This is a genomic window from Microtetraspora sp. AC03309, assembly GCF_020826795.1.
Classification (GTDB): domain Bacteria; phylum Actinomycetota; class Actinomycetes; order Streptosporangiales; family Streptosporangiaceae; genus Microtetraspora; species Microtetraspora glauca.
The window spans coordinates 1-57049 of record NZ_JADDIL010000042.1 but is presented as its reverse complement, the minus strand read 5'-3'; the positions used below and the strand labels follow the sequence as shown (position 1 = coordinate 57049).

The following is a 57049-nucleotide window of genomic DNA, read 5'->3' as shown; positions in this document are numbered from 1 at the left end:
CGGCTGCGCGCCCCCGGAGCCCCGTCGAGCATCGCCGTCTCGACGCCGGGCGACCATGTGATCGTGCAGCCGCTCGGCCGCCGCGGCTTCTTCGCGGTGGGGTCGGTGCGGCCGTTCACGCCCATCGGCCACACCATCGTCAACGCCGCCGGTTCGCTGCTGACCCTCGGCCTGGAACAGGGCAGGGAACAGCGGGCCGCCGACCTGCGGGTGCGCGCCGCCGTGCTCCGCCTGCTGCTCACGGGGGAGACCGCGGCGGCGGGCGAGATCCTCGCCGCGATCGGCGGCGAGCTGCCCGCGGAGCCGCTCGTCGTCCTCGCCTGCGACACCGACGAGCCCGCCGCCCAGGGTCTCCCGTACGGGGGCCTGACCGTGGTGCTGGCGCGGGCGGACGAGGCGGAGGACGCCATCGCGTGGGCCGCCGGCCGGGGGAGGGTCGGCGCCAGCGGATCGGTCGGCTACGCCGAGCTGGCCGTGGGGCTCGACCAGGCGGAGCGCGCGCTCGCGTCAGCGGCCCCCGTGGCGAGGTTCCCTGAGCTGGCCGGACAGGGGCTGCTCTCCCTGCTCGACCCGGCGGCCGCCGCGGCGTTCTCCGCGGCGCTGCTGGCACCGCTGCGCGAGTACGGCTCGCGCGCCGATCTCATCGAGTCGCTCAGGGCGTACCTCGCCTGCAACGGGCACTGGGACGCGGCGGCCCAGCGGCTCGGCGTGCACCGGCACACGCTGCGGTACCGGATGAAGCGGGTGAGCGAGCTGCTCGGCCGGGACCTCGACGACCCCGCGGCCCGCGCCGAGCTGTGGATCGCGCTCAGCGCCGGCTGACGGATCCGTCGCGTCTCACGACCGTGGCGTGTCGGCCCGGGTGTTCCTCGGCGCCAGGAAGCAGCAGATCGTGGCCGTGGTCACGGTGTCGTAGGTCTTGTCGTCGGGCAGGTGCCCGGCACGTTCCAGGCTGAGCGCGCCCTGCGCCGCGGCCCACAGCGCGTCGGCGATCTTCCTGGGCTGGGTGGGCACGAGATAACCGGCCGAGATGCAGTCCGCGATCACCCGGTCGAGGATGTTCAACGCGGCGCGGGCCAGCGTCCTCGCCCGCTCGCTCGGCACGAAACCGGGGATCGCCTGCTCGAACATCAGGCTGTAGTAGCCGGGGTCGGCGAGCGCGGCCTCCCGGTACGCGGGCCCGAGCGCGGTGAGGAACTCGAACGGGTCGCTGCGCGGGGGAACGGCGGCCAGGCGGCGGCGGACGCGCTCGAAGCCTTCGAGATAGAGAGCCTCGGCCAGACCTTCCTTGCTGCCGAACATCGTGTAGATCACGGTCGTCGAGCAGCCGGCCTCCGTCGCGATCCTGCGGACGGTGAGGCTCTCCGGGCCCGCGGTGGCGAGCAGTTCGCTCGCGACGTCGAGGAGCCGGGTGCGGAGCTCGTCGTTGCTACTGCGCTGCCCGAGCGCGTAGGCGCCCTGAAGTCCCAAAGGCGCCGGCGTACCCATGAGCGACGAGCCCTTCCATCGAAGGGGTCCGTGACTGACCCGGTTGAGACTTAACCACGCCATTGCAGTTTCAAACCGCTCCGAAACTTAATTCATCACGAAATCGCGCCATATCTGTGACATAGCGTGGCAATGGCATGGCGGGAACGGCCGATTTGTCCACATTGGCCAGTCGCCGTCCGGTGATTGTGCGCCCCGGAGTAAGGCCGCCCCTGACCAGGTGGCATAGCGTCAGAGACATGGACCGCAGCGCAAACGCCCCATCACCGATCCCCTTCTGGCTGGCCGGTCGTCCCGCGACGGGAGACGCCGAGCTGGCGGTGACCAACTCTCACGACGGTCGCGTCGTCGGCGTCTACTCCGTGCCGACGGCCGAGCAGGTCGAGCAGGCCGTCGCCGCCGCGGACGCCGTCCGCAAGCAGGCCGCCGCGCTGCCGATCCACGTCCGGGCCGAGGCGCTCGGTCACGTCGCCCGCCGCCTCGCCGAGCGCGCGGAGGAGATCGCACAGCTGATCAGCGGCGAGAACGGCAAGCCCGTCTTCTGGGCGCGCGGCGAGGTCAACCGGGCGATCTCCACGTTCCGGTTCGCCGCCGAGGAGACCCGCCGGTTCAGCGGCGCGGTCCAGCGGCTCGACACCGAGCCCGCCGCCCAGGGACGCCTCGCCTACATCTCCCGTGTGCCGCACGGCCCGGTGCTCGCGATCACGCCCTTCAACTTCCCGCTGAACCTGGTCGCCCACAAGGTCGCCCCGGCCATCGCCGTCGGCGCCCCGGTCATCGTCAAGCCCGCCCCGGCGACGCCGCTGTCGGCGCTGGTGCTCGGCGAGATCCTGGCCGAGACGAACCTGCCCGAGGGCATGTTCTCCGTGCTTCCCGTGCCGAACGACCGCGCCGGCGCGCTCGTCGAGGACCCCCGCCTGCCGGTGGTCTCGTTCACCGGTTCCGGCCCCGTCGGGTACGCCCTCATGGACCAGGTCCCGCGCAAGCACGTCACGCTGGAGCTCGGCGGCAACGGCGCGGCCGTCGTGCTGGCCGACGCCGACCTGGACTGGGCGGCCGCGCGGGTGGCCCTGTTCTCCAACTACCAGGCCGGACAGAGCTGCATCTCCGTGCAGCGCGTGATCGTCGAGGAGTCGGTGCGCGAGCGCTTCACCGAGAAGCTCCTCGCCGCCGTCGACGCCCTCGTCACCGGTGACCCGTCCGACGAGAAGACCCAGGTCGGCCCGCTCGTGTCGGTCGCGGCGGCCGAGCGCGTCGAGCAGTGGGTGAAGGAGGCCGTCGAGGCCGGCGCCCGCGTGCTGGCCGGCGGCACCAGGGACGGCGCGGCGGTCGCCCCGACCGTGCTCGCCGACGTCCCCGCGGACGCCAAGCTGGCCTGCGAGGAGGTCTTCGGCCCCGTAATGATCATCCAGCCGGTGGCGTCCGTCGACGAGGCGTTCGCCGCGGTCAACGACTCCAAGTACGGCCTGCAGGCGGGCGTCTTCACCCGTGACCTCGACATCGCGTTCCGGGCCAACCGGGAGCTGGAGGTCGGCGGCGTGATCATCGGCGACGTCCCGTCGTTCCGCGCCGACCAGATGCCGTACGGCGGTGTGAAGCAGTCCGGAGTCGGCCGCGAGGGACTGCTCTCGGCGATGAACGACTTCACCTACGAGAAGGTCATGGTCCTCACCGGCCTGACCCTCTGATCTGACCTGCCGCCCGCGCGCCCGGAAGACTAGAGGATCTTCTCGAAGCAGACGCTCTCCGGCAGGTCCGCGTACGCCCCGAAACGGGGGATGCTCGCGTACCCGCTGGAGGTGTAGAGGCCGATGGCCTCCACGAAGATCCGGCCGGTCTCCAGGCGCAGGGTGGCCAGGCCGTCCTCCTGCGCGATCCGCTCGATCTCGGTGAGCAGCGCCCGGGACACGCCGCGCCCGCGGTGCGTGGGGCGCACGTACATCCGTTTGACCTCTCCGACGCCGGGCTCGAGCGGCTGCAGCCCCGCGCACCCGATCGCCGCCTCGTCCCACCACGCCAGCACGAACGCGATGCGTGGGTCGAGGTGCTTGGGTGCTTCGTGCACGATGTCCCGTTCCGTTTCCCGACCGACCAGTTCCGCCTGCTGCGCGGCGCACAGTTCGACGACGAGCGGGTCGGTCGAGTCAGCGCGTGTCAGTCGCATCACCATGCTGAGAAAGGTAGCGATGCGCTGGTTTCGTGCGTGTTACGACTGCTGGGCGGTGTCGTAGACCTGCTTGACCGCGTCCCCGAAGTAGGGGCCGTACATGTTGCCGTCGTCGTTGCTGTATTTGAAGCTGCTCACCGAGGTCAGGAGGCCCTGGCCGGTGGCGGCGTCGAAGCCGCTGAACCAGGGCCCGCCGCTCGCCCCGGCGGTGAGATCGCACCCCAGGCCCTGGTCCTGGGTCTTCTTGTACGGATCGTCGTGCGGCCGGCCCGCGCAGTACAGCAGGTGGTCGCCGTTGTAAGGCGGGTCGGCGGGGAAGCCGAACGCGTATGTCTGCTGGCCGCGCGTGCCGTTGAAGCCGATCGCGTGCGCCCCCACGGCGTCGGCGAGGTGCCGCCCGCCGCTGTCGGTCACGGCGACCATGCCCACGTCGAAAGTGTCGTCCGCGTCGCGCGCCCACGGCCCGGCGACGAACATGCGCCGCGCCGGGTAGGTGCCGTACGGCTGGCGTCCCGACTCGTAACCGGGGACGAACGTCCAGTTGTCCGCCCAGGCGCCGGTGCCGTCCTTGACGCAGTGGCCGGCGGTCGCCACGACGTCCTTGTTGGTGCTGCGCACGGCGGTCCCCGAGCAGACGAAGTCGACGCCGTTCAAGGTGAGGAAGACCCGGCCGACGGTCGCCCCGACGGCGCCGCCGCCGGTCCATCGGGAGCCGCTCGTCACCGTGTCCACCGTTCTGGCCGCCGCCCCGGGAGGCGCGGCGGGCCGCCGGGCGATCGTGTGCTGGTCGACGGAGAGCGGACGCGGGGCTCTGATCGGCACGGCGCGCGGCGCGATGAGCCGCTCCGCGAGCCCGCCCACCCGCTTGACGGTGCTGACCAGGTCGAACGGAAGCGCGCGGGCCATCCGCTCCGGCGTCCAGTACGCGGCGGCCGCCGCGGCGGCCGTGTGCTCGATGACGTCGGCGGGAGGGCTCCCCGGCGCGGGCGCTCCAAGGAGTTCGGCGACCAGGGCGGAAGCGGTAAACACAAGGAGGCTCGGGGTCATGGAATGCGATTTTGCACGACGCAAAGTATTCTCGCCGCTACTTTTGGTGAATCACGTCGTGTCGCACCGACTCGGTTCCCCTGCCGCCCCGGGCGGCCGTCGTAGCGAGACAATGGGACGATGACTCCAGAATCCAGCCCGCGCTCCGTCGTCCTCCTCGGCTCCACCGGCTCCATCGGCACCCAGGCGCTCGACGTCATCGCCCGGAATCCCGAGCGGCTCCGGATCGCCGCGCTCGCCGCGGGAGGCGGCCGGGTCGACCTGCTCGCCCGCCAGGCCGCCGAGTTCCGGGCCGAGGCCGTGGCCGTCGCGGACGAGTCGGCCGTACCGGCGCTGAAGGAGGCACTGGCCGCGCACGGCGCGGCGCCCGTGGTCCTCGCGGGCGCCGAGGGAGTCGCCGAGGTCGCCGCGTGGCCGTCCGGCGGCGGCACCGACGCGGGGAACGGGCCGATCGTGCTGAACGGCATCACCGGCGCGCTCGGCCTCACCTCGACGCTCGCCGCGCTGGAGGCGGGCAGGGACCTCGCCCTGGCCAACAAGGAGTCGCTCATCATCGGCGGGCCGCTCGTCAAACGGCTGGCCAAGCCGGGCCAGATCCTGCCGGTGGATTCGGAGCATTCCGCGCTCGCGCAGTGCCTGTGGGCGGCGAGCCCCTCCGGGGCCGACGCGCGGGCCGTGCAGCGGCTCGTCGTCACCGCGAGCGGCGGGCCGTTCCGTGGCAGGCGGCGCGTGGACCTGTGGGACGTCACCCCCGAGATGGCGCTCGCCCACCCGACCTGGAACATGGGGCCGGTGATCACGATCAACTCGGCGACCCTGGTCAACAAGGGCCTGGAGGTGATCGAGGCGCACCTGCTCTTCGACATCGGGTTCGACCGGATCGAGGTCGTGGTGCACCCGCAGTCCGTGATCCACTCGATGGTGGAGTTCGTGGACGGCTCGACGATCGCGCAGGCGAGCCCGCCCGACATGCGGCTGCCGATCTCCCTCGCCCTCGGCTATCCCGAGCGGATCCCGGGCACCGCGTCCCCGGTCGACTGGACCCAGGCGCACACCTGGACCTTCGAGCCGCTCGACGACGAGGCGTTCCCGTCCGTCTCGCTGGCCCGGAACGTCGGCACCCAGGGCGGTACGGCCCCCGCCGTCTACAACGCGGCCAACGAGGTGTGCGTGGAGGCGTTCATGAAGGGCGCCCTGCCGTTCCCCGGCATCGTGGACACCGTCGCCCAAGTGGTGTCCGAGCACGTGACCAGCCAGGCGTCCACGGTCGAGGAAGTGCTGGCGGCGGACGAGTGGGCCCGGTCCCGGGCCGCGGAGCTGACGGCCTGACGCCGCCGAGCCGAGGGCCCCGAGGGACCCGGGACGGGTGTGGCGCCCGTCCCGGATCCGTACGACGTGACCGGTCAGGTGGATCAGGTCGCGGAGCAGGTGACGCTCGCGGGAGCGCCGTTGGTGCCGGACGAGTTCGCCAGGAAGCCGAACGTCGTCGAGGCGTTCGGCGCCAGGCTGCCGTTGTAGCTCACGTTCTTCACCGTCACCGAGCTGCCCGTCTGTGTGCCGGTGCCGTTCCAGACCTGGGTGATGGTCTGGCCGTTCGGGAACGTCCAGCCGACCGTCCAGCCGCCGATGGACGCGGTTCCGGCGTTGCGCACCGTCACCTCACCCTGGAAGCCGCCCTGCCACTGGCCGACGACCGTGTACGTGGCCACGCATCCGCCGCTGCCGCCCGGCGAGGCCGAGGGGCTCGGCGACGCGGACGGGCTGGTGGAAGGGCTCGCCGACGGGCTCGCTGACGGGCTGGGGGAGGGCGACGAGCCGCCCGGTCCCACCCCGGTCACCTGGCCGGAGCCGCCGTCGAACACGACGTCGGAGCAGCTGTAGAAGGTCTCGTTGCTGTCAGAACGCTGCCACACGGTGTAGATGATGTGGCGGCCGCTCTTGCCCGACGGCAGCGTGGCGTTCCAGTAGTAGTAGGCGTCCTCGTTGCCGGGGGAGCCGACGCTCGTCGGGTCGGTGACGCTGTCGAAGGGCGTGGACTCGAGGTCGCTCCAGGCGAGCGCCCGGGTCGGGCTCCACGAGTCCTTGGTGATGTACGAGCGGAACGTGCCGGGGTGGGCCGCCCACTTGTTGTACTTGAACTGGATGGACGCTCCGGAGGTCAGGTGCGTCACCGGCCAGTCGTCGCGGGCCAGGTCGAAGCCGCTGAAGTCGTAGACGACCGCCGCGCCGCTGCACAGCTTGCCGTCCGGGATGAAGCCCGACATGCGGCCGGCGCCGTCCGAGCGCAGCACGGCGAACCAGTTGTAGAGCGAGTTCGTTCCGCTCTGGGCGACCGCCGCCGCGCAGGCCGGGTTGTTGGGGACGATCGCGCCGTTCGCCGTGAGACCGTCCTTCCAGCACAGGTAGGTGCGGCTGCCCGGCGTCATCGGAGCGCCGTGCGCCGACGCCGGGGTGGCGACGAGCACGGCGGCGACGAGGGCGGACAGGGCGGCGACGATGGTGACGATCGTCGTTCGTGACGTTGTTCTTCGTGGTCTTCCCACGGGCTACCCTTTCGCGTGGTCATGGCTGCGCACTCGTGGTGCAGCACGGCACCGCCGACGATGCGAAGCCCGTCGGCCCGGGGGACAGCCGCTGACGTACCGACCATTTGCGCGTAAGCGCTCACGCGTTCCCGACGCTAACCCGGTCTGCCGCGCCCGACCAGGGAGGCGGCGGCCGCCGGGCCGCCCGGTCCGCGTCCGCGCACGTCAGGTCATCGTCCGCCGCCGCCGGGTGATGAAACCTTCATTGATGGGGATCGTCGTACTGCGGGACATATAGGCCACCCGGCCAGAGATCTTGGCGGGACTCCCTAGACTGGGAGAGCCCGTACGGGGCCATCGCCCAGCCAACCCAAGGTGCTGAAATGTCTGTTGATCTCGGGATTCCCACCGTCAGGACCCAGCCGATCGCCACGCGGCGGGTGTCGCGGCAGATCATGGTCGGCTCGGTTCCGGTCGGCGGGGACGCGCCGGTCTCGGTGCAGTCGATGACCACGACGCTCACCGCGGACGTCAACGCGACGCTGCAGCAGATCGCGGAACTGACCGCGGCCGGCTGCCAGATCGTGCGCGTCGCTGTGCCGTCGCAGGACGACGCGGACGCGCTGCCGATGATCGCCAGGAAGTCGCAGATCCCGGTGATCGCGGACATCCACTTCCAGCCCAAGTACGTCTTCGCCGCCATCGAGGCGGGCTGTGCGGCGGTCCGGGTCAACCCCGGCAACATCAAGAAGTTCGACGACAAGGTCGGCGAGATCGCCAGGGCGGCGTCCGACCACGGCGTACCGATCCGCATCGGCGTCAACGCCGGCTCCCTCGACCCCCGCCTCCTGCGGAAGTACGGCAAGGCCACGCCCGAGGCGCTGGTCGAGTCGGCGCTGTGGGAATGCTCGCTGTTCGAGGAGCACGGTTTCCGTGACATCAAGATCTCGGTGAAGCACAACGACCCGGTCGTGATGATCCAGGCGTACCGGCTGCTCGCCCAGAAGTGCGACTACCCCCTCCACCTCGGCGTCACCGAGGCCGGCCCGGCGTTCCAGGGCACCATCAAGTCGGCGGTGGCGTTCGGCGCGCTGCTCGCCGAGGGCATCGGCGACACGATCCGCGTCTCCCTCTCGGCTCCTCCGGTCGAGGAGATCAAGGTCGGCACCCAGATCCTCGAGTCGCTGAACCTGCGCGAGCGCGGCCTGGAGATCGTCTCCTGCCCGTCCTGCGGCCGGGCCCAGGTGGACGTCTACACCCTGGCCGAGCAGGTCCACGCCGGTCTCGACGGCCTGAAGGTCCCGCTCCGGGTGGCCGTCATGGGCTGCGTCGTCAACGGCCCCGGCGAGGCGAGGGAGGCCGACCTGGGCGTCGCCTCCGGCAACGGCAAGGGCCAGATCTTCGTGAAGGGCCAGGTCATCAAGACCGTCCCCGAGTCGCAGATCGTCGAGACCCTCATCGAGGAGGCCCTGCGCCTGGCCGAGGAGATGGGGGTGGACGTCGATCTCGACGACGACGCCTCGGGCCCCCAGGTCGTCGTCAGCTGACGATTACACACCGCAAGGTCTCGGCTACACAATGACAGGCATCCTCGGATGCGCAGCGTGATCGTGCGCTGACGCAGGCGAAGCTTGCCTCTGCCGTTGAGCAGAGGGAGCGTGCGGGTGAAGCGGATCATCGGGGTGGTCGCGGGCATGACGGTGCTCGGCGCCGCAGTGGGTGGGGCCGGAGTGGCGAACGCCCGGCCGGGGACGGTGCCGGAAGCGGTCAGCTGGGGTCCCTGCGAGGAGGCCCGGCCACAGACCGGCGCGCTCGGCTCCGCGCTCGGCGAGATCGGCGACGCGGGCAGGCATGTCACCCGCCCCGTGGCCGCGCGGCGGCAGGCACCGGTCGGCCAGGTCGAGTGCGGCACCCTGCGGGTGCCCCTGGACTACACGGTGCCGGAGGGCCAGCAGATCTCGCTGGCGCTCAACCGGATCAAGGGGACGGCCCCCCGCGACGGCAACCATCTCGGCGTGATGCTCGTCAACCCGGGCGGCCCCGGCGCCTCGGGACGCGCGCTGGCCAGGTTCGTCGCGGCCTCGCTGCCGGCGGACGTCGCCGCCCGCTACGACGTGATCGGTTTCGATCCGCGCGGGGTCGGTTCCAGCGAGCCCGCCGTCAGCTGTGTGGACGCCGAGAGCTACTTCGCGGCGCCCCGGGCGGACAACGTGCCGCGTGACGGCGCCGAGGAGCGGGCGCTGGTCGGCCGGGCCCGGGAGTACGCCGAAGGATGCGGTAACCGGTGGGCCTGGTTCCTGCCCTACCTCACGACCGAGAACTCGGCACGCGACATGGACGAGATCCGCGGCGCCCTCGGCGAGGAGAAGATCAGCTACCTGGGTTACTCGTACGGGACGTACCTGGGGGCCGTCTACGCGACGCTCTTCCCCCAGCGGGTCCGGCGGCTGGTGCTCGACAGCGTGGTCGATCCCGCGGGCGTGTGGTACGACGTGAACATCGCGCAGGACTACGCGTTCGACCAGCGCCACCAGGCATTCCTCGACTGGATCGCGCGGCACGACGACGTGTACGGCCTGGGACGCACCAGGTCCGGGCTCGGTTTCGCGTGGTACTCCATGCGCTCCCGGCTCAGGAGCCGTCCCGCGGGCGGCGTCGTCGGGCCGAGCGAGCTGGACGACGTCTACACCGTCGGCGGCTACTCCAGCGCCGCCTGGCCGAGGCTCGCCCAGGCGTTCGCGGACTACGTCAAGAAGGGCGACACCGCAGGGCTCGTCGCGGCGTACCACAACCTGGCGGAGACCGGCGCCGCGGAGGAGAACAGCTACGCCGTCTACCTGGGTGTCCAGTGCCGCGACGCCGCGTGGCCCCGTGACTGGACCCGCTGGCACGCCGACACCACCAAGGTCGCCGCTCGCGCGCCGTTCCTCGCCTGGCCGAACGCCGTCTACAACGCGCCCTGCGCGTTCTGGGCCGAGCGCGGCGGTACTCCCCCCTCGGTGGGGACCGCGAAGCTGCCGCCGGTCCTGCTGATCCAGGCCCGGCACGACGCGGCCACGCCGTACCAGGGGGCGCTTCGCGTCCGGGACCTGTTCCCGACCTCGCGGCTGGTCACCGTGGCGGGCGGCGACCACGGCGTCGCGCTGGCAGGGAACGCCTGCGCCGACCGGTTCCTCGCCGCCTACCTGCGCGACGCGACCACGCCGCCGAGGAGGATCGGCCAGGGCGCCGACGCCGCCTGCCAGGGCGTGATCGAGCCCCGTCCCATCACCCCGATGGCGTCGGGAGGCGCGAGCGGGCATCTTCTCCTGACCCGCCTCCTCATGGGACGCGTCCGCTAACTTCCAAAATCGAGGTAGTCGCGTAGGCTTGGCCCCGTGATGCTGCGTACTACGGCGTCGCGCGTCCTCGACGACAACGATCGCGAAGAGGTGCTGGCGCTCCTCGACTCCGATCCCGTCGCCAACGTCTTCGTCTCCTCCCGGGTCAGGGCCGTCGGTCTGAGCCCGACCAGGCTCGGGGGGCAGATGTGGGGGTTCGGCCCGCGCGGCGGGCTGATCTCTCTGTGCTACGCCGGGGCCAACCTGGTCCCGGTCAACGCCGGCCGGGAGGCCGTGCACGCGTTCGCCGACCGGGCCCGCAAGCAGGGCAGGCGCTGCTCCTCGATCGTGGGGCCCTCGGGCGCCGTCGAGCAGCTCTGGGAACGGCTCGAGCCGCACTGGGGTCCGGCCAGGGCGATCCGCTGGGCCCAGCCGGTGATGGCCACCACCTCGGCGCCCGCCGTCGACCCCGACCCGCTGGTGCGCAGGGTCAAGCCCGAGGAGTTCGGCATCCTGCTGCCCGCCTGCGTGGCGATGTTCACCGAGGAGGTGGGCGTCTCCCCGGACAACGGGGACGGCGGCGCGCTCTACCGGTCCCGGGTCGCCGAGCTGATCCGCATCGGCAGGTCCCTCGCCCGCATCGACGACGGCAGGGTCGTCTTCAAGGCCGAGATCGGCGCGGTCACCCCGCAGGTGTGCCAGATCCAGGGAGTGTGGGTCGATCCGGAGCTGCGCGGGCGCGGCCACGCCTCCGCCGGGATGGCCGCGGTGGTCGAGCAGTCGCTGAAATACTTCGCGCCGGTCGTCAGCCTCTACGTCAACGACTACAACCTGCCGGCGCGGGCGGCCTATCGCAGGGTCGGCTTCCGCGAGGTCGACACCTTCATGTCCGTGCTCTTCTGACCAGCCGGTCCATCAGGTGGTCGAGCTCGGCCTCCGGGTCGCGGGTCAGTCCCGCGTGGACCGGGCCGGTCTGGACGATCGTGCTCCGGGGGGCGGTCAGCCACCGGAACCGGCTGCCGGGCGCCTCGTTGTCGAGGGGGCCGGCGTCTCCGGTGCAGGCCATCTCGTAGGCCGCGAGCGCGTGCCGTACACCGGGGAGATCGACGGAGACGCTGAGCGCGCGCAGCCGGGCCTCGTCCAGCTCGACGCGGGCGCAGAGATAGCCGCGCGGCTGGCAGTAGAGGATGACGCCCGCGTTGATCAGCTCGCCCCGCTCGACGCTGGGGATCACGCGGATGACGGCGTACTCGTAGACGTCGCGGCTCATCGGTTCTCCTCCCGTGTCGCGCGCCAGAAGCCGCCGATGGAGCCCTGCCGCTCGCGACCGGCGGCGGCGGCCGTCGCCGTGCCGGGGAGCCAGTCGCGCGGCCCACGCGCGCGGGCGAGGAGGTGCTCGACGTATCCGTCGCGTACGGCCTGCGGATCGTCGAAGCCCGGCTCGTCCGCCAGCCACTCGTCGGGGACCAGCGCGGTCACCTTGTCGAGCAGGTCGCGGGTGACACGCGGGGCCAGCTCGGCGTCGGCCGCTTCGAGCTCGGTGGCGTACGGCGCGAGCACGTGGTCGCTCCCGTCGAACGCCCGCCGGGGGTTGGCGGACGGCCAGTTGTGGTGGAACCAGAGCGCGGCGCCGTGGTCGATCAGCCACACGTCGCCGTGCCAGACGAGGAGGTTCGGGTTGCGCCAGCTCCGGTCGACGTTGTGGATGAGGGCGTCGAACCAGAGCAGGCGGGAGGCGAACACCGGGTCGGGCTCCCGGCCGAGCGTGTCGAAGCCGAGGGCGCCCGGAAGGAAGTCGATCGCCAGGTTGTGGCCCGCGCTCGCGGTCAGCAGGTCCTGGATCTCCTCGTCGGGCTCCCGCGCGCCGATCTGGGGGTCAAGGTCGATGACCTTCAGCTCGGGGGTGGCGAAGCCGAGGTTCCTGGCCAGCTCGGCACAGATGATCTCGGCGACGAGGACCCGGCGTCCCTGCCCGGCCCCCCGAAATTTCACGACATAGGTGCCGAGATCATCGGCTTCCACGACGCCGGGAAGCGAGCCGCCCTCTCGGAGAGGCGTCACGTAACGCGTCGCCGTGATCTGTTCCAGCACGCGGTAAGGCTATCGGCTGCCCACCGTCACCCGGATATCCAGTGCCGATGGAAGGCGCTCCACCGCCGCCTCACCTCGATCGGGGATGGGGGCTTCGGGACGGTCACCGTGCGCACGGCGCTCTGTATGCCGTGCCGGCGGAGGCCCTGCGTTGTCCTCTGGTGATCAGTGACGCGAGGATCGCGAAGGCGGGAGCGGCACGCCGTGCGATCGAGCTGTTCGGGTAGGAGACCCGTTGTCCGGATTGCGTGCAGTAGTGGCGGTCATGATACGTATTGCGGGTGTCGCGGCCTTCCCCCTTGCGCCCGGAGGATCCACGGCGGCTTGGTGACTACATCCTCGACGGGCGGCTCGGAGCGGGCGGCCAAGGCGTGGTCTTCCTCTCCACCGGCCCCGACGGCTCGCCCGTCGCGGTGAAGCTGCTCCACGCCCGCCTGGCCGGCGGCGGCTCCGACCGGCGCAGGTTCGTCGGGGAGATCCAGGCCGTACGGCGCGTCGCCCCGTTCTGCACCGCCCAGGTCCTGGACGCCGACCTCGACGGTGACCGGCCCTACATCGTCAGCGAGTACGTCGACGGCGTCTCGCTCCAGCAGAGCGTCACGGCCGACGGGCCGAGGTCGGACGGAGCCCTCGACCGTGTCGCGGTCGGGACCGCCACCGCGCTCGCCGCCATCCACCGTGCCGGTGTGGCCCACCGCGACTTCAAGCCGGGGAACGTCCTCATCGGCGCGGACGGGCCGCGCGTCATCGACTTCGGCATCTCGCGCCTGCTCGACGCCACGACGACGACCGGCGGGCCGGTCGGCACACCCGCCTATCTCGCCCCCGAGCAGCTCAGAGGCGAGCCTGTCGGACCCGCCGGCGACATGTTCAGCTGGGCCCTCACCATGGCGTACGCCGCGAGCGGGCGGCACGCCTTCGCCGCCGAAACGTACGCCGCGACCCTGGCCAGGATCCTGTACGGCACGCCGGACCTCGATCCCCTCGGCGGCTCGCTCCGGGAAATCGTGATCGCCTGTCTGGCGGGAGAGCCGCGCGACCGTCCCGGAGCGGAGGAGGTGCTGAGCAGGCTCCTCGGCGGCGGGACGGCGGCGACCGTGACCCCGCCCGCCCGGATGTCGGCCACCGCTTCGGCTCCCTCCCAGGTCACCGGCCCGGCTCCCTCCCAGGTCACCGACCCGGCTCTCTCCCGGGGCATCGGCTCGGCCGCCGCCTCGGCTCCCTCCCGAGGCACCGACTCGGCCGCTGTTCCGGCCCCGATGTCGGGCCCGATGCCGGCGACGTGGGAGACCGGTACGCCGGATGCGATCGGCGGGCCGTTCGTGGCGACGGCGCCTCTTGCCACCTCGGGCGAGACGGGGGAGCGCGCGGCCCAGGAGCTTCGCAGGACAGGGCGTCGCCGCTGGTTGCCCGTCACGGCGACGTTGACCGCCACGCTCGCCCTTCTCCTCGGGGTGGCGATCTTCCTGACCGGCCTCGGCGGTTCCGGCACCGACACCGGATCGGGCACCGGATCGGGCACCGGATCGAGCACCGGTTCGGGCGCCGGCTCCGGCGCGCGGTCCTCCGACGGGGTGGAAAGGTACGCCGGCATGTGGATCGGGGTGGCCCGATTCCCCCAGGCGGCCCGGACGTTCCCGATGGAGATCTATCTGTCCGGCTCCTCGCGCATGCGCTGGGGTGCCGACCTGCACTGCGAGGGGCGCCTCACCCGGACAGGGGAGAAGAAGGGCGACCTCATCCTTCGCCTGGACCATGTGACCGGCACGAGTTGCCATCCGGGGATCGTCGTGTTCTCCGCCACGGACGACCGGGCCGCCAGGGTGGATGTGATCCGGTCGGGCGATGGAGGGGTCGCGTACAGCGGCAGCCTCGCCCGCGACTCCTGACCGGTCGCGACTCGCCACGTCACTCCGCGACTCCTCATGGGCCGCGACTCGCCACGTCACCCCGCGACTCGCCGCCGTCTGTGGATCAGGATTCGTAAATCGCGAGGGCGGCGCGGACGACGGTCTCCTCGACCAGCTCACCGGGCACGTCGGTGGTCTTGACCACGGCTGCCTGCACGCAGCCGAGGACGGCCCAGGCGCGGACCCGGGTCGCGGCGTCGGGGTCGGCCCCGGCAAGTCGCGCGTACAACTCGTCGCGGAAGGTCCTGATCGCTTCGCCGGGTGAACCGGGCGGCGCGTCGTCGGCTCCGCCGATGTCCTCCATGAACAGCCGGATGACGGCGCGGTGCCGTACGGCGAAGGAGACGAAGGCGCGGATGTAGGCGGGGCGGTCACCGCCGAAGTCCGTGCCCAGCAGGCGCAGCACGTCCTCGGCGGCGGGTGTGATGAGCTCGGCGGCCAGGCGGTCCTTCGGGTGGAAGTGGTAGGCCACGGCGGTCTTGGTCAGGCCCACCGCCGCGGCGATGTCGGCCAGCGACGTCGCCGCGTATCCCCGCTCCGCGAACAGCTCGCGAGCGGCGGCCAGGATGCGGGACCGGGTGTCGTTCCCAGGGTCGAATGTGGCCATCGTCTCATTTCCGAGAGAGGTACGGCATTAAGCCTGATTTGCGACTTACGCTCGCTCTGTACGCTCTGTACGACCGTACAGGACGGCGTTACAGCGACATGACGGGCGGGTTCCCATGAGTACGTTGCTAGGACGTCTCGGTGGCTGGTGCGCCCGGCACGGGCGGTTCGTGCTCGCGCTCTGGGTGCTCGCGGCGGGACTGCTCACCGCCGTCACCATGATCTACGGGAGCCCGGTCAGCAACAACGTCGCCATCCCCGGCACGGACGCGCAGCGGGCGCACGAGCTCATGCGCGAGGGGTTCGGCCCCGGCTACGACGCCGGAGGCACCGTTCAGCTCGTGCTGTACACCGAGGAGGGCACCCTCCTGTCGGAGGGCCGCGAGAAGGCCGTCGGTGACGCGCTGGCCCGGATACGCGAGGTCCCGCACGTCGTCGAGGCGCAGACGCCGTACCGCCTCGGCGGCATGGCCTCCAACCAGCGCATCGGCATGATCACCGTGCGGCTGCAGGGCCAGGACGGCGTGAAGCTCGGCGAGACCGCGCAGGCGCTCGTGGCTGCGGCGGCCCCCGCGACGGAGGCGGGCATCGAGGTGGTGCCCGCGGGCTCCGGTTCTCCCGCGGACAAGGAGATCAAGACCGGGACCAGCGAGATCATCGGGGTGGCCGTCGCGCTGCTGGTCCTGCTGTTCGCCTTCGGCACGCTGGTCGCCGCGCTGATCCCCGTCTTCACCGCGTTGATCAGCCTCGGTGTCGGCCTCGGCGTCATCGGCCTGCTCGGCCACGTCGTGGACGTGCCCAAGTCGGCCTCGATCATGGCCACGATGATCGGCCTCGGTGTCGGCATCGACTACGCGCTCTTCTTGCTCTCGCGGCACCGGCGAATGCTGGCCGACGGCGTGCCGGTCCACGACTCGGTCCGGCGTACGGTCGCGAGCTCGGGCGGCGCGGTCCTCTTCGCGGGCGGCACGGTGGTCATCGCGTTGAGCGCGCTCACGCTCGCCGGCTTCCCGCTGCTGCGCACGCTCGGCTGGATCACCGGCATCTCCGTCGTGTGCGCCGTGCTGACCTCGATCACCCTCGTGCCCGCGCTGCTCGGCCTGCTCGGGCACCGTGTCAACGCGCTCCGGCTGCCGCTGGTGGGACGCGTCGCGGGACGGCACGGGCCCGCCACCGGCTGGGCCGCGCTCGGCAACTGGGTCGCCGGCCGCCCATGGCGCGTGCTCGCCGTCACCGTGGTCGCGCTCGCCGCGCTTGCGGCCCCGGCCGCGGCGCTGAAGCTCGGCCCCCTCGACCAGGGGTACTCGGACCGGGGCACCTCGGAGCGCCGGGCGTACGAACTGGTGTCGGTCGGGTTCGGGCCCGGCGCGAACGGCCCGCTCATCGTCGTCGCCGAGCTCGACCAGAAGATCGCGGACACCACACCGGCCGATCCCGTCGTCCAGGACCTGACCCGGCGGTTGCAGCGCACCGACGGCGTCGCGCACGTGTCGCCGCACAAGGTCAACGAGAACGGCCGTTCCGTGCTCGTGCAGGTGATCTCCGAGTACGCGCCGAGCGATCCGCGCGCCCTCGACGTCGTGTCCAGGGTGCGGGCGATCCGGGTCCCGGGCGCGCACGTCCACGTGGGCGGCGAGGTCGCCGGGCTGGCGGACGCCGGGGACCGCATCATGGGCAGGACCCCGCTGGTGGTCGCGGTCGTCGTGCTGCTCAGCGCGCTGCTCCTGCTGCTCGCGTTCCGCGCCCCTCTGGTGGCGATCAAGGCCGCGCTGATGAACCTGGTCTCCCTCGGCACCGCGTTCGGGGCACTCGCCGTGGTGTTCTCCATGGGCGTGGGCAGCCGGCTCGTCGGCATGGACCCGCCCTACTCCCCGGACGGGTCGTTCGTGCAGACGCTGTTCTTCTCCGTGCCGATCGACACCTATGTCCCGCTGATGTTGTTCGCGGTGCTCTTCGGGTTGTCCATGGACTACGAGGTGTTCCTGCTCACCTCGGTACGGCAGGCGTACACGCGGACGGGGGACAACCGGGCGGCCGTCGCAGAGGGGCTGGGATCGACCGGCCGGGTGATCACCTCCGCCGCGCTGATCATGGTGGCGGTGTTCACCGCGTTCGTCGCCTACCCGGACCCGCTGGTGAAGGTGTTCGGCGTCGGCCTGGCGGTGGCCATCGCCATCGACGCCACGATCATCCGCGGGTTCCTGGTGCCCGCCACGATGGTCCTGCTCGGGCGGCTCAACTGGTGGATCCCGCGCTGGCTGGACCGGATCCTGCCGAACATCTCCATCGAGGGCCACGACGACGAGCCGGCGGGCGCCGTACCGGAGAAGGAGCTCTCCGCGACCGGTCGCCGCTGACGCCCACTCCGGCCCGCGCGTCCGGATCAGCAGGTCGCGCGGTAGGGGACGTCGGGGACCAGCCTGGCCCAGTCCCGTTCGGACAGGCCGCCGCCCGCGCGGGCGCAGAGGGATCGGAAGACCCGGTCCGGATCGAGGTCCTGGTTCACGATGGTGCCGTCCGCGCCGATCGAGGACAGCGTCCGCCCGTCCGGGCCGAACGCGACCGCCACCACGTCGCCGGTGTGACCGGTGAACGGCAGGCCGATCATGCGGTGGGTCGCGACGTCCCACAGCCTGATGGTGTCGTCGGCGCTCGCCGTGGCCAGGCTCCGCCCGTCCGCGGAGTAGGCCGCGGCGATCACCGGCTCGGTGTGCCCTGCCAGAGGAGGATCGATCGGCCGCCCGGTCTCGGCGTCCCAGATCCACACCCGTGCGTCGATCGCCGGGCCCACCTGGCTTGTACAGGAGCACGCGTTCTCCCCCCGGACGACCAGGCTCGCGCCGTCAGGGGCGAACGTCAGGGCTTCGCTGCTGTGCTCCTGGGCGAACGGCTTGCTGGGGGTTTTCTCGTTCGTGTCCCACAGCATGGTCTGTTCGGGGTTGCCGAGCGCGAGCAGCCGCCCGTCGGAACTCCAGGCGAGCGTGGTGACGAGGGCCGCGTCCGTGCCGCCGGTCCGGCGGAGCCGTACGGTGTCGTAGAGCCGCACCTTGTTGCGCGCGTCGGAGAGGGCGAGCGTCTTCCCGTCGGGGCTGAAGGCCAGGGCGAAGACCTCCTCGGGGTGGTCGGAGGTGTTCTCCGGCAGGAGGATCCGGCCCCGTTCCCGCCCGTCCGGGACGTCGATCAGCGACACGACGGTGTTGGAACGGACGGTGGCGAACGTTTTTCCGTCGGGTGCGAACGCCATGGCGGGCAACACGACCGCCGTGGCGTCGACGGTGTCCCACCTGGTCTCCCATGGGCCCTTGGCGTCCGCCCCGATCTGCTCGCCGGTGCGGCGATCCCAGAAGCGCACCGCCTTCTCGGAGACCGTCGCGATCGTCGTGCCGTCCGGACTGAACAGCGCGCCCAGCACGGGGCCGCCCGCGGCACCCGCGCGCTCGCGCAGGCGGACGGGGTGGGTGTACGCCCTCGCGTCCAGCGTCCGGACGGTGCCGTCGAATCCGCCGATCACCAACCGGTCGTCGTCGGCGGAGAACGCGATGGAGGCGGTCTGGAATCCCGGATGGCTGAATCGGCCCAGCTCCCTCATGGTGGTGGGATCCCAGATCTGTACGGCCCACGCGTTGGCCGTCGCCAGCACCGTGCCGTCACGGTTGAACACGGCGAGCTCCGCGAGATCCCTCTCCCCGGCCCCCGTGGGCGTGTGGCCGCGGCCAGGAGCGCTGGGCTTCTTCGGGTCCAGGGTCACGATGTCGAGATCGACGGTGAGCGTGATCAGCTTCCCACCCGGGCTGATGGCCATCCTCCGGGAGCTCAGGTCGGGATCCGCCCCGCCCTTCTCGCCGGGGCCGAGGCGGACGATCCGATCCGGATCGCCGATCCGATAAAGATCGACATAACTGTCCTCGGCCTGGACGGCGGCGTACTCGCCCGCGGCATCGGTGTCCACCCGGTACGCGGAGGGCAGTCCGGGTACGGGGGTCAGGTCGGGCAACCGGAGCAGGCGTTCTCGATCTTCTCCCGTGGAGACGATGTAACGCTTCGATGCCGTGAAGCGAAGGGAGTCTCCCGGCACGGTCTTTCGAGCCTTCCCCGTGGCCGTGTCCCGCAATGTCGATGAACCGTCGCCGAACAGGACGATCAGGCGTCCGTCCGGGCTCAGCTCGCACGGGGCACCGTTCCCGGCCACCCCTTTGAGCGTGGCCTTCCGCGTGCCGGACGCCACGTCCCACAACTCGACGTCTTCACCGGTCACCACCGCTTCGGTGGCCCCGTCCGCGCTGTGGCAGGCGCGGTCGACCGAGGGCGGGCTGAAGACGGTGAGTTCCCGCTGGACCAGCGAGCCGAGCACGGCCGAGCGGGTCGCCTCGGTGGGGGCGATGCGCCAGGCCGCGAGGCTCAGCCGCATGGCTCCGGCGGGATCCGACTCCCGCAACTCCTTCACCGTGGCGCTGAGGCCGTCGGCCACGGCGATGTCCCGGCGGGTGTCGGCCTTGGCCCGTTCCGTCTGGGCGGTTCTTCGCTCGGCCACGGCGGTCCTGCGTTGCGCGTCGGCGTCACGGCGCATGAACTCCGCCAGGCCGCCGAGCGCGACCGCGACCGCGAGCAGGACCGCCAGCCCGCCGACGGCCGCACGGCGCAGCCGGATCCGCCGCCTGGCCAGCGCCGCGCCCGCGTCGAGGAAGGCGCGTTCCCGCTGGTTGAGGCCGATGTGCCGGCGGGCGGTCGCCGCCCACTGCATGGCGGTGTCGAGTGCGGTGCCGCTGAGCAGGTCGCCGCCTTTGCGGCCGCCCGACTCCCAGGTCCGGGCCGCCGTACGGATCCGATGGTGGGTCGCGAGCCCGGCGCGGTCGTCCGCGAGCCAGTCGCGCAGCCGGGACCACGCCTGGGGCACGGCGGCGTTCACCAGGCCGACGCCGCCCTCCCGGCGGCTCACCAGCCCCGCCGAGACAAAACGCGCGAGTACGGCCTCGACGTCACCGCCGGTGTCGTCGTTGAGCTCGTTCTCCTCCACGACGTACAGCTCGTTCTCGGGGCCGGTCATCCGCAGCAGGATTCGCGGCACGACCGCCCGATCGGCCTCGGGCAGGGACGAGTACACCTCCTCCGCCACGTCCCCCAGCTCGGGAGCCCGCGCGGCGAGTGTTTCCGGAGGCCGTACGGTCGCCGCCGTGTCGCTGCCGCGCGCGAGCAGCGAGCCGCGTGGAGCGGCGCCTCCGAGCAGGCCGAGCAGGAGGTCGCGTGACGTCGGCCGGGTGTCGGGATCCTTGCTGAGCGCGTCGGCCACGAGCGAGCGCAGCGGCTCGGGCAACGGGCTGAGATCGGTCTCGGCGGTCAGGATCTGGTGCACGACCGCGGCGACGTGGTCCCGCTGGAACGGCGCCGCGCCGGTCGCGGCGAACACCATCACCGCGCCCCAGGCGAAGACGTCGACCGCGGGCCCCGCCGTGCCTCCGGAGAACAGTTCGGGCGCCATGTAGGCGGGCGTCCCGATCAGCGCGCTGTCGGCGGTCAGCGACCCCTCCAGGATGCGCGCGATGCCGAAGTCGATGACCCGAGGGCCGTCCGGGCCGAGCAGGACGTTGTCCGGTTTCAGGTCCCGGTGCACGACGCCCGCCTCGTGGACGGCCGCGACCGCCGTCGCCACTCCTGTGGCGAGCCGGTGCAGGGCGTCGTCGGTGTACGGCCCGGCCCGCTCCACCGCCGAGCGCAGGCTGGGCCCGTCCACGAACTCGCTGACGATGTACGGCCGGTCGCCGTCGAGGTCGACGTGCAGGATCTTGGCGGTGCAGAACGACGACACCCGCCGGGTGGCCGCGACCTCCTTCGCCGGAGGCCGGTGCAGCCCGTCCTGGTGGAGAGCCTTGAGCGCCACCCGGAGGCCCGCCGCGTCGTACGCCTCGTAGACGACGCCCTGACCGCCGCTGCCCAGGCGTCCGGCCAGCGCGTACTCACCGATGCGTACGGGGTCTCCGGGTGCGAGCGGTGTCGAACTCATGGGACATCTCCCAAGCGATGCGGTGATCTACCGGGTTATCGCCGACAGTCCATGAGATGTCACCAAGAACGGAAAAGTTGTCACATGTCAGACCAGGACGATGCCCTGGCGTCCTTGAGTCGCACCGTCACGCGGCGGCGGGCCCGCATGACGGTGAGGGCGAGCGTGGTGAGCAGGACGGAGGCGATGATCGCCTGCGGGCCCACCTCGTACGGCGCGGCCGGCGTGAGCTCCCGTACCGACGCCTTCGTCGCGGAGATCGTCTCAGCGCGGGCCTTCAGCCGTTCCTTGACCTTCTCGGGGTAGCCGTAGCCGACCACGGCACCCTTGTCGCGCACCTTGACGCTGACCCTGCCGCCGTCGATGTTGCCCTCGATCGTCTGGATCTTGTTGCCGATGACCTTGGTCACGATGCCCACGTGGTCGATGCCGGCGATCGTCCCGGAGCCGCTCCAGTCGTAGAACACCAGGGCGCCGGGAACGGGCTTGCCACCCCAGGCACCGTGCTCCTTGAACCATCTGGCGTGGCCGACGGTCCAGGCGAACTGGCCGAACCACTCGTCGTAGCCCAGTTGGCGGGCGCCCCACGAGAGGAACATGTCACACCAGGGCTGATCGGAGTAGTCGGAGTCCTTCTCTACGTTGTTGTACCAGTTTCCGAACTTTGTGTAACCGTTGCTCTTCGCGCTGTAACCGACCTGCGATCGCAGCAGCTCGAGCAACTTCGTCATCTCGGGGCTCATACGGAGAGGTCGCCTCTGTTCGTCGGGGGACTTACGTGACGTGGGAGGCTAGCCTTCGTAAAAGGGATGTTCAACGCCAGATATGCATAAAGCCAAGCTTCTTTACCTAAACATGGCCAAACTACCCCAAAGTGCGAGACAGATGGAACAGGTTCTAGAATCACGGGCATGACGATGGATCTCGCCCCCGGACACGACGAGGAGACCAGGCTCGCGGCGCTGGCCGTGCTCGCCCAGCAGGTCAGAGAACTGATGGACGCGGTCGTTCTGACCGAGGCCGACGAGGACGAGGTGACCTCCGTCACCGCCCAGCTCGTCGCGCTGACAGAGCGGCTCAACGACGCGCGCCGTGAGCGGCCGCTCATGCCCGACTTCGCGCCGGACGGCGCCTTCCGTCACCTGGGCAACGCGGTGACCGGCGCGTGCAACCCGCACGCCCTGCCGCTGGTGATCGAGCACACGCCCGAAGGTTCCCAGGCCGATCTGGAGTTCCGCCCGACACACGAGGGGCCGCCCAACAGTGTGCACGGAGGCGTGAGCGCGATGATCCTCGACCACCTGCTGGGCCACGCCGTCGCCACCTCGGGCCGGGCCGGCATGACCGGGACCCTGACCATCCGCTACCGTCAGCCGGTGCCGTACGGCCGGCCGGTCGTCGGCACGGCCGCCACCACCCGGGCAGAAGGGCGCAAGACCTGGGCGGACGGCACGATCAGCCTCCCCGACGGCACTCCTCTGGTCGAGGCGACCGGCCTGTTCATCACGCCGTCACTGTGGGTGGAGGCGGCGTCCGACTGAGATCCGACTGAGATCCGACTGAGAGACGCGTCAGTATCCCGCGCCGGTCAGGAGGCCGCCGTCGACCGTGAACTCGCTGCCGGTGCAGTAGCTCGACCGGTCCGACGCGAGGAACGTCACGATGTGCGACACCTCGACCGGCTCGGCGAACCGCTTGATCACCATCGCCTTGACGAACTGCTCGCTGTCCACCTCGGCCATGAGTTCGGGGTTGGCCACCATGGACGTGTTGATCGCCCCGGGGTGCACGGAGTTCACGCGGATCCTGAACGGGGCCAGCTCGCGCGCCGCCGCCTTGGTGAGACCCCGGACGCCGAACTTCGAGGCGGAGTAGGCCGACAGGCCGGCCGCGCCGATGAACCCCTCGATGGAGGAGATGTTCACGATCGAGCCGCTTCCGGCGGCCTTCATCGGCTCGATCACCGACTTGATTCCGAGGAACGTGCCCTTGAGGTTCACGTCGAGCACCCGCTGGTACTCCTCGACCGTCATGTCGGCGATCCGGCGGAACATCAGGATGCCCGCGTTGTTCACCAGCGCGTCGAGGCGGCCGTACGTCTCGACGGCGGTGCGCACCGCCCGGTCCCAGTCGGCCGGCTGCGTGACGTCGTGGTGCAGGTAGACCGCGCCGGTCTCGTCGGCGAGTGCCTTGCCCTCCTCGTCGGTCACATCGCCGAACACCACCCGGGCGCCCTCTTCGAGAAAGAGCCGGACGTGCGACGCGCCCATGCCGCGCGCTCCACCGGTGATCAGTGCGACCTTGCCGTCGAGCATGCCCATGGCTTCCTCCCGGGTAGCGCCCGCGGCGGCGTGGCCGCGGCTCTCCTCGAACGGTGGACGGGGCCGCCGTCCCCTCGTTCAACCTAGCGAACGCTTGGTTACGGAACAAGATCAATGCACGTGTCGCGTCACCCGACGTGGTCGCCCTGGCCGGCGTCTCCGGGTGCCTCCGTGACCGGGGTGTCCTCGGGTTCGGCGCAAAGGGGACCGTTCAGGGTCACCGACCTCGTGGCGCCGCCGCCGGGTGACACGGTGACGGTCACGCTCCTGGCGTCCTCGACGCCGCAGCCGGGCGGTTTGAACGGCACCGTGAACGACGCGGTGTACGCCTTCTTCCCTTCGAGGGTCTTCTCCTGCCGGTTCTCCTCGGACGCCACCGTCTCCCCCTGGCGGCGCTGCCGTTGCGTGAACGACGCGACGAGCGTCACCGGCTTCGTGGAACCGGACGTGACGTCCAGCCTCAGTGTCGTACCGTCCCAGGACACGATCGAGGCGGAGGGTGGCGCGCAGGCGGGGCCGGGGACGCGGGTCTCCTTCACCTGCGCGCCGACCGCGGCGGCGGGTTCCGTGCGCACCTTCACGCCGAGCACAGCGGTCGTGCCGCACTCCACCGTGATCGGGTCGGTCGTGAGGTCGAAGGAGTACGACGTCCGGCCCGAGAGGGTCCGGGTGCCGCGCGCCACGGTCGTGCCGTCCCGGGTGAACTCGGCGAACACCTTCACCGCGCCGGTGCCGCCGGCGCCGCCGGTTCCGACCTCGACGGTCGCCACGGCGCCGTCCCACTCCTTGATCGTGACGCTCCGTACGGCCGGTGGAGGGCACGGCGCGCCCGTCACCTTCGTGGTCGCGGCCGCCGTGCCGCCGGCGGCCTTCGGCACGGTCGCCGCCTCGACCCGGCGGTAGACGGTCGTCCCGCACGCGGGAGCGGCGAAGGCGTGCTGGACGCCGGGGGAGTAGGAGGTCGCGCCCTCCAGCGGGATGGTCTGCGCCGTCACCGGACGCAGTTCGTCCGGTGACGGGCCCTCGGAGAACCTGACGCCGAGCGTCACCGCCCCGCCGGTCGTCGTCCGTACCCGGATGGTCGCCGACTGGCCGTCCCACCCGGAGACGCCGAGGGCCGCGACCGACAACGGCGCCGGTCGCGGGGTCATGCTCACGGCCGGAGTCGGCGTCTCCCCTGGAGATTCGCCGGGCGGCTCGCCGGGTGTTTCGCCGGGGATCTCCCCGGGAGTGGCATCAGGTGCCGGTGTACCGGGATCCGTGGCCGCCGGCGACGGGGAGGGCGTGTCCACCGCGTCCGAGGGGAACGGCGGCTCCGGCGTGAACCGCGTGGACGGGGTGGGCGGCAGGGCGCTGTCGTCCGCGACCGGAGCCTGCCGGTTGGCCGCGACCACCGCGGCGACCATGACGGCGGACAGCACGGCCGCGCCGATCGCGAACCGGGGGGCGAAGTGGGCCAGCCGGTCCGACAACACGGTCCGCGCCAGCGACGTGCCCGCCTCCACCGGCTGGGTGGGCTGGGCCAGCGGGAACGTCAGCGCGAGCAGCGTGGCCAGTTCCGCGAGATGCCGCCGCCCGCGCTGCTCCCAGTCCGGCCCGTACGCCGAGGTCGCGGCGGCCTCCAGGTCGCCGATGAACGCCCGGGCCGTGGCCGGCCGGTCCGTCGGGTTCTTGGCCAGGCCCCGCCCCACCAGCCCGCGTACCGAGCTGGGCACGTCCGCGACCGGGATGGGCGCGTTCTGGTGCTGGTGCCGCAGCCCCGCGGTGTGGTCCGCGCGGTACGGCCTGCGCCCGGTCAGGCACTCGAAGAACACGCAGGTCGCCGCGTAGACGTCGGTCGTGGGACCGGCCGGGCCGCCCTCCCACTGCTCGGGGGCCATGTACGGCGGCGTCCCGGCGGGCAGGCCCGGATCGCCGCTCGGCGCCGCGATGCCGAAATCCGACAGCTTGCTGGTGCCGTCCGCCTGGACCAGGACGTTCTCGGGCTTGTAGTCCCGGTGCACGATGCCGGAGGAGTGGGCCGCCGACAGGCCGGTCAGCGAGCCCTTCAGCACGACGAGCGCCGCCTCCGGACTGGTCGTCCCGTGCTCGGTGAGGATCCGCCGGAGCGACACGCCGTCGACCAGCTCCATGACGATGGCCGCCCCGGCCACGGTCTCGACGTATTCGTAGAGCCGGACGATGTTGGGGTCGTTGATCTCGACCATGACGCGGGCCTCGCGCCGGAAACCCTCCAGGAAACGCGGATCCCGCCGAAGCTCAGGGCGAAGATACTTGATCGCGACGAAGGCGCCGGTCGCCTCGTAGGTCGCCAGCACCACGCGCCCGGCGCCACCCGCGCCGAGCTCGCGCACCTCCCGGTATCCCGGAACCGTCCAGGCATTCATCCTTCCGAACTTCTCACCGGAAGGGCCGATTGTCACCGGTGGAGAAATGTCACCTCGGCGATGTAATCCATGAGGCCCCTGTGATCGTCGTCCGTGTGGTTCACGGAACGATGCCGGGAACCCCCACAAGGTAGGCGCTGTCCCGTGCGTCCGTGATGGCCATGTGGCCGGGGGCGTGCCCGATGGCGAACGGCGGCTTCGACCGCATCACCGCCGCCTGGGGCGTCACCCCGCAGGCCCAGAAGACCGGGACCTCTCCGGGGCGTACGTCCACGGGATCGCCGAAGTTGGGCCGGTCGAGGTCGGCGATGCCCAGCGCGGCGGGGTCGCCCGCGTGCACCGGGCCGCCGTGCACAGCCGGATAGTGCGAGGTGATCCGTGCCGCGGTCTCGACCAGCTCGGCGGGAACCGGCCGCATCGACACCACCATCGGCCCGGACAGCGCGCCCGCCGGCCGGCACTCCCGGTTGGTGCGGTACATGGGCACGTTCGTCCCGGCCTCGATGTGGCGTACCGGCACGCCCGCCTCCAGCAGCGCCGCCTCGAAGGTGAAGCTGCAGCCGACGAGGAAGCAGACGAGGTCGTCGCGCCAGTGCTCCCGGACGTCGGTCGGCTCGGCGACCGGCTCGCCGTTCTCGTACACCCGGTAGGCGGGCAGGTCGGTGCGCAGGTCACCGGCGAAGATCGACGCGCTGGTCTCGCCCGGCTCCGTCACGTCCAGCACCGGGCACGCCTTCGGATTGCGCTGCGCGAACAACAGGAAGTCGTACGCGCGGTCCCTGGGCAGGGCGATCAGGTTCGCCTGGGTCCAGCCGCGTGACCAACCGGAGGTGGGCGTCACGAGCCCCTCCCGGAAGAGCCCGCGCGCTTCGGAAGGGGTCAGCAGGGCCGGATCGCGCATGATCGTCACCTTTCCCATGGTGGTCTCCTGCCGTCGTCTCATGGCGTCGCCTCATGCCGTGCGGAACCGGACGCGCTGGCCGGGGCGGGCCTGCGCGGCGCGGTCGACGTCGCGGGTGCGCACCACAGCGATCACCGGATAGCCCCCCGTGAGCGGATGGTCGGCGAGGAAGAGCGTGGGCTGCCCCGACGGGGGCACCTGGAGCGCGCCCGGGACCATGCCCTCGCTGGGCAGCTCCCCGTCGCGCGCCCGTTCCAGGACCGGACCGCGCAGCCGGATGCCGACCCGGTTGCTGTCGGCCGTCACCTCGTACGGCTCCGTGCGGAGCACGCGCAGCGCCTCCGGCGTGAACCAGTCGTCGCGCGGGCCGGGAAGGATCTCCAGGACCAGCTCACCCCCGGCGGTCTCGGGCACCGGCGCGAGATCGACGGCGGGGAACGCCGCCGGCGGCGTTCCGATCGGCAGCAGCGTCCCGGGGACCGGAAGGTCGGGCCCCAGGCCGGCGAGGATGTCCGTGGAGCGGGACCCCAGCACCGGCGTCACGTCCACGCCGCCCCTCGCCGCGAGATAGGTCCGCAGGCCGCGGGCCGGTGTCCCGAGCCGGAGCGTGGCCCCGCGGGGCAGGTGCTCGACCGAGTGGTGCCCGATCTGACGGCGGATACCGACGGGGCCGGTCACGGTCGCGGGGCACGCGGCGCCCGCGAGCGCGATCACCAGGTCTCCGCGCGCCCGCACGCACAGCCCGCCCAACGTGATCTCGAGGGCGGCCGCCCCCTCGGGATTGCCCACGAGCCGGTTGGCCAGCCGCAGCGCGCCCCGGTCGGCCGCGCCCGAACGCCCGACGCCCAGATCGCCGCGTCCCGGCCGCCCCAGATCCTGCACCGTGGTCATCGGCCCGGTCGCCAGCACCTCCAGCATGCCGTACCGGCTCATGTCACCTCCGTGAACCTGACCCGGGTGCCCGGACGCAGCAGAGCGGGCGGATCGGCGGCCAGGTCCCACACCACCGCGTCCGTACGACCGATGAGCTGCCAGCCGCCGGGGGACTCGCGCGGATAGACGGCGCTGAACCCGGCCGCGAGCGCCACCGAGCCGGCGGGCACGCGCACGCGCGACTCGGCCCTCCGGGGTACGGCCAGCCGGGAGTCGCCGCCGGTCAGATACCCGAAGCCGGGTGCGAAGCCGCAGAACGCCACGGTCCACGGCGTCCCGGTGTGCGCGGCCACGACATCGCGTTCCGGCAGTCCGGTCAACGCGGCGACGTCGGCCAGGTCCGCGCCGTCGTAGACGACCGGGATCCGCACCTCGCGCGCGCCGGTGCGCCCGCCGGAGGCCGGCCGTACCGCCCGGACGGCGGCCTCGACTGACTCCGGCGTCGCGGGCGGCTCGAACCGGACGAGCAGCGTGCGCGCCGCGGGGACGATGTCGGTGACGCCGTCCGGCGGGTGCTCGGCCAGCGCGTCGTAGAACGCGACCACCTCGTCGAGGCCGTCCAGTTCGGCCAGCAGAGCGCTGTCGCCGCAGCGGCGCACACGCATCGGGTCACCTCCTCAGGGCCGCGCCGCGGTGAACGGCGCCAGCTCGACGCCCGCGGCCTCCAGCGCCGCGCGCACCCCGCGGGCCGTCGCCACCGCGTTCGGGCTGTCGCCGTGCACGCAGATCGATTCGCCGCGTACGACCAGAGGGGCGCCGTCGACGTCCTCGATCGGCTCACCGCGAGCCATGCGCACGCAGCGTTCGGCCACCGTGTCCGGGTCGTGTACGAGCGCGCCCGGCCGGTCACGCGGCACCAGCGTCCCCTCCGGTGTGTACGCGCGGTCGGCGAAGCATTCGGTGACGGCCGTGAGTCCGGCCTGCTCGGCCCGGCGCAACCAGGCGGAGCCGGGCAGGCCGAGAACCGGCAGCCCGGGGTCGTAGGCCAGGACGGCCGCCACGACGGCCCCGGCCTGCTCCTCGTGCCGCACGATCGCGTTGTAGAGCGCACCGTGCGGCTTGACGTATCCGACCCGGCCGCCGGCCGCGCGGGCGAAGGCGTCCAGGGCGCCGATCTGGTACAGCACGTCGTCGGCGAGCTCCCTGGGCGGCATCTCGATGAACCGCCGCCCGAATCCGGCCAGGTCGCGGTAGCCGACCTGGGCGCCGATCGCCACGCCCCGCTCGACCGCCGTCTCGCACGTCCGCCGCATGATCGTGGGATCGCCCGCGTGGAAGCCGCAGGCCACGTTGGCGCTGGTGACGATGGACAACAACGCGTCGTCGTCGCCGAGAGGCCAGCGGCCGAAACCCTCGCCGAGGTCGGAGTTGAGGTCGATGCGGGGGATCAGCCCGGACACGGCCGGCTCCAGAGGGCGGCGGTCACCCGTTGGTCGGTCATGGAAGTCTCCTCGCGTCCGCGCGTTCGCCACGTGTGTGCCGGTCCCGGTGAACTGCCCTGGAATGAAACCTAAGGATTGTTGAACAATCCGGCAATCCCCGGGGTTGCAAATTCTGGGGCACGGGCGTTGTGGGGGAGACCACTCCCCGCCCTAAGCTCGGGGGAACTCCGGAGTTCCGGGGGCTTTCCCGTTCTCCAGGAGAAAGGGCGGCGGTGACGACGGCGACCGCGGACTGGGCGGACCGGCTGAGCGCGGCCAGGCCGGCGCTCGAACGCGCCAGCACGGCCGACCTCGTCGCGGCCGTCCTGCGTGAGAACGTCATCGAGGGCTCGCTCCCCCCGGGGACGCGGCTGTCGGAGGAGATCATCGGGCGGGCGCTCGGCGTCTCCCGCAACACCCTCCGCGAGGCGTTCCGGCTGCTGTCCCACGAGAACCTGCTCGTGCACGAGTTCCATCGCGGCATGTTCGTCCGCAGGTTGACCGCGGCCGACGTGGCCGACATCTACCGGATGCGCCGGCCGCTCGAAACCGCCGGCCTGCGCGCCGCGGGCACCGCCCCGGCCGAGGCCGTACGCGAGGTGGGCCGCCGGGTCGAGGAGGGCCGGGCGGCGGCCGAGGCGGGCGACTGGGTCGCCGTCGGCACCGCGAACATGCGCTTCCACCAGGCCGTCGCCGCACTGCTCGGCAGTCACCGCGCGGACGAGGCCATGGCCCGCGTCCTGGCCGAGCTGCGGCTCGCCTTCCACATGATGGGCGAGCCCCGGCCGTTCCACGAGCCGTACCTCGACGACAACGCGCGCATCGCCGCCCTGCTCGGCGAAGGCGAGTACGAGCGGGCGGCGGGCGTGCTGCTGGCTTACCTCGACGCCGCCGAGGCCCAGCTCCTCGCGGCGTACGGCGAGCGCCCTGCCTGACCGGCTGACCGCGCGGTTCCCTCGCGCCGGGGGGCCACGCCCGGATGGGGCCGGCCCGCAGGCTCATACGATCACCCGGCGGTGCCGAGCAGCCGCTCGCCGGAACGCCTGGCCAGGTCGAGGGCGCGCGGCAGGTCCACGCCGACCAGGCGGCCGGCCCGCTTGACCACCTCGCCGCCGACGATCACCGTGTCGACGTCGCTCACATCGGCGGCCGTCACGACCGCCCCGACCGGGTCGTGCGGCGGCGCGAGGTTGGGCAGGCCCGTGTCCAGCATGACGACGTCCGCGCGCTTGCCCGGGCGAAGCGATCCGATCCGGTCGGCCATGCCGAGTGCGGTGGCCCCCTCGATGGTGGCCATGCGCAGGATGTCGGCCGCGGTCGGCAGCGCGCCGATCCCCTCCCCGAAGTGCCGGAGCCTGGCGGAGGCGAGCGCGGCGCGCATGACGGCGAACATGTCTCCGGGCACCGCGGCCACCGTGTCCACGCCGAGCCCCGTCGGGATGCCGAACCCGCGCAACCGTCCCGTCTCAGGGGAGCCGTGGCCCATCTGCGACTCCACGGCGGGTGCGACGGACGCGGTGCCGCCGCTGTCGGCCACCATCTTCATCGCGCGGTCGGGGAAGCCGTTGGCGTGCACGAACATGACGTCGGGGCCGAGCAGCCCGGCGGCGTGCAGTCGCTCCACCGGCTCCTCGCCGGTCGCGTGCAGGCTGATGCGGAGCCCGAGCTCGCGGGCCAGCCGCCAGTCGGCCTCGGCCGCCTCGACGGAGCCGTACACCGGCCCCCACGCCGCGAAGGCGGGGGTGACGAGGCCGGAGTCCCCCGAGGGGAAGTGCCGGGCGACGACCCGCCGGACCTCCGCCTCGTTCCTCGACGCGTCGTCCGCGCCCAGATGCGCGTACGCGAAGACGACGCGGGCGCCGGAGTCGCGGAGGGCCTCGACCGCGGCGTCGGTGTGCCCGGGGGTGAGCTGGATGTGGGACCAGTCGTACACGGTCGTGATCCCGGCGTTGAGCGCCTCGACGGCGCCCCAGAGGTTGGCGGCGTAGACGTCCTCGGGCCGGAACGCGGGGGCGAGCCGGCCGAGGACGAGCGCCAGGTAGTCACCGAGAGTGGCGTCGGCGGAGACGGACCTCAGCACGCTCTGCCAGACGTGGCGGTGCGTGTCGACGAAACCGGGAAGCACGATCCGGCCCGTCGCGTCGATCACCTCCGCGCCGGCGGCGGGCAGGTCCGGGCCGATCGCGCCGATCACTCCGTCGGTGATGAGGATGTCGGTTCCCCGCCGGACGTGCACGTCCGGCTCCGTGTCGATCACGATGCCGTTCCTGATGAGCAGGTCCACGCGATACTCCTTATCGAGAAAGCTTTTTGAAAAGCTTGTTAGAAAGCTATCAGGGAGCGCGGATATCCTCAAGCGCATGAATGAGGGGCGGGTGACCGGCCGGGATCGCGTCGACGAGATGATCGAGGCGTGGCGGGCCGAGCTGCCGGAGGCGGCCACGACGCAGTTGGAGATCGTCAAGCGGGTCGGGCGGCTCAAGGCGCGGATCGAGACGGTCACGCAGTCCGTGCTCGCCGGTTACGGACTGACCTATGCGGAGTTCGACGTCCTGGCGACGCTGCGCCGTTCTGGACGTCCGTACCGGGTCAAGCCCGGCACCCTCGCCGCGCGGCTGATGCTCACGACGGGCGGGACCAGCAACATCCTCCAGCGGCTGCTGGCCGCGGGCCTGGTCGAGCGCGAACCCGATCCCTCCGACGGCCGCAGCTCATGGGTCCGGCTCACTCCGCAGGGTGTGGAGAAGGCCGAGGAACTGTCCCTCGCCACCACGGAGGCGCACCGCCACCTGTTCGCGGACGTTCCCGAGGCGACCGCGCGCGCTCTCGCGGACGTGCTGCGCGACGTCCTGCTCGCGCTCGGCGACCGGCCGGAGGACGTGCCGGGCCGTAGGACTCGGCCGGCCTGATCGGTCGTGGCCCCGCTCAGCCCCGGACCGGGCGGAGCGGGCCGATGATTCGACCAGGCGCGTTCCGGCCGGCCCGCCGCGCGGTGGTGTGCCCGCGCTCTACGCGAGGGAGTCGTAGACGGCTTCCGCGAGATGGTAGGCACGGAGACTGCCGGTCACCCCCTGGGCCATGCGGTTCATCGTGTACGCCATGGCGATGCCGTGCGCGGCGTCCCCGAGGCCGAGGGAGCCGCCCATTCCGGTGTGGCCGAACGCCGACTCCGCCCCGCGCGCGGGCGTGAGGAAGGTCAGCGCCGGACGCATGTAGCCGAGGCCGAAGGCGCTGTCCACGTACAGGACCCGGTCAGGTCCGCTGACGCGTGGGCGCACCGCGTCCTCAAGGACGGAGGGTGCGAGGATCTCACCGGCGACCAGAGCGCGGTAGAAACCGGCCAGCGCCCGCGCGGTCGTGACCATGCCGAGAGCGGGCCAGCCGGCGCGCAGGATCACCGGATGGTTGCCGCCGCCGGGCAGCTTGTGGATGGGCGGGTTGCCGAGCGCCCGGTTCATCAGGCTGTTCCTGTCCAGCGATGCTGCGGCCATCGCGGCCAGCGGGTCGTCCGGTGCGGCGACCTCCGTGACACCGGCGCCGCCCCCGGGCGCCGCGTGTTCCCCCGCCGCCCCCGTGGGTCCACCCGCGGATGTCGTGCGCTCTCCCGTCGGCGCCTTGCGCTCTCCCGCGGAGAGCCGGGCGGCGCGATCCGCCACGTCGGGCGGGGCGCCGAGCCAGAGGTCGAGCCCGCGTGGTCCGGCGATCTCCGCCGCGACCAGCTCGCCCGTGGACACGCCGGTCACCCTGCGGACGATCTCGTCGACGAGGAAGCCGTACGTCACGGCGTGGTAGCCGTGCGCCGTGCCGGGCTCCCAGAGCGGCGCCTGCGCGGCGAGCCGGTCCGCGATCGCGGGCAGGTCCTCGAACTCCTCCACCGGGACCGGCTCCTCGATCACCGGTAGCCCGGCCTGGTGGGTGAGCACGTGCTCGACGGTGATGTGGGCCTTGCCGTTGCCCGCGAACTCCGGCCAGTACGCGCTCACCGGGGAGTGGACGTCGACCAGGCCGCGCTCAACGAGCAGCAGCAGCGCGGTGGCGGCGACGGCCTTGGTGCACGAGTAGGCGAGGACCGGCGTACCGGACTCCCAGGGGCGCCCCGTGTGCCGGTCGGCCACGCCACCCCAGAGATCGACGACGGGCTCGCCGTCCAGGAAGACCGCGAACGCGGCGCCCAGTTCCAGACCGTCCGCGAAATGCCGGTCGAAGACCTCACGTACCCGGGAGAAGCGGGGGTCGCAGTGGCCGGACGTGGTCGCGGGGTGATCGCCAACTGTCATGGCCGTCCCTGTCGAAGAGCGTTGTCTGGCAGCCGACACTAACAAGCGGGACCTCGTCGGACCATAGGCCCGGGTGGGCCGAGGGACCGCCCGTTCCGCTGCCGAAACCGGTGACGTGACCTATTCGGGCGCGGGGGGCTGAGATCCTCCCTCCGGGCAGGGGGCGGCGTCGAGGATCCTGGCGGACTCCGACTCCTGGGCCAGGCGGCGCAACACGTCGAACGCCTTGCCGTACAGGACCTCGCAGATCACCAACGTCTCCACGGCGACGTCCCGGGGGCCGTCGAAGGGAATCTTGGTGATGTCCTGCTCCCGCACGAGTTCGAGCGCGGCCGTCGCGTAGGGGAGCAGGTCCTCCCGCGAGGTCGGCATGCCGAGGCGCTTGAGCGTGACGACGGTCTGCGTGAGCTCGTCCCGGGCCGGCGCCAGAGGATGGACGCCCCAGCCCAGGTCCGCGACCATCTCGTCGACCAGTTCCCTGGCCCCGCGCCAGTCCTCCTCCTCGGGGTGCGGCTCGACCGGTGTGGAGAGCGCGTAATGGGCGGCGCCGAGCATGTCGTGGACGCTCAGCCGTTCGTCCTCCACGGCGTCGATCACCTTGCGGATCGTCGCGACGGGCAGCCGTCCGACCTCCAGCAGCGCTCGGATCAGCCGCAGCCGGCGCAGGTGGGACTGGTCGTATTCCGCCCGGGTGGCCGCCGTCTGGTCGCCCTGGGGGAGCAGCCCCTCGCGCAGGTAGTACTTGATCGTCGGGATCGGGACCCCGGATTCGGCGCTGAGCTGGGAGATTCGCATGACTGGATAGTAGCGCTTGCCAATTGTGCTCGATAGTTTTACTATCCAATTGTTAGGTAGTGCGGCTATCCAAGGAGGACGTCATGCGCATGAGCGCGCGGATGGAGGGCGACTTCGTCGTCTTCCTGATCGGTATGCGGATCAACAGGTTCCGGTCGCTGCGCAAGTGGCTGCCGGTGGCCCGGGCCATGGGGCCCATGGTCAAGGAGTTACGGGCGGACCCCGCTCTGGGCCTGCTGCACTTCGAGAGCTTCTTCAACGGGCGGACCACGATCATGGTGCAGTACTGGCGCAGCACCGATCACCTGATGGCGTACGCGAAGGATCGTGAGGCGAGCCACTGGCCGGCCTGGAAGCGTTTCTTCCGGGAGGCGTACGCGAGCGAGGCCGTGGGGGTCTGGCACGAGACCTACACGGTCAGCGGATACGAGACGGTCTATGTGAACATGCCGGAGTTCGGCCTCGGCAGGGCGGGGGAGCTCGTCCCGACGACGAAGGTCGGTGACCGGTCGGCGGAGCGGCTCGCGGCCGCTCGCCGGGACCGGTGAACCGCGGATCCCGGCGTGCTCTCACCGGCGGAGGGGAGGGCCGGTGCGCCCGCCTTCTGGCGGGGGCCCCTTCAACGGAACGGTGCGCCCGCCTTCAGGCGGGGGCCCCTTCAACGGAACGGTGCGCCCGCCTTCGGGTGAGGGGCGATGTCAACGGGGCGTCAGGCCGGTGAGCAGCGTCCGCACCAGCTCGTGGACGAGGATGTCGTCGGGTCCGAGCTCGACGAGGTTCGAGAGGAACGCCCGGTGGAAGCAGGCCCCGAACAGGAGGGCCGCCGCCGCGTCGGGGTCCGCGTCCTGGCTCACCCGGCCGATCCGCTGCTCCTCGCGGATATAGGACGCCAGCAGGGTCACGGGCACGTGCGGGCCGCCGCCGGACGCCGCGAGCATCTGGCGGAAGCCGTTCAGCAGGGACGGATCGCCGAGCATGCCGCCGGCCAGGGAGATCGTCCTGCGGAAGAACTCGATCGCCGACCCGGCCAGCTCCTCCAGGTTGCCCGCGATCGTTCCCTGGCCCACCCGGGCGCCGAGGCGCAGTGTCGCGGGCCGGAGCGCGGGCATGCGTTCCAGGAGGACCGCCAGGAAGATCTCCTCCTTGGTCCTGAAGTGCTTGTAGAGCAACGCCTCGGAGCAGCCGGCCGCGCGCGCGATCTCCTTGGTGGTGGCTCTGACCAGGCCGAGCTCCTGGATGACGTGTTCTGCGGCGCCGACGATGCGGTCGCGGGTGGGAACCACGTGGGGGCCCGGGCCTCTCTCTTTGACAGTGTGGAACGCGCTGCCACCATAATGGTAAGTGAGTGCACACTCACCATCGAACCCGCCATGAGGTGATGGACATGAAGATCACGGTCTTCGGGGGGACCCGCGGCACGGGCGCCCACCTGGTACGGCTCGCGCTCGCGGAGGGTCACGACGTCGAGGTGGTGGCACGGCGGCCCGAGGCGGTCACCGAGCGCCACCCGCGGCTGACCGTACGCCAGGGAGACGTCCTGGAGCCGGAGACCCTCACCGTCGGCGCGGCGGACGCGGTGGTGTTCCTGGCCGGACCCAGCGGGGGCGGCCCCACCCGGGTCTACTCGCTCGGGGGCGGGAACGTCGCTCAGGCCATGGCGCGGCAGGGTGTCCGGCGTCTGGTGGCGGTGACCAACGCGCTCGGCAACCAGCCCGCGGACACGGTGCGGCAGCGGCTGCTCAAGCTGGTGCTGCACAACACGTTTCTCCGGCACGGCCACCGCGACGCCCGGCTGTTCGAGCGGGAATTGCGCGGCCGCGACCTCGACTGGACGGTCGTCCAGCCGCCACGGCTGACCGACGCCCCGGCGACCGGGACGTACCGGACGGCGGTGGAGGACTCGGTCCGGGGAGGCGTGTCCATCTCACGTGAGGACCTGGCCGGGTACGTCCTGCGGGTCATCGCCGCGCCCGAGACCTATCGGAAGGTCATGGGCGTCGCCTACTGAGCGTCAAGGGTGATCCACAAGTCAAGGATCTGTTGCGTTCAGATGTCGCTGAGTTACGCTCCGTAGAAGTTCGGCGTACCCCCGGTCATCCGAAGCACGGAGAAGCACCCATGGGCAGGCACAGGCGTGGCAGGAGCCGACGCAGCGGGACCGGCATCGAGACCGTGGCCGATCTCATCGAGGCCCTGGAACGGTTCGACCCCGAGCTGGAGATCCGGTTCGCGGTCCAGCCCCGGCTGCCGATGAGCTATGCCCTCGGCCCGGTCGCCGAGTACGACGACATCCTGTGGATCGGTGAGGGCGGATCGGATGGGTACGTCCCCGACGACGCCGCCTCCCGGCTCGGCTGGCACCGCTGAACGTCGCCGGGTGAGCCCGCGGCTCAGCTATCGGGCCGCCACACATAGCGGATGTCCGGCTCGTTCTCCTCGTTGTCATGCCCGTCGGTGTACGCGACCGCGACGAAGCCGTGGCGCTCGTAGAACCGCCGTGCCGGGCCGTTGACCTGGAACGTCCACAACTCCAGCCCGTCCGGGCCGCGTTCCTTCGCCAGCGCGACGAACCGGTCGCCGAGGCCCCGGCCGCGCCAGCCCGGGTCGAGATAGAGCTGGCTGAGCAGGCTGTCGGCGAGCACCATCACCCCGATCAGGGAGCCGTCGAGCTCCGCGACCCAGGTCTCGCGCGCGGGCACGACCACATCGCGGAAATGGGCCCGGACCTCGTCGTCGGTGTGCGCCCGGCGCACCGTCGGCAGGGCCGCGGTGTACGAGCGCAGCCACACGTCGGCCGCCGCGAACGCGTCGGAGGCGGTCGCCCGGCGGAGGACGACGTCGTCGAGGGTCACGCACGGAACCTTCTCAGGCGAACGAGGTCCGGCGCATCCGGATTTCCGATGAGACCACGCTCCGGAACATTCACCCGGGAACGCCAGCCGTCAACCGATCTCGCCGAGTACGCGGACGAGCCGGTCGCGGCTGCCCTTGTCGAGTTCCTCGCTGGTCCATTTCTCCTCCAGCGGCACGATCGCGCCGCCGTGGAGCGTCAGCTCGGCCCGCAGCGGGATCTCCTTGCTCACCCTCGCCGAGGTGATCTCCTCGTAGGGCACGAAGCGGTACCACTCGGCGAGCTTCGCCGCCGGTGTCGATCCGACGAGCTCCCGCATCCTCTGCCTGCCCTGGTCCGACGTGCCGGGACCCGCGACGAGGACGAGTCCCGTGCTCAGCACGACCAGGTCGTACTCCGTGCCCTCCACCTTGACGTTGGCCAGGCCGCCGAGGACCTGCGATCCGAACGTGGTCGGCGCCCGCTCGGCCGGCGCGGCCCGCTGGGCGTCGATGCCGAGCCGGTCCAGCTCCGCCCAGACCTTGTCGAGGCCGCCGGGGGAGACGGCGGTCCTGGCGATCTCCTCCAGGGCGACCGGGGTCCCGTCCATGCCGACGAACTCGGCGGATCCGCTCCACGAGTGGCGCCATCCCGCGACGCCGGACCGGAGCGCGGCCAGCCGCAACACGGTCTCCAGCGGCTCGGCGAACAGCGTGCCGACCTCCCGTCGCGTGGCCGTGGGGAAGAACGGCTGGGCGATCTCGGTGAGCCGGTCCGAGGCGATCAGGTCGAGTACGTCGGCCAGCCCGACCTCGGGACGGCCGGTGGTCCGCGCGACGGTGCGGAAGACCGCGTCGGCCTCGCGCTGGACCATGGCGCCGAGCGTCGCCGCGGTGAACTGCGGCCACGGGAGCACGGTGCGCTCGCCGGTCGCGACCACCTCTCCCTGCAGCGCCCGCCCGGCCTCGGTCAGATCGGGGACCAGTACGGCGGCGGGCCGTTCGTCGGGCCTTGTCGACGTGCGGGGCAGGGCGCGGATGGCGGAGATCCGCTCGTTCAGCGGGGGGTGCGTGTCCCATAGTGAGCCGCTCTCCTCGGGCGTGCTCCCGCGCAGTTCGTCCAGCTCACCCCTGCGGGCGGCGACGAGCGCGCCGAACCCGGCGAACAGGTCGTCGGGTGCGAAGCCCGACTCCCAGCCGAGCTCGACGTACCGGTCCAGGAAGAAACTCCACGCCGCGTCCAGGACGCGGATCTCGTGTAGCGCGCTCGCGGCGGCGTCCACCCCCGCGACGCCGGCGGAGACCCGGTCCGCCTCGAACTCCTGCCGCCGGGACACCGCGTTGTCGGCCAGCAGGTAGAGTCGGGCGTACCCCTTGAAGATCCATCCGGCCGGGTTGTACGGACCGATCTGGCGCAGCGTGTGCGCGATCACGAGCCGTCCCCGGTAGGCCGGCGCGGACAGCCGCGTGTGCTTCCCGGAGTAGTGGCCGAGCTCGTGCGCGAGCACGGCGCGCACCTGAGCGACCGTCATCGTGTGCAGCAGCGGCAGGCCGAGGCAGAGGCGGCGCCGTCCGCCGACCAGGCCGAGCAGCCGCGACTCCTCCTGCACGGCCGCGTTGACCTCGGGGATCAGCCAGATCTCGTCCGGCGCCCGGGTGCCCGCCTCGGCCGCCAGCTCGCGTACGGTCGTCCACAGGACGGGCGCGTTTCCCGGAGTGAGCAGGAGACCGGCGGGCGCCTCGGGGCGCGAGCGGATCGCCTTCCACGTTCCCCGGCCGACGGCCAGGACGGCACCGGCGAAGCACGACCAGACCAGCTTCACCGCGATGGCGCCGGCGATGACCGTGGACAGCCAGAAGGCGAGCGCGACGGCGGCCGCCAGTTGGGCGGCCGCCACCGCGAAGAAGCCGGCGAGCATGGCGAGGGAGAGCCCGGCGCGCATCGTGTTGACCACGGTGTTCACTCCCGGTCGGGGAATTGGATCACTTATGTACCATGCAGCACCATGCCTTTTCCGGTCTTCTCGGGAAGAACGCGCAAACCGGTCATCGACGCCGGAGGCGTTCGATCACCTCAGGGATGATCGGTGAGTCCGTGGTGTCTAGACCCGGGCCCACCAGGAGGCGGCGACGAGTTCGGCGACCAGGGTCTCGGTGAGCAGGGCGATGTCGGGGTCGTCGTCGTGCCGGTAGCGCAGCGACCCGGCCTGGCCGTCCAGCTCGCCGCCCACCGTGAGGACGGTCGAGCTGCGCTGGCGGATCCACTCCATGGCCTGCTCGTCGTACCGCGAGCCGGGGAACACCAGCGCCCGGTAGTCGTAGGTCTTGGTGAGATAGACGTCGACGTGCGCCCAGTCGCCGGTCTCGCAGGCGTCCGCCTGGCGGCGCGGCCCTTCGCGGAACATCAGCGCCGACTGCTCCGCCGACGAGAGCCGCTCGGCGGGGGCGACGGTGTAGACGCCGTGCGGCCCGTCGAGCAGGTCCGAGACCCCCTTCAGCCACTCGCCCCGCCGGTCGAGCAGGTCCGCGGTGGCCTCCGCCGTACGGCGGACGAGCGCGGGAACGTCGCCGCCGCCCGTGAGCCGGGAGTTCAGAGTGAGCAGCAGGGCGAGGGTGTGCTGGAACGTACGGCACGCGACGCCGCCACGCTCCTCACCCGCGAGCATGGGCACGACCAGACCGGCGCCCTCGGTCACCGCGGAGCCCGGCTTGTTGGTCATGGCCACCACGTTCGACGTCTCGGTGTAGCGGGCGAGCGCGTCGAGCGTCTCCCTGCTGCCGCCGGTCGCGGAGATCGCCACCACCAGCGTCCCCGGCCCGGGAACGGTGTGCGCGGCGGAGGCGTACTCGGCCACGGCGTCGACTCCGGCCGCGCGCAGCCGCGATGCGGCGACCCCCGCGGCGTACCGGGAGCTGCCCATACCGAGGAAGACCACCCGGTCGATCCGCTCGGGCAGGCCCTCGAACGGGTCACCGGCCTCCAGCGCCTCCGCCAGCGCGCCCAGCGCCTCCGGCTTGGCCAGCAGGTCGGCCTCGAACAGCCCCGCGTCCACAATCCACCTCTTCTATCTGTGTGCTGCGTGTTTCTTACTTCGTAAAGGCGGGCCCGGCGCCGAACCAGGTCCGGAGTACGCCCATGGGGGCGTAGCGCCAGCGCGGCAGGTGCCGGGCGGCGTAGATCAGTTCCCGGCACTCCTGCTCGATCTCGAACGGCCTGATCAACGACCGGTCGAGCAGGTCAGCGCGCCCCGCGTCCGCGAGACCGGCGGCGTACGCGCCTTCGATCGCGGCCCGTGACGCCGCGACCCACTCCGCGATCCGGTCGGGATCGGCGTTCCTGCGGAGGATCGCCACCTGGCCGACGTGATCGACGCTCGTGGTGAGCTGGGCGAGGTCGCGGGCCGCCGGCTGGAAGGCGCCGCCGCCCGGTGCCGAGCCCGACACCGTCGGGTTCCCGTCGAAGTCGACCACCGCGTAGCCGTCGCGCCATCGAAGGATCTGGCCGACGTGCAGGTCTCCGTGGATGCGGATCAGCGGGGTCGCGCCCGCCGTCGCCAGAGGGGCGAGTTCGTGCCGCAGCGCCTCGGCCCGCGAGGCCAGCCACGCCCCGTCCTCGCCGTCGGTGAGCGCGAGCGCGTCGCGCAGCGCCTCCTCGGCCCGCGCCGCCCATGCCCCCGCGCCACTCGCCGCGCCGCCCGTCGAGCCGCCCGTCGGGTCCTGTTCCGGGTCCTGTTCCGGTACGGCGTGCGCGAGCCGTACCGGATCGGGGAAGACGGGGGACGGAGTCGCCATGGCGAGGTGCAGTTCGGCGGCGAGACCGCCCAGCTCGGCGGCGAAGGCGGTCCGGCCGGCCTCGGCCTCGTCCACGCACCACTCCCAGCCGTCCCTGGCCTCGGGCAGATACGCGGTGATCAGCGCGACCAGCGCGTCCTCCCAGTAGACGGCGGCGTACGGCGTGGCCGTGCGGGAGAAGCCGGACAGGTGCGCCAGCAGGTCAGGCGCCGGATGCGGCGCGCGGGAGGGGCGGGGGAACCATTTGACGACCACACTCTCGCCCGCGATCACCGAATGGTTGGTCTGGTCGACCGTGATCGCACGCTCGCCGGGAGGCGGCGGGGGCAGCGGGCGGAACGCGCGGACGGAGAAAGGACGCGGCGGCGTGACGCCCTCCGCGAGCGCCCGGACGACGGCTCCGGTGACGCCCTCTCCGACGGCCAACGTGAGAGAACCGTCCGGTTTCTCGTGAAGGGTTGGCCAGTGCCGTGTTTCCGCCCGCATCTGTTGAATCTCGATTCAATAAGGCTTGTATCGCCAATGGTCACAATGCAGAAGAAAGTCTTGTCTAAGTTGACTTATCCTGCAACACTCTAAGCTCCCCACCGGAAGGAAGCTCTCGCATGTCATGTCGCGTGCCCGCCTTTACGGCGACGGCACCATGAAGTCCACCGTACGGGCACGGGTGATCGGGCGACTCGTCACCATGGGGCCGGGCTTCGGCTTCCTGATCGTCTTCCTGGCGGTCCCGCTCGCTCTCGTGCTCAGCTACACGGTGTTCCGCCGCGGCAGGTTCGGCGGAATCGTCTACGAGGCGACGGGGGAGAACTTCACCCGGCTGATCGACCCGCTGTACCTCGACGTGGTCTTCGGGTCGGTGAAGCTGGCCGCGATCACGACGCTCCTCGCTCTGCTGCTGGCCTACCCGACCGCGTACATGATCGCCCGGCTGCCCGCCAAGTGGAAGGTCATCGCGCTGGTGGCCGTCGTGCTGCCGTTCTGGACCAACTTCCTGATCCGCACGTACGCCTGGATCGTGCTGCTGAACTCCGAGGGCCTGCTCAACTCCGGACTGGACGCGCTGGGTCTCGGCAAGGTGGAGCTCCTCTACTCGGACGGCGCCATCGTCGCCGGCCTGCTCTACGCGTACCTGCCATTGATGATCCTCCCGCTGTACTCGGCCATCGAGCGGCTGGACCCGCAGCTCCGTGAGGCGTCGGCCAACCTCGGCGCGCGCCCGATCAGGACGTTCTGGTCGGTGACGCTGCCCCTCTCGCTGCCCGGTGTGCTGACCGGGTGCGTCTTCGTCTTCGTGCCGAGCCTGGGCAACTTCGTGATCCCCGAACTGCTCGGCGGCGGTCGCCGGATCATGGTGGGGAACCTGATCCGGGACCAGTTCCTCAAGGCTCGCGACTGGCCGTTCGGCTCGGTGCTGGCCCTGTCCGTGATCGGAGTACTGGTGCTCCTGCTCTTCGCCCAGGCATGGGCCACCCGAAGGGTGGGCCGGGATGCGTAGAAACGCGAAGCGTGGACACGGCTGGCTGCGACTGCCCTTCTGGCTGACGTACGTCTTCCTGTACGTGCCGATCGCGGTCGTTGTGCTCATGTCGTTCAACCAGAGCAAATCGCCGTACGCGTGGGGCGGCTTCTCGCTGCGCTGGTACGGCCAGCTCGCCGGGAACGAGAAGATCCGCGAAGGTCTGATCAACACCCTGATCGTGGCGTTCGGCTCGACGGTGCTCTCCACGGTGCTGGGCACGCTGCTAGCGGTCGGCCTGGCCCGCTACAACAAGTCGCGCCTGGTCGACGCCCTCTCGACGATGCCCGCGATCCTGCCCGACCTGGTCCTCGCGATCGGCCTCCTCGTGTTCTACGCGGCGGTCAAGATGACGCTCGGCCTGCACTCGGTGCTGATCGCGCACACCGTGTTCGGCATGGCCTTCGTGACGGCCGTCGTCCGGGCCCGGCTCAACCACGCCGACACCTCGATGGAGGAGGCGTCCCGCGACCTCGGCGCGACCCCGGTGACGACGTTCATGCGGATCACGCTGCCTACCCTGGCCCCGGGCATCCTGGCGGGCGCCCTGCTGGCCTTCACGCTGTCCATCGACGAGTTCGTGATCGCCTTCTTCACCGCCGCGCCCACAGAACCGACCCTGCCGATCGTCATCTACTCCATGGTGCGGTTCGGCGTCACTCCCGAGATCAACGCGCTGGCCACCCTGCTGCTCGCGGTGAGCTTCACCGTCGTCATCGCGGCCCAGCGCATGACCAAGCTCACCGAGGCACTGTCATGACACTTATCTCCATCGACGGCGTGAGCCGGCGCTTCGGCGACGTCGTCGCGCTCGACTCGGTCAGCCTGGAAATCCGGCAGGGCGAATTCTTCGCGCTGCTCGGCCCTTCTGGCTGCGGAAAGACCACGCTGCTCCGCATCCTCGCCGGGTTCGAGCAGCCGGACGGCGGTGAGGTGCTCCTGGAGGGCGACGACCTGCTCAAGGTGCCCGCGCACCGCCGCCCGGTCAACCTCATGTTCCAGTCGTACGCGCTGTTCCCCCACATGACGGTGGAACGGAACATCGCCTACGGACTGGAGCGCGAGAAACTGGCCAAGAAAGAGATCCGGGAGCGGGTCGCCGAGGTGCTGGAGACCGTCGGGCTCGCCGCGCACGCCCGCCGCAAGCCGCACCAGCTCTCCGGCGGGCAGCGCCAGCGCGTCGCGCTCGCCCGTGCGATCGTCAAGCGTCCGCGCCTGCTCCTGCTGGACGAGCCGCTGTCCGCGCTGGACAAGAAGGTCCGGGCCGAGATGCAGCTCGAGCTCAAGCGGCTGCAGCACGAGGTGGGCATCACCTTCGTCGTCGTCACCCACGACCAGGAGGAGGCCATGTCGCTCGCGGACCGCATCGCGGTCATGCAGGGCGGCAAGGTCGAGCAGGTGGACGCCCCGGTCGAGCTGTACGACCGGCCCCGTACGCCGTTCGTGGCGGGGTTCATCGGCGCCAACAACATCTTCACCGGCAAGGTCACCCAGGAGGGCCTCGACGTCGAGGGGCTGGGCGTGCTGCCCGCTCCCAAGGGCGTCGACGGCGACTCCGCGCTCCTCGTCGTCCGTCCGGAGAAGATCCGGATCACCGAGGTCGCGGCCAAGGCCGACGTCGCCGACGAGGTGGCGGAGAAGGCTCCGGCCGACGCCGAGCCCGAGGTGAAGGAAGCCGACGCGAAGACCGACGCCGAGGCCGTGGCCGAGGAAGAGCCGAAGTCCGAGGCGACGGCTGACACTGAGCCCACAGGTAAGGAAGCGGACGCGGACAAGCCCGAGACCGAGGCTGAGGCCAAGGCCGAGACCGAGACCGAGACCGAGACCGAGACCGAGGCTGAGGCCAAAGAAGAGGCCGAGGAAGAGGCTGCGGACACGGCGGACGCGACCACTGAGGCCGAAGCCGAGGTGAAGCAAGCCGAGGAAGGCGCCGAGCCCAAGGCGGAGTCCGAGGCGGAGTCCGAGGACGCGGAGCCCGAGGTCAGGGAAATCGCGGTTGTGGCCGAGGCGGACGTCGAGGCCAAGGCGAAGGGCAAGGCCAAGAGGAAGTCCAAGGGAAGGTCCAAGGCCAAAGCGGAGCCCGAGGTCAGGGAAATCGCGGTTGTGACCGAGCCGGTCGCCGAGGCAGAGGCGAAGGCTGAGAGCGAGGAAGTGGCGGAGGCCCAAGCGGGAGACGCGGCCGTCGGCGCGGCCGACGCCACTGCGGACGCCGACGCCACTGCGGACGCCGAGGTCGCGGCGGAGGAAAAGACCGCCGACGCCGAGACCGCCCACGCCGAGACCGCCGACGCCGAGACCGCCCACGCCGAGACCGCCGACGCCGAGACCGCCGACGCCGAGACCGCCGACGCTGAGGCTGACACGGGCACGGACACGGACACGGACACGGAGGCTGTGAGCGCCGCCGACGTCGAGACTGAGGTCGTGGCCAAGGAAGGTACTGCCGTCGAGGCCGGCGCCGACCGGGGCGACGATCTCAGGACCGCCGTCAAGACCGCCATGACGGGCGAGGTCAGCGCCGAGGCGATGGCCGAGGTCGTCTCCAGGGCCGTGGCCGGCGTTGTTGCCAAGGTGGTGGCGGAGGTCGTCGCCGAGGTCGTGGCCGTCAACGAGGCCAAGGCGAAGGCCGAGGCCGTGGCGAAGGAGCGGAGCGAGGCCGCGACGGAGATCGCGGCCGAAGCCGAAGTCAAGGCGGAGGCCGAAGTCAAGGCGGAGGCCGAGGTCGAAGCCGCGCCCACGTCCGAGACCGTTCCCGAGACCGAGCCCACGTCCGAGACCGAGACCGTTCCCGAGACCGAGCCCACGTCCGAGACCGAGACCGTTCCCGAGACCGAGTTGGAGACCGAGCAAGACTCCGAGCCCGAGGTCGGCCCGCTCCGCGGCAAGGTCGTGGATGTGAGCTTCTACGGCGGCACCTCGCACATCGTGCTGAGTGTCGAGGGCCATGAAGGTCACGTGCTGGCGGCGGCTCAGGGATCGGCGCGGGTCGAGCCCGGGACCGAGGTCGCGATCGGCTGGGACGCCGCCGACGCCGTGCTCATTTCGGCCTGAGCTCGTGTCCGGTCGCGAGGCGGGCATAGTCGAGGATGAGCTCCGCGGCTTTGTCCGGGCCGATCGAGTGATGCCGGGCGATGATGCGATAGCCGTACGCGTCCTCAAGGGCGACGAGCGTACGGCTGATCGTCTCGGAGTCGTGGGCCAGGGTGAAGACGCCCTGGGCCGCCCCGGTCTCGAGGATCGTCTGGTACATCGACACCTGCCGGTCGAACAGCGTCGTCAGCAGCGTGCCGTACACGCGGTTGCGGCCGGCGGCGCCGCCGAGCTCGCACAGCAGGCGCACGCCGGCGTCCTCGGGCCCCTCGGGAAGGCCGGACCTGATCGTCGTGATGAGCTTCAGCGCGGGGTCGGCGATGCCGCTGATCTTCTTGACCCGCTGCTCGTAGAAGCGCTCCATCCCGGCGTGATGGGCCTCGATCAGCAGATCCCGCAGGTCGGGATAGTGGTACAGCACGGCGCCGGAGGTCAGCCCGGCCTCTTCGGCTATCTGGTTGAGGTGGACACCCTCCGCGCCGTGTTGGATCATCGCCCGGCGGGCGGCATCGATGAGGTCCATCCGCCGGTCGGCTCTGCTCTTGCGCTGGGCCATTCCATCCCATCCGGTTTGAACGCTACGACAACAACTGGCGTACCCATAATGTCCCAGCTATTGACGTCGCGCTAGATACCTATTTGAATCACGGTTCAACAAGTCAGGGAGTCCGGAGATGACAGACAAGCAGCTGACGATCCTGTTCATGCCCGAGAGCGCGTACGGGCCGACGAACAACTGCGTCGGGATCGGCGATGTCCTGCGCAAGCGCGGCCACCGCGTGGTCTTCGCGGCTGAGGCGTCATGGAAGGGCAAGCTGGAGGCGCTCGGCTTCGAGGAGGACCTGGTCGACCTCGCGCCGCCGGCCGAGGAGGAGCAGGACGCGGGCCAGTTCTGGAAGGACTTCATCCGCGACACCGCGCCGGAGTACCGCAAGAGCACCCTGGAGCAGCAGGAGACGGTCACCAAGCCGATCTGGGACGCCCTGATCGACGGTGCGAAGTACTGCGAGCCGCAGCTCAAGGCGATCATCGAGCGCGTCCAGCCGGACGTGATCGTCGAGGACAACGTCATCACCTTCCCCGCGCTGCTGACGGCCGGCAAGCCGTTCGTGCGCATCGTCTCCTGCAACCCCCTTGAGGTGAAGGGGGCGGACATCGCCCCGGCCTTCTCCGGTCTGCCCGCCGACGACAGGAGCGAGTGGGACGCCTTCCGTGCCGAGTACGACCGGACCCACCGCGAGATCTACACCGCGTTCAATGAGTGGGTCGTCGAGCAGGGCGCCCCGCCGCTGCCCGACCTGGACTTCATCCACGAGGGTGACGCGAACCTGTACGTCTTCCCGGAGATCGTGGACTATACCGATGAGCGTCCCCTCGGGCCCACCTGGACCCGGCTCGACTCGTCCGTACGCGAGACCGACGTGGAGTTCACGTTCCCCGAGGTCGAGGGCGACGGCCCGTGGGTCTACTTCTCGCTCGGCTCGCTGGGCTCCGCCGACGTCGAGCTCATGCGCCGGGTGATCTCGGTGCTGGCCACGACGCCGTACCGCTTCATCGTCTCCAAGGGCCCGCTGCACGAGGAGATCGAGCTGGCCCCGAACATGTGGGGCGCCGAGTTCGTCCCGCAGACCACGATCATCCCGCAGGTCGACCTGGTCATCACTCACGGCGGCAACAACACCACCACTGAGGCGCTGCACTTCGGCAAGCCGATGATCCTGCTCCCGCTCTTCTGGGACCAGTACGACAACGCCCAGCGTGTGCACGAGAAGGGCTACGGCGTCCGTCTCGACACCTACGGGTTCACCGACGAGGAGCTGGCCGGCGCCCTGGAGCGGCTGCTCGGCGACACCGAGCTGCGCGAGCGGCTGGCCGCCCACGGTGCCGAGATCCGCCGCAGGGACGGCCTCCGCGTCGCCGCCGACGTGATCGAGAAGATCGCCGCCAAGTGAAAGCACTGAAGGACGCCGTTCCCCGGGTCTTCTGGACCGACAGGCCCGGGGCGCCGGCGTATCATCCGCTCGACGGCCGTACCACCGCCGACCTGCTCATCGTCGGCGGTGGTTTCACCGGACTGTGGGCCGCCGTGCTCGCGAAGCAGGAGAACCCGGCCTGTGACGTCGTCCTGGTCGACGCGCACTCCATCGCGTACGGCGGGAGCGGTCGCAACGGCGGCTTCATCTCCGACTCCCTCACGCACGGACTGGGCCAGGGCCTGAAGCTGTGGCCCGGCGAGATGGGCACGCTTCTCGCGCTCGGCAGGGAGAACCTCGCGGCCATCGCCGCGTTCGTCGAGACCCACGGCATCGACGCCGATCTGCGCCTGGTGGGCAAGACGACGGTCGCGGTCGCCGCGCACCACGTCGCCGAGCTCAAGGACGCGGAGCGGCTGCACCGCGAGCACGGCGAGGACGCCGTCTACCTCGGCCGCGACGAGATGCGCGCGGACGTGGACTCGCCGACGTATCTCGGAGGGCTGCGCCTGCGCGGCACCGGCGGCATCCTGGACCCGGCCAAGCTGGCCTGGGGCCTGGTCCGCGTCGCCGAGAAGCTCGGTGTCCGGGTCTACGAGAACACCGCGGTCTCCGGGATGGAACGTTCCGGAGCCGCCGTCCGCGTCATCACCGGCCCCGCTGGGAGCGGTACGGCGTCCGCCGGCGGAAGCGGTGTGATCGAGGCGTCGCAGGTGCTGCTGGCCACCAACGCCTACCCGCCGCCGTTGCGCAGGCTGAGCAACTTCGTGTTGCCGGTCTGGGACTACGTGCTGATCACCGAGCCGTTGTCGGAGTCGCAGCGCGCCTCTCTGCGCTGGGCGGAGGGACAGGGCCTCACCGACGCGGGCAACCAGTTCCACTACTACCGGCTGACGGCCGACGGCCGCATTCTGTGGGGCGGCTACGACGCCATCTACAACTTCCGCGGCACGGGCTCGGAGCAGCGCGACGCCTCGCACGAGCTGCTCGCGCGGCACTTCTTCGAAACGTTCCCGCAGCTCGACGGTGTGCGGTTCAGTCACAGGTGGGGCGGGGCGATCGACTCGACCAGCCGGTTCACCCCGTTCTTCGGCACCGCCATGGGAGGCCGGGTCGCGTACGCCCTCGGCTACACCGGGCTCGGTGTCGGCGCGTCCCGGTTCGGGGCGTTGATCGGTCTCGACCTGCTGGCCCGCCGCTCCACCACGCGGACCGGACTGAAGATGGTGCGCCGCCCGCCGGTGCCGTTCCCGCCGGAGCCGCTGCGCTGGCCGGTCGTCGAGGTGACCCGGCGGGCGTTGGCCCGGGCCGACGAGAACGGCGGCCGGCGCGGGCCGTGGCTGCGGTTTCTCGACCGATTCGGCGTCGGTTTCGACAGTTGATATCCACGATGAACGCATAACCCTGGCGATTTGTCCTGTTTGTGGCAAATGGGCGGGGTTCATCGTGACCGATGAAAGAGGATGGCATGGCTACCCTGATCAATCCCGCGAACGGCCGGCCCATCGAGGACGTGCCGGACACGTCACCCGAGGGCGTGGCGGCAGCCGTACGCGCCGCGCGGGAGGCCTTCGAGCAGTGGCGGGAGACCACCCCGGCCGAGCGGGCGCGGGTGCTGCTGCGCTTCGCCGACCTGGTGGAGCAGGACGCCGAGGAGCTCACCCGGCTCGAGGTCGAGGAGACCGGCAAGCCGGCACCCGTGTTCCGTGACGGCGAGTTGCCGTTCGGCGTGGACAACCTGCGGTTCTTCGCGGGCGCCGGCCGCTCTCTCGACGGGACGGGCGCGGGCGTGCTCAGCTCCGGCTACACGTCCGTGCTGATCAGGCGGCCGGTCGGCGTCGTCGGCTCGATCGCGCCGTGGAACTTCCCCTTCATCATGGGGATCTGGAAGATCGGCCCGGCCCTCGCCGCGGGCAACGCGGTCGTCATCAAGCCCGCCCCGCAGACCCCGCGGAGCACGCTCAGGCTGGCCGAGCTGTTCGCCAAGGCGGGAGCTCCCGAGGGCCTGCTGCAGGTGGTGACCGGCGACGCCGAGGTCGGGCAGGCGCTCGTGACCGACCCCGGCGTGGACATGGTCAGCGTCACCGGCTCCACCGCGACCGGCCGGGCCGTCATGCGCGGTGCCGTCGACGGGCTCAAGCGGGTCCACCTGGAACTCGGCGGCAAGGCCCCCGCGCTGGTCTTCGAGGACGCCTCCCTTGAGGACATGGCGTTCGGCGTCGCGATGGGCGCCACGTACAACACCGGGCAGGACTGCACCGCCGCGACCCGCGTCTACATCGAGCGGTCCCGGTACGCCGAGGGCGTCGAGGCGCTGCGCGACGCGCTCTCCCGGGTACGGCCGGGCGACCCGTGGGACGAGGGATCCGACATCGGCCCGCTGATCTCGCAGGCTCACCGCGACCGGGTGCACGGGTTCGTGTCGCGCGCGTCCGGCCGCGTGGTCTGCGGTGGCGCCCCGCTGGACGGCCCCGGCTTCTACTACGCGCCCACGCTGATCGCGGACGCCGACCAGTCGAGCGAGATCGTCCAGGGTGAGATCTTCGGGCCCGTGCTGGTCGCGGTGCCGTTCGACGGCGAGGACGAGGCGGTCCGGCTCGCCAACGACACGCCGTACGGCCTGGCCTCCTCGGTGTGGTCGACCGACGTGTCCCGGGCGCTGCGCGTGTCGCACCGCCTGGACGTGGGCGTCACCTGGATCAACGACCACCTTCCGATCGCGTCCGAGGCGCCGCACGGCGGCGTGAAGGGCAGCGGCTTCGGCAAGGACATGAGCCAGGAGGCCGTGCAGGAGTACTCCGTCACGCGGCACCTGATGATCAAGCACGCCGCCCCCCAGCCGAAGGACTCCTTCCGCCCCGCCTGACACCGTATGCGGGAGGGCTCGGCACGCTCTCCGGGCGATGTCCCGGAGAGCGTGCCAGCCCAGCGGTCGTCCGGGTCGCCCCGTGTACCAGAGGAGCGGGGACGACCATGGGGTGGCACCCGACGATCCGCCCGTGGGCTCCTGCCCCGCCGGACGGAAGCCGAGCCGCTTGGGCCCGTGCTCACAGCACCGTTACTCGACGCTGCCCGCGACGGCGGGCTTCCGCGCATACCGCCCTCCACCGCGAACCGACCGTGGCCCGCCCCTGCCGCCCGGCCGTTCAGCCGCCGGATCCCGCAGCGGAACACGTCGACCGAACCTCGCGGATCGAAGCCGCCGCCCATGGCGAAGCTCACACGCTCGCCGGTGTCGAAGATGAGCCGCCAGGCGGGATCGGAGTTCGCGTGCGCCGTCAACGATGCCGGACTCCTGATGAGATCGACTATCGATGGGATGCGCTCGGCCTGGCCTGTACTGGCCGCCCGGCGGTTGTGGACGGACATCCTGCTCGGTCGTGTCTGATGACGACGGAACCCGAGGCTCCGTGAGAACCGGCCGCTACGTTTTGTCGCGGGGGCGACGAAGCCGGCGTCACGCTCGTCGATCATCAAGATCGTACTGTGCGGAAGAAGCTCCGCCGGTGTCAGTGTGCGGCCGGCGACCGCCGTACGTGCTCGGGGGCGGCCATGAACTCGGCCTCCAGGTCGCTGACGATCCGCTGGATGAGCGACCGCAGGCGCGCTCGCCTCTGGGTCAGTTCGTCCGCGAACGCCCGCGCCTGCGGTCCCACCCAGACGGCCTTCCCGGTGAAGGTCGCATGTGGCGGGTCGAGTGCCGCCTCCAGTTGCCTGGCATGCATTCGCACCTTCTCCAGCGCTCGCAACAACTCCTGTTTGCGGGGGTTCGGCACCATGTCATCAAGGTTCGCTGTCAAACACCTCACCTTTCCTCTCCGGAATGGCGTGTGCAGTCTCCCAGCCCATATGAGATCGTGCGCTCAGGCGGCCAGACTCGGAGGATATTTCATGTCCCGTTCTCGTCACAGCTCTCCCGCACGGCTCGTCGGAGCGGTCTCGCTGCTCGCCCTTCTGGCGGTGGCCTGCGGTGAACGGGAGCCCACGGTGGCCGAAGCCGCCGCCAGCCTGCAAACCCATGTCTTGCGACTTCTCAAGGAACGCGGTGCGCTGAATGTCCAGGTAACGGATTCGGGCGGGAAGGACATCCCCTGTGGAGAGGGTAAAGCCAAACGCACCTTCGCCGCCACCGGAGAAGATGCTGACCCGAAAATGGAGCCAGGCTCCGCGAACGACGCACTGGTCGGCGCGTTGGGCCGCACTGCCGATTACAACTACCATTTCGCCGATCCGATGGCGAAGCCGTTCCGCTTGGTGAACGAGGCGACCAGGACCGTTCTGGTCCTGGATTCAGCGACAGGACGATATGTCGTCAGGGGGGAAACCTATTGCCTCAATCTGTCGTAAGTACCCCCTCGTATGCCAGGGCAGTCTCGTAGCCGCGTTGCCTGCGACCTTCGAAACCGTCGGCGTGAACCCCTGAAAGATTTCCCAGGGCTGTTTCGTTCGAGCCGCCCGATCCATTGTCGATGAACCATTGGGTCAGCGCCTCCCTGCCTTTTTCGCCATGCTTGTTGATCTCTTCGAACGAGAGGAGATGTCCGTTCTTGTCTGTGATGAGATTTCCCTTGCCGTGGGAGGTTTGAGCGGGAGAGACCTTCGGTGCGAATCCCTGCCCCATGAGGAGCCGAGCGACGCTGTGTTTGCGCCCCAGTGTTTCCAGCGAGCTGAGCTTCTGCAGTTCTTCCGTTTCGTTCTCTGGGGCGTGCATCCAGGTGTAATACGCGGAAACTCCCGTGGAGAGCCCGGTCCAGATGAGCGAGTATGCGGTGAATGGAGGGACCAGCCCCGCGATGCCCATGCCGGTGCCGATCAGGAAACTCTCGGCGTCGTGGGCGTCCTTGGCCGCCTTGTCACTCGGGGCGAGCACCCGTACGGCGGCGGCCAGCTCGAATCCCCGGGCGTTCCCGAGCATTCTGAACAGGAAGCGCATAGCGGAGATGTCCCCGGCCTTCGCGAGTTGGGAGACCCGGGGGAGGAGCCGTTGGGTGAGTTCGCCCATGCCGGCGTCAAAGGGGGCGCGCGATTCGGCCTGTGCCGCGAAGGTGGTCAGGAACCGGAACGTGTCTTTGGGGCTCAGCCGGAACGCCCCCCGCAATCCCGGAACGAGAACAGGCTCGAACACGCCAGGAGAGGGCAACTGACCGCTTTCCATGGTCGCGTCCACCGCCTCGATGTCCGCGCCCAAGGTGATCTCGGGTGTGTACGAGCCGGCGAGTTCCCCGAGGTGGACACGGGTCGCGTCATGGAGCCGGAGGTCGTCGACGGTGGTCATCACCGTATAGGCGAAGAAAACGGCCTCCCGGCTGTGACGGCCCTGCCTCTCGTCGTAGGTGCCCGACACGGCGGCGAGCAGACGCCCGAAGGCGTCGGCCGTCGTCCCGTCCTGCCGTGCCCGTTCGGCGAGCTTTGTCAGGAATTCCGATAGCTTGTCGCTCTCGTCGCGCTCTGAGAACCCGCGCAGCAGCTCCTTCTCCCAGGAGGAGCGCGGGCCGAGACGTGCCGCCCTGCCGACGGCCAACCGCGCGGAGGCGGGGTTGGCCGCGAGCAGGTTCAGGAACGTCGAGAGGTTCCCGTTGGCGGCCGCGCTGCCGAGACGCTCCGTGAGCACAGTCGCGGCGATCCCGGTCAACCACTCGGTCGGGTACGGTCCCGGCTTCAGCAGGTCGACGACTCCGTCCAGCTCCTGTCCCGTGCTGTCGCGCAGCTTCTTCGCGATCGCGGCGAACCCGGGGACCTTCGCCCCGCCTCTGAGGGCGGTGGCGAACGCCGTACGGGCGACATCGACGGACTCGTCGGAGAGGCGGCGGCGCAGGGTAGCGGCGAGCCGTCGTGTGCCGTCGGCGCCGAGAGCGGTGAAGAAGGCCGCGGTGAAGTTCGCGTCGTACTGGTGCTCGCGGAGGGTCCCGATGACGGCGTTCATCCTGTCGGTGGGTGACTGACCGCTGAGCAGCAATTCGTCGGGATCGATCGCCATGAAACGTTCGGCCAGGTCGGTGCCCTGGCGTCGCGCGTCTCCGGGGGCGAGTAACGGCTTCTCCTGGTACGGCCGCAAGCCCGCGCTGGGCAGCCACGGCAGGGTGACGTCGATGGTCTCCACCCGCTGGCGGAGGCGGGGGATCTGTTCCTCGGCCCAGCCGCCGATCTCCCTGACCGGCGCGAGGTCGGTGGCGGACAGATCGACCGCGGCCAGTTCTCTGCGGATGCCCTCAGCGTGTTCGGCGATCACCTGACCGGTCCGCTCCAGATCGCGGATGAAGCCATTCATCAGCGACGGGTCGATCCCGGCGAACCCCGAGGCAAGCGGTCCGGTCCCCGAAGGCGGGCGTGAGGCGTCATCCATGCCGCCATCATGGGCGAAGAGGCGTCGGGATTCGAGAGCTTCCGACCGACGCGGGACACCGGGGCGACGGATCGAACCGGCCTGGCTGATCGCGTCCGGGGATCAAGGCAGTCAGGACCGGTGTGGGGCGAGTTCGTCGAGGGCGCGTGCCAGGCCGAGCCGTTCGCCGTCGCGGTACTCCCTCTGAAATCGCTCCTCGCCCAGGGTCTGCCGGATCATGCGGAGGTTGCGGTCGCGGCTGGCCATCAGGTGCGTGAATCCCCACATCTGGGGGGCGCCGGCGTGCTGCCAGGCCATGTGCGCCGCGCCGAGCAACAGCGCGGCCACGCTCGGCTGCTCGAGCTTGGCCAGGGCCCAGGCGAGAGTCTCGCTCACCGTCGCCGCGCCGAGCCTGTCGCCGAGCCGCCGCTTGAGGTCGAGACTGCGCCACAACAGACTGACCGCCTCGTCGGTCCGCCCGATCTCGGTGCACTCGATGGCCAGGGTCCACAGTATGTAGGAGCGATGCCAGATCTCCCCGCGGCTCTCGGACAGTTCCAGTGCGCGGTGGAGGTAGTCGAACGCCTCCTCCCCCGCTCCCCGCGCCGACGCGGAGAGGCCGAGTTGGGCAAGCGCCTGCTGATCGGTGAGCATGCTCGCGCGCTGGTCGCCAGCCCGTAGCGCGGCTCGCGAATGGCTTTCCGCCTGAGCGAAGTCGCCGACGAACAGCGCGCACAGGCCGCGTAGCTGGTGGACCGCGGCGCGGATCGCGGCCCACCCCTCGCCGTCGCCGTGGCTGACCGGTTCGATGCGGTCGAGCGCTCGTCGGGCCTCTTCCCGGTCGCCGTGCAGGTGAAAGAGGAACGCCGCGCACCACTGCGCCCGGCACCAGCTTTGGGCCAGGCCATCGCCGGGCGGTTCGGGGTACCGGCCGAGGACCCGGCGCATCCAGTGCGCGCCCTCGCCGACCTTGCCGCTTGCGATCCAATGCAGCCAGAGCGCGTATCCCCCATCGAGGAGGCCGGCGGTGGCGGGCGGCCCGTCGTCGGTCAGCGCGTAGCTGAGTGCTTGCCGGAGGTTGTCGTCTTCCTCCCCGAGCCGAATCAGCCACTTCCCCTGGTCGATCGTGGCGTACGCGGCCTCGGCCCGCCCGGCCAGGCTTGTGTACCAGTCGCGGTGACGACGCGTCGCGTCGGCTTCCGCTCCGGACGCGGTCAGTCGTTCCCGCCCGTACAGCCGTACGGTCGCCAGCATGTGCAGCCGGGTCCGGCCCTCGGTGTCGGCCCGCGTGAGCAGCGACTTGTCCACCAGTCCGGCGATGGCCTCGAACACGTCGTGCGTCGCCTCGTCGCCGCACACCGCCTCGGCGTCGGGAAGCGCGATGTTTCCGGCGAAAACCGAGAGTCGTTCCCACACCTTCCGTTCGTCCGGCGAGCATAGTTCGTAGCTCCAGTCGAACACGGCGCGCAGCGTACGGTGGCGCGGATGGGCCGCGCGTTCGGCGCCCGCAGCGCCGTGCAGATGGATGCGCCGGCCGAGCCGGTCGAGTAGGTCGTCGAGGGAGAGCGTCCGCAGCAGGCGGACGGTGAGTTCCAGCGCCAGCGGAAGCCCGTCCAGCAGGCGGCATGCCTGCACCACTGCGTCCTGGTTTCGCGCCGTCAGCCGGAATCCCGGCAGTACAGCCTGGGCACGGTCGAGGAAGAGGTCGACCGCCGCCGACGTTCCACCGTCCTGGTTCAGCAGCGGGAGGGGGCCGACGGGCAGTACGTGCTCCCCGTCTACGTGCAACGGCTGGCGGCTGGTGGTGAGCACGCGCAGGTTCGGCATCGCCCGCAGCAGTGTGGAGGCCAGGGCGGCGGTGACATCGAGGAGATGCTCGCAATTGTCCAGAATGAGCAGCACCCGACGAGTGCCGAGCGCCCTGGCGACCGCCTCCAGCGGTTTCTCGTGGGCGTTGAGTTGCACGCCGATGACGGAGGCGACGGCACGGTCGACCATTGACGGGTCGGTGAGCTCGGCCAGTTCGATCAGCCACACCCGGCCGGGGAACCGATCGGCGACCTTCTCCACAAGGCGCAACGCGAGCCGTGTCTTGCCGACCCCGCCGACGCCGGTCAGCGTGACCAGACGGGAGGTCCGCAGCAGTCGTGCCCCCTCCGCCAGTTCCCGCTCCCGGCCCACGAAGCTGGTGAGAGCGGCAGGCAGGGGGGTGGGTAGCGCGGCAGGCGGGTCCGCCACGCCGCTTCCCCGTGTCGCCGGATGGCCGGCGTCGGGCGGGTCACGCCCGTCGACCGGATGGACGCCGGACAGTATGGAGCCATACCGGCCCTCACCGGCGTCCCGAGGCTTTCCGCCGACCTCGGCCGCCCCGGTGTCCCCGTCAAGCGCGGTCCGTGACGACGCGTAGTGCTCGCCGGCCTTGGACCGCCAGCCACGCTCGGAGCTTTCCAGTCTCCCGCGGAGCCCGTCGATCCGTTCGCCGATCGCGACCAGGTTCCCGGCCTGCTGGTACGGCAGGGCGAGCGCGGCGGCGGCCTCTGCCAGCGCGGCGGCACCGGGCAGCCGGTTGCGCCGGGAGAGTTGGGCCGCCCCTGACAGCCAGCGGGAGACGAGTGGGGCGTCCGCGTGCGACAGCCTGGCCACCAGATGTTTCTGCGGACGGCCGCCCAGCGCGCGCCGAAGCTCCGCGGCGGCCTCGTCAAGGGCTGCGGCGAGCTCGTCTACCAGCAGCTCGAACGGGTGCATCCGCGTGAGATCCCCTTCCGCAACTGTCCAATTTTGGAAGACCCGCAGGTCGATGCCGGTGCAATGTGCGCCCCAAGATTGCACCTGGCGACGAATCTACTCAGCGCCCGCGCCGTGAGCCAGTGTTGGGGTTCCGCTCCCCACAAGGAGGATCCCGTGCGTGTTCTGATCATCGCGTTCACGCTGCTCGCCGCCCTGCTCTGGCCGTCCACGGCCGCGACGGCGGCGGGTTCTTCCTTGCCCACCTGCGCGGGGGTCCGCGTCGCCCGGGTGCCGGTGTACGCGAAGGAGTTCAAGGGCGCGGCCGCGTACATCCACGTCTTCCACGACGCGGGGCGCGGGAAGGTCTGCGCGTTCCTCAATTCCTCGGCTTCAACGTGGGGGAAGCCCAAGGACATGACGATCCAGCTCAAGCAGTGTTCCCGCCCGAGTTCCGGGTACGGCGGATGCCCCGGACAGCTCCAGTCGAAGGTGGTGCGGGGCTGGTATTCCGGCCGTACCGGCACGGTCACATTGGACATCGGCCGTGGCTGCGCACTGGCCTGGGGCCGTGTCTCGTGGGGGCCGCACTACGGCCTCATGGCCACGAAGA

Annotated in this window: 49 protein-coding genes (1 of these 49 cut by a window edge); 22 read left to right on the top strand and 27 right to left on the bottom strand. The window is 70.9% G+C overall.

What is annotated here, in order from left to right; translation table 11 throughout:
• Window positions 1-822, top strand: the 3' portion of a protein-coding gene (locus tag IMZ11_RS24195) for a PucR family transcriptional regulator (RefSeq protein WP_308066840.1). 567 nt of this gene lie to the left of the window's left edge; the window shows 822 of its 1389 coding nt (coding positions 568-1389); its start codon lies beyond the left edge, outside the window; its stop codon occupies window positions 820-822.
• 15 nt (window positions 823-837) lie between these two features.
• Here IMZ11_RS24195 and IMZ11_RS24190 read toward each other — a convergent pair whose 3' ends face one another.
• Window positions 838-1470 carry a TetR/AcrR family transcriptional regulator gene (locus IMZ11_RS24190; RefSeq protein ID WP_228644632.1) on the bottom strand — a complete coding sequence of 211 codons (633 nt, stop codon included), beginning with the start codon at window positions 1468-1470 and terminating at the stop codon, window positions 838-840.
• A gap of 257 nt (window positions 1471-1727) precedes the next feature.
• On the opposite strand from IMZ11_RS24190, the gene IMZ11_RS24185 reads away from it, so the two are divergent.
• The gene (locus IMZ11_RS24185; RefSeq protein ID WP_061257720.1) at window positions 1728-3176 is read left to right on the top strand and encodes an aldehyde dehydrogenase family protein; all 1449 of its coding nucleotides are present in this window, start codon (window positions 1728-1730) and stop codon (window positions 3174-3176) included.
• 29 nt (window positions 3177-3205) lie between these two features.
• Here the strand turns inward: IMZ11_RS24185 and IMZ11_RS24180 are convergent, their stop codons facing one another.
• Together IMZ11_RS24180 and IMZ11_RS24175 are read right to left on the bottom strand one after the other, a co-directional pair.
• Window positions 3206-3658, bottom strand: coding sequence for a GNAT family N-acetyltransferase (locus IMZ11_RS24180; RefSeq protein ID WP_228644631.1), 453 nt, complete (start codon window positions 3656-3658; stop codon window positions 3206-3208).
• A gap of 36 nt (window positions 3659-3694) precedes the next feature.
• Window positions 3695-4702, bottom strand: a complete 1008-nt coding sequence (locus IMZ11_RS24175; protein WP_228644630.1) for a serine protease — start codon at window positions 4700-4702, stop codon at window positions 3695-3697.
• A gap of 120 nt (window positions 4703-4822) precedes the next feature.
• Here IMZ11_RS24175 and dxr point away from each other — a divergent pair, with 120 nt between their 5' ends.
• The gene (dxr, locus tag IMZ11_RS24170; RefSeq protein ID WP_228644629.1) at window positions 4823-6031 is read left to right on the top strand and encodes a 1-deoxy-D-xylulose-5-phosphate reductoisomerase; all 1209 of its coding nucleotides are present in this window, start codon (window positions 4823-4825) and stop codon (window positions 6029-6031) included.
• An 83-nt stretch (window positions 6032-6114) separates the two neighbouring features.
• Here dxr and IMZ11_RS24165 read toward each other — a convergent pair whose 3' ends face one another.
• A complete protein-coding gene (locus tag IMZ11_RS24165) occupies window positions 6115-7245 on the bottom strand; it encodes a lytic polysaccharide monooxygenase (protein ID WP_228644628.1) in 1131 nt (376 codons plus the stop codon).
• Between the two features lie 365 nt (window positions 7246-7610).
• Between IMZ11_RS24165 and ispG the strand changes: the two genes are divergently transcribed.
• From ispG to IMZ11_RS24150, 3 genes are all read left to right on the top strand, one after another.
• Window positions 7611-8774 (top strand): flavodoxin-dependent (E)-4-hydroxy-3-methylbut-2-enyl-diphosphate synthase, encoded by a 1164-nt coding sequence (gene ispG / locus IMZ11_RS24160; protein ID WP_228644627.1) that lies wholly within the window; start codon window positions 7611-7613, stop codon window positions 8772-8774.
• Window positions 8775-8891: 117 nt separating this feature from the next.
• Entirely contained in the window at window positions 8892-10568 is a 1677-nt protein-coding gene (locus tag IMZ11_RS24155) for an alpha/beta hydrolase (protein WP_228644626.1), read from the top strand.
• Between the two features lie 39 nt (window positions 10569-10607).
• Entirely contained in the window at window positions 10608-11450 is an 843-nt protein-coding gene (locus IMZ11_RS24150) for a GNAT family N-acetyltransferase (protein WP_228644652.1), read from the top strand.
• Here the strand turns inward: IMZ11_RS24150 and IMZ11_RS24145 are convergent.
• Both IMZ11_RS24145 and IMZ11_RS24140 read right to left on the bottom strand, forming a co-directional pair.
• Complete coding sequence (locus tag IMZ11_RS24145) at window positions 11431-11817, bottom strand: DUF3037 domain-containing protein (protein WP_228644625.1); 387 nt, start codon at window positions 11815-11817, stop codon at window positions 11431-11433. The two genes, IMZ11_RS24150 and IMZ11_RS24145, sit on opposite strands and share 20 nt — an antisense overlap.
• The gene (locus tag IMZ11_RS24140; protein ID WP_061257712.1) at window positions 11814-12638 is read right to left on the bottom strand and encodes a HipA family kinase; all 825 of its coding nucleotides are present in this window, start codon (window positions 12636-12638) and stop codon (window positions 11814-11816) included. The genes IMZ11_RS24145 and IMZ11_RS24140 overlap by 4 nt, the downstream gene beginning before the upstream one ends.
• A 281-nt stretch (window positions 12639-12919) precedes the next feature.
• On the opposite strand from IMZ11_RS24140, the gene IMZ11_RS24135 reads away from it, so the two are divergent.
• On the top strand, window positions 12920-14527 hold the full coding sequence (locus IMZ11_RS24135; protein ID WP_228644624.1) for a serine/threonine-protein kinase: 1608 nt from the start codon (window positions 12920-12922) through the stop codon (window positions 14525-14527).
• Between the two features lie 85 nt (window positions 14528-14612).
• Here the strand turns inward: IMZ11_RS24135 and IMZ11_RS24130 are convergent, their stop codons facing one another.
• Window positions 14613-15155, bottom strand: a complete 543-nt coding sequence (locus IMZ11_RS24130) for a TetR/AcrR family transcriptional regulator (RefSeq protein WP_061257710.1) — start codon at window positions 15153-15155, stop codon at window positions 14613-14615.
• A 115-nt stretch (window positions 15156-15270) separates the two neighbouring features.
• Between IMZ11_RS24130 and IMZ11_RS24125 the strand changes: the two genes are divergently transcribed.
• Entirely contained in the window at window positions 15271-17511 is a 2241-nt protein-coding gene (locus tag IMZ11_RS24125) for an MMPL family transporter (protein ID WP_228644623.1), read from the top strand.
• A 26-nt stretch (window positions 17512-17537) separates the two neighbouring features.
• Here the strand turns inward: IMZ11_RS24125 and IMZ11_RS24120 are convergent, their stop codons facing one another.
• Together IMZ11_RS24120 and IMZ11_RS24115 are read right to left on the bottom strand one after the other, a co-directional pair.
• Window positions 17538-21152: a serine/threonine-protein kinase gene (locus IMZ11_RS24120; protein WP_228644622.1), complete on the bottom strand. Its 3615-nt coding sequence runs from the start codon at window positions 21150-21152 to the stop codon at window positions 17538-17540.
• 80 nt (window positions 21153-21232) lie between these two features.
• Window positions 21233-21883 carry a CHAP domain-containing protein gene (locus tag IMZ11_RS24115; RefSeq protein WP_228644621.1) on the bottom strand — a complete coding sequence of 217 codons (651 nt, stop codon included), beginning with the start codon at window positions 21881-21883 and terminating at the stop codon, window positions 21233-21235.
• Window positions 21884-22063: 180 nt separating this feature from the next.
• Between IMZ11_RS24115 and IMZ11_RS24110 the strand changes: the two genes are divergently transcribed.
• Window positions 22064-22693, top strand: coding sequence for a PaaI family thioesterase (locus tag IMZ11_RS24110; RefSeq protein WP_228644620.1), 630 nt, complete (start codon window positions 22064-22066; stop codon window positions 22691-22693).
• 30 nt (window positions 22694-22723) lie between these two features.
• On the opposite strand, the gene IMZ11_RS24105 is transcribed toward IMZ11_RS24110, so the two are convergent.
• From IMZ11_RS24105 to IMZ11_RS24080, 6 genes are all read right to left on the bottom strand, one after another.
• Window positions 22724-23473 carry a glucose 1-dehydrogenase gene (locus IMZ11_RS24105; RefSeq protein ID WP_228644619.1) on the bottom strand — a complete coding sequence of 250 codons (750 nt, stop codon included), beginning with the start codon at window positions 23471-23473 and terminating at the stop codon, window positions 22724-22726.
• Between the two features lie 128 nt (window positions 23474-23601).
• On the bottom strand, window positions 23602-25860 hold the full coding sequence (locus tag IMZ11_RS24100; protein WP_228644618.1) for a serine/threonine-protein kinase: 2259 nt from the start codon (window positions 25858-25860) through the stop codon (window positions 23602-23604).
• A gap of 100 nt (window positions 25861-25960) precedes the next feature.
• Entirely contained in the window at window positions 25961-26761 is an 801-nt protein-coding gene (locus tag IMZ11_RS24095) for a putative hydro-lyase (RefSeq protein ID WP_228644651.1), read from the bottom strand.
• Window positions 26762-26812: 51 nt separating this feature from the next.
• The gene (locus tag IMZ11_RS24090; RefSeq protein WP_228644617.1) at window positions 26813-27694 is read right to left on the bottom strand and encodes a biotin-dependent carboxyltransferase family protein; all 882 of its coding nucleotides are present in this window, start codon (window positions 27692-27694) and stop codon (window positions 26813-26815) included.
• On the bottom strand, window positions 27691-28299 hold the full coding sequence (locus tag IMZ11_RS24085; protein ID WP_228644616.1) for an allophanate hydrolase subunit 1: 609 nt from the start codon (window positions 28297-28299) through the stop codon (window positions 27691-27693). Before IMZ11_RS24085 ends, IMZ11_RS24090 begins: the two co-directional genes overlap by 4 nt.
• 12 nt (window positions 28300-28311) lie before the next feature.
• On the bottom strand, window positions 28312-29094 hold the full coding sequence (locus IMZ11_RS24080; RefSeq protein ID WP_228644615.1) for a LamB/YcsF family protein: 783 nt from the start codon (window positions 29092-29094) through the stop codon (window positions 28312-28314).
• A gap of 254 nt (window positions 29095-29348) precedes the next feature.
• Between IMZ11_RS24080 and IMZ11_RS24075 the strand changes: the two genes are divergently transcribed.
• The gene (locus tag IMZ11_RS24075; RefSeq protein WP_228644614.1) at window positions 29349-30050 is read left to right on the top strand and encodes a GntR family transcriptional regulator; all 702 of its coding nucleotides are present in this window, start codon (window positions 29349-29351) and stop codon (window positions 30048-30050) included.
• Between the two features lie 71 nt (window positions 30051-30121).
• Here IMZ11_RS24075 and IMZ11_RS24070 read toward each other — a convergent pair whose 3' ends face one another.
• Window positions 30122-31399: an amidohydrolase family protein gene (locus IMZ11_RS24070; RefSeq protein ID WP_228644613.1), complete on the bottom strand. Its 1278-nt coding sequence runs from the start codon at window positions 31397-31399 to the stop codon at window positions 30122-30124.
• A gap of 76 nt (window positions 31400-31475) precedes the next feature.
• Between IMZ11_RS24070 and IMZ11_RS24065 the strand changes: the two genes are divergently transcribed.
• Window positions 31476-32024 carry a MarR family winged helix-turn-helix transcriptional regulator gene (locus IMZ11_RS24065; RefSeq protein ID WP_228644612.1) on the top strand — a complete coding sequence of 183 codons (549 nt, stop codon included), beginning with the start codon at window positions 31476-31478 and terminating at the stop codon, window positions 32022-32024.
• A 99-nt stretch (window positions 32025-32123) separates the two neighbouring features.
• Here the strand turns inward: IMZ11_RS24065 and IMZ11_RS24060 are convergent, their stop codons facing one another.
• Complete coding sequence (locus IMZ11_RS24060) at window positions 32124-33392, bottom strand: serine hydrolase domain-containing protein (protein WP_228644611.1); 1269 nt, start codon at window positions 33390-33392, stop codon at window positions 32124-32126.
• A gap of 120 nt (window positions 33393-33512) precedes the next feature.
• A complete protein-coding gene (locus tag IMZ11_RS24055; RefSeq protein ID WP_228644610.1) occupies window positions 33513-34187 on the bottom strand; it encodes a MerR family transcriptional regulator in 675 nt (224 codons plus the stop codon).
• 83 nt (window positions 34188-34270) lie between these two features.
• Between IMZ11_RS24055 and IMZ11_RS24050 the strand changes: the two genes are divergently transcribed.
• Entirely contained in the window at window positions 34271-34735 is a 465-nt protein-coding gene (locus IMZ11_RS24050; protein ID WP_228644609.1) for a DUF4188 domain-containing protein, read from the top strand.
• A gap of 150 nt (window positions 34736-34885) precedes the next feature.
• On the opposite strand, the gene IMZ11_RS24045 is transcribed toward IMZ11_RS24050, so the two are convergent.
• On the bottom strand, window positions 34886-35470 hold the full coding sequence (locus IMZ11_RS24045) for a TetR/AcrR family transcriptional regulator (protein WP_228644608.1): 585 nt from the start codon (window positions 35468-35470) through the stop codon (window positions 34886-34888).
• A gap of 101 nt (window positions 35471-35571) precedes the next feature.
• On the opposite strand from IMZ11_RS24045, the gene IMZ11_RS24040 reads away from it, so the two are divergent.
• Together IMZ11_RS24040 and IMZ11_RS24035 are read left to right on the top strand one after the other, a co-directional pair.
• Complete coding sequence (locus IMZ11_RS24040) at window positions 35572-36195, top strand: NAD(P)-dependent oxidoreductase (protein ID WP_228644607.1); 624 nt, start codon at window positions 35572-35574, stop codon at window positions 36193-36195.
• A gap of 110 nt (window positions 36196-36305) precedes the next feature.
• Window positions 36306-36554, top strand: a complete 249-nt coding sequence (locus IMZ11_RS24035; RefSeq protein WP_061257694.1) for a hypothetical protein — start codon at window positions 36306-36308, stop codon at window positions 36552-36554.
• A 23-nt stretch (window positions 36555-36577) separates the two neighbouring features.
• On the opposite strand, the gene IMZ11_RS24030 is transcribed toward IMZ11_RS24035, so the two are convergent.
• The 4 genes from IMZ11_RS24030 to IMZ11_RS24015 form a co-directional block, all read right to left on the bottom strand.
• Window positions 36578-37039 (bottom strand): GNAT family N-acetyltransferase, encoded by a 462-nt coding sequence (locus IMZ11_RS24030; RefSeq protein ID WP_228644606.1) that lies wholly within the window; start codon window positions 37037-37039, stop codon window positions 36578-36580.
• Window positions 37040-37129: 90 nt separating this feature from the next.
• Window positions 37130-38971, bottom strand: coding sequence for a M48 family metallopeptidase (locus tag IMZ11_RS24025; protein WP_228644605.1), 1842 nt, complete (start codon window positions 38969-38971; stop codon window positions 37130-37132).
• Window positions 38972-39118: 147 nt separating this feature from the next.
• Window positions 39119-40069, bottom strand: a complete 951-nt coding sequence (locus IMZ11_RS24020) for an SIS domain-containing protein (RefSeq protein WP_228644604.1) — start codon at window positions 40067-40069, stop codon at window positions 39119-39121.
• Between the two features lie 34 nt (window positions 40070-40103).
• Window positions 40104-41234, bottom strand: a complete 1131-nt coding sequence (locus tag IMZ11_RS24015) for a hypothetical protein (RefSeq protein WP_228644603.1) — start codon at window positions 41232-41234, stop codon at window positions 40104-40106.
• A 184-nt stretch (window positions 41235-41418) separates the two neighbouring features.
• Here IMZ11_RS24015 and IMZ11_RS24010 point away from each other — a divergent pair, with 184 nt between their 5' ends.
• Genes IMZ11_RS24010 through potA form a run of 3 tightly spaced genes read left to right on the top strand, consistent with a single transcriptional unit; the run spans window position 41419 to window position 45378 of the window.
• Complete coding sequence (locus tag IMZ11_RS24010) at window positions 41419-42306, top strand: ABC transporter permease (RefSeq protein WP_228644602.1); 888 nt, start codon at window positions 41419-41421, stop codon at window positions 42304-42306.
• Entirely contained in the window at window positions 42299-43087 is a 789-nt protein-coding gene (locus IMZ11_RS24005) for an ABC transporter permease (RefSeq protein ID WP_061257690.1), read from the top strand. The genes IMZ11_RS24010 and IMZ11_RS24005 overlap by 8 nt, the downstream gene beginning before the upstream one ends.
• Window positions 43084-45378, top strand: coding sequence for a polyamine ABC transporter ATP-binding protein (potA, locus tag IMZ11_RS24000; RefSeq protein ID WP_228644601.1), 2295 nt, complete (start codon window positions 43084-43086; stop codon window positions 45376-45378). Before IMZ11_RS24005 ends, potA begins: the two co-directional genes overlap by 4 nt.
• Here potA and IMZ11_RS23995 read toward each other — a convergent pair.
• Window positions 45365-45973, bottom strand: coding sequence for a TetR/AcrR family transcriptional regulator (locus tag IMZ11_RS23995; RefSeq protein WP_228644600.1), 609 nt, complete (start codon window positions 45971-45973; stop codon window positions 45365-45367). The genes potA and IMZ11_RS23995 overlap by 14 nt on opposite strands.
• A 118-nt stretch (window positions 45974-46091) precedes the next feature.
• Between IMZ11_RS23995 and IMZ11_RS23990 the strand changes: the two genes are divergently transcribed.
• The 3 genes from IMZ11_RS23990 to IMZ11_RS23980 all read left to right on the top strand — a co-directional run bounded on the left by IMZ11_RS23990 (window position 46092) and on the right by IMZ11_RS23980 (window position 50256).
• A complete protein-coding gene (locus IMZ11_RS23990) occupies window positions 46092-47369 on the top strand; it encodes a glycosyltransferase (protein WP_228644599.1) in 1278 nt (425 codons plus the stop codon).
• Window positions 47366-48772 (top strand): FAD-binding oxidoreductase, encoded by a 1407-nt coding sequence (locus IMZ11_RS23985; protein WP_228644598.1) that lies wholly within the window; start codon window positions 47366-47368, stop codon window positions 48770-48772. The genes IMZ11_RS23990 and IMZ11_RS23985 overlap by 4 nt, the downstream gene beginning before the upstream one ends.
• Before the next feature lie 86 nt (window positions 48773-48858).
• Window positions 48859-50256, top strand: coding sequence for an aminobutyraldehyde dehydrogenase (locus IMZ11_RS23980; protein WP_228644597.1), 1398 nt, complete (start codon window positions 48859-48861; stop codon window positions 50254-50256).
• A gap of 643 nt (window positions 50257-50899) precedes the next feature.
• On the opposite strand, the gene IMZ11_RS23975 is transcribed toward IMZ11_RS23980, so the two are convergent.
• The gene (locus IMZ11_RS23975) at window positions 50900-51190 is read right to left on the bottom strand and encodes a hypothetical protein (RefSeq protein WP_228644596.1); all 291 of its coding nucleotides are present in this window, start codon (window positions 51188-51190) and stop codon (window positions 50900-50902) included.
• 91 nt (window positions 51191-51281) lie between these two features.
• Between IMZ11_RS23975 and IMZ11_RS23970 the strand changes: the two genes are divergently transcribed.
• On the top strand, window positions 51282-51737 hold the full coding sequence (locus IMZ11_RS23970) for a hypothetical protein (RefSeq protein ID WP_228644595.1): 456 nt from the start codon (window positions 51282-51284) through the stop codon (window positions 51735-51737).
• Here IMZ11_RS23970 and IMZ11_RS23965 read toward each other — a convergent pair.
• Together IMZ11_RS23965 and IMZ11_RS23960 are read right to left on the bottom strand one after the other, a co-directional pair.
• Window positions 51724-53733, bottom strand: coding sequence for a hypothetical protein (locus IMZ11_RS23965; protein WP_228644594.1), 2010 nt, complete (start codon window positions 53731-53733; stop codon window positions 51724-51726). The two genes, IMZ11_RS23970 and IMZ11_RS23965, sit on opposite strands and share 14 nt — an antisense overlap.
• 111 nt (window positions 53734-53844) lie before the next feature.
• Window positions 53845-56457: an AAA family ATPase gene (locus IMZ11_RS23960; protein WP_228644593.1), complete on the bottom strand. Its 2613-nt coding sequence runs from the start codon at window positions 56455-56457 to the stop codon at window positions 53845-53847.
• Window positions 56458-56613: 156 nt separating this feature from the next.
• Here IMZ11_RS23960 and IMZ11_RS23955 point away from each other — a divergent pair.
• Window positions 56614-57049: hypothetical protein (locus IMZ11_RS23955; RefSeq protein ID WP_228644592.1), on the top strand; the 436-nt coding region annotated here is incomplete at its 3' end.

What these genes read in the sequence shown, in the direction of transcription:
- IMZ11_RS24185 (WP_061257720.1), top strand. Translation starts at nt 1,728, where the DNA reads ATGGACCGCAGCGCAAACGCCCCATCACCGATCCCCTTCTGGCTGGCC.
- IMZ11_RS24180 (WP_228644631.1), bottom strand. Translation starts at nt 3,658, where the DNA reads ATGGTGATGCGACTGACACGCGCTGACTCGACCGACCCGCTCGTCGTC.
- IMZ11_RS24175 (WP_228644630.1), bottom strand. Translation starts at nt 4,702, where the DNA reads ATGACCCCGAGCCTCCTTGTGTTTACCGCTTCCGCCCTGGTCGCCGAA.
- dxr (WP_228644629.1), top strand. Translation starts at nt 4,823, where the DNA reads ATGACTCCAGAATCCAGCCCGCGCTCCGTCGTCCTCCTCGGCTCCACC.
- ispG (WP_228644627.1), top strand. Translation starts at nt 7,611, where the DNA reads ATGTCTGTTGATCTCGGGATTCCCACCGTCAGGACCCAGCCGATCGCC.
- IMZ11_RS24150 (WP_228644652.1), top strand. Translation starts at nt 10,608, where the DNA reads ATGCTGCGTACTACGGCGTCGCGCGTCCTCGACGACAACGATCGCGAA.
- IMZ11_RS24145 (WP_228644625.1), bottom strand. Translation starts at nt 11,817, where the DNA reads ATGAGCCGCGACGTCTACGAGTACGCCGTCATCCGCGTGATCCCCAGC.
- IMZ11_RS24130 (WP_061257710.1), bottom strand. Translation starts at nt 15,155, where the DNA reads ATGGCCACATTCGACCCTGGGAACGACACCCGGTCCCGCATCCTGGCC.
- IMZ11_RS24125 (WP_228644623.1), top strand. Translation starts at nt 15,271, where the DNA reads ATGAGTACGTTGCTAGGACGTCTCGGTGGCTGGTGCGCCCGGCACGGG.
- IMZ11_RS24120 (WP_228644622.1), bottom strand. Translation starts at nt 21,152, where the DNA reads ATGAGTTCGACACCGCTCGCACCCGGAGACCCCGTACGCATCGGTGAG.
- IMZ11_RS24115 (WP_228644621.1), bottom strand. Translation starts at nt 21,883, where the DNA reads ATGACGAAGTTGCTCGAGCTGCTGCGATCGCAGGTCGGTTACAGCGCG.
- IMZ11_RS24110 (WP_228644620.1), top strand. Translation starts at nt 22,064, where the DNA reads ATGACGATGGATCTCGCCCCCGGACACGACGAGGAGACCAGGCTCGCG.
- IMZ11_RS24105 (WP_228644619.1), bottom strand. Translation starts at nt 23,473, where the DNA reads ATGGGCATGCTCGACGGCAAGGTCGCACTGATCACCGGTGGAGCGCGC.
- IMZ11_RS24100 (WP_228644618.1), bottom strand. Translation starts at nt 25,860, where the DNA reads ATGAATGCCTGGACGGTTCCGGGATACCGGGAGGTGCGCGAGCTCGGC.
- IMZ11_RS24095 (WP_228644651.1), bottom strand. Translation starts at nt 26,761, where the DNA reads ATGCGCGATCCGGCCCTGCTGACCCCTTCCGAAGCGCGCGGGCTCTTC.
- IMZ11_RS24090 (WP_228644617.1), bottom strand. Translation starts at nt 27,694, where the DNA reads ATGAGCCGGTACGGCATGCTGGAGGTGCTGGCGACCGGGCCGATGACC.
- IMZ11_RS24085 (WP_228644616.1), bottom strand. Translation starts at nt 28,299, where the DNA reads ATGCGTGTGCGCCGCTGCGGCGACAGCGCTCTGCTGGCCGAACTGGAC.
- IMZ11_RS24065 (WP_228644612.1), top strand. Translation starts at nt 31,476, where the DNA reads ATGAATGAGGGGCGGGTGACCGGCCGGGATCGCGTCGACGAGATGATC.
- IMZ11_RS24060 (WP_228644611.1), bottom strand. Translation starts at nt 33,392, where the DNA reads ATGACAGTTGGCGATCACCCCGCGACCACGTCCGGCCACTGCGACCCC.
- IMZ11_RS24055 (WP_228644610.1), bottom strand. Translation starts at nt 34,187, where the DNA reads ATGCGAATCTCCCAGCTCAGCGCCGAATCCGGGGTCCCGATCCCGACG.
- IMZ11_RS24050 (WP_228644609.1), top strand. Translation starts at nt 34,271, where the DNA reads ATGCGCATGAGCGCGCGGATGGAGGGCGACTTCGTCGTCTTCCTGATC.
- IMZ11_RS24040 (WP_228644607.1), top strand. Translation starts at nt 35,572, where the DNA reads ATGAAGATCACGGTCTTCGGGGGGACCCGCGGCACGGGCGCCCACCTG.
- IMZ11_RS24035 (WP_061257694.1), top strand. Translation starts at nt 36,306, where the DNA reads ATGGGCAGGCACAGGCGTGGCAGGAGCCGACGCAGCGGGACCGGCATC.
- IMZ11_RS24010 (WP_228644602.1), top strand. Translation starts at nt 41,419, where the DNA reads ATGTCGCGTGCCCGCCTTTACGGCGACGGCACCATGAAGTCCACCGTA.
- IMZ11_RS24005 (WP_061257690.1), top strand. Translation starts at nt 42,299, where the DNA reads ATGCGTAGAAACGCGAAGCGTGGACACGGCTGGCTGCGACTGCCCTTC.
- potA (WP_228644601.1), top strand. Translation starts at nt 43,084, where the DNA reads ATGACACTTATCTCCATCGACGGCGTGAGCCGGCGCTTCGGCGACGTC.
- IMZ11_RS23995 (WP_228644600.1), bottom strand. Translation starts at nt 45,973, where the DNA reads ATGGCCCAGCGCAAGAGCAGAGCCGACCGGCGGATGGACCTCATCGAT.
- IMZ11_RS23990 (WP_228644599.1), top strand. Translation starts at nt 46,092, where the DNA reads ATGACAGACAAGCAGCTGACGATCCTGTTCATGCCCGAGAGCGCGTAC.
- IMZ11_RS23980 (WP_228644597.1), top strand. Translation starts at nt 48,859, where the DNA reads ATGGCTACCCTGATCAATCCCGCGAACGGCCGGCCCATCGAGGACGTG.
- IMZ11_RS23970 (WP_228644595.1), top strand. Translation starts at nt 51,282, where the DNA reads ATGTCCCGTTCTCGTCACAGCTCTCCCGCACGGCTCGTCGGAGCGGTC.
- IMZ11_RS23965 (WP_228644594.1), bottom strand. Translation starts at nt 53,733, where the DNA reads ATGGATGACGCCTCACGCCCGCCTTCGGGGACCGGACCGCTTGCCTCG.
- IMZ11_RS23960 (WP_228644593.1), bottom strand. Translation starts at nt 56,457, where the DNA reads ATGCACCCGTTCGAGCTGCTGGTAGACGAGCTCGCCGCAGCCCTTGAC.